At 60.2% G+C, this 57671-nt stretch carries 46 protein-coding genes and 1 other RNA gene (2 of these 47 running past the window's edge); 11 read left to right on the top strand and 36 right to left on the bottom strand.

Annotated features, from left to right (window positions below; all coding sequences use genetic code 11):
* Positions 1-526: the 5' portion of a DUF3152 domain-containing protein gene (locus tag BBAG_RS03250; RefSeq protein ID WP_003826048.1), read on the bottom strand. The gene continues 578 nt to the left of window position 1, outside the view; 526 of the gene's 1104 nt are visible here — the first part of the coding sequence; it begins with the start codon at positions 524-526; the stop codon falls past the left edge of the window.
* A 446-nt stretch (positions 527-972) separates the two neighbouring features.
* On the opposite strand from BBAG_RS03250, the gene BBAG_RS03245 reads away from it, so the two are divergent.
* On the top strand, positions 973-2232 hold the full coding sequence (locus tag BBAG_RS03245) for a hypothetical protein (protein ID WP_003826046.1): 1260 nt from the start codon (positions 973-975) through the stop codon (positions 2230-2232).
* Between the two features lie 131 nt (positions 2233-2363).
* Here the strand turns inward: BBAG_RS03245 and BBAG_RS03240 are convergent, their stop codons facing one another.
* The 3 genes from BBAG_RS03240 to BBAG_RS03230 form a co-directional block, all read right to left on the bottom strand.
* Positions 2364-4658, bottom strand: a complete 2295-nt coding sequence (locus BBAG_RS03240; protein ID WP_003826044.1) for a DNA gyrase/topoisomerase IV subunit B — start codon at positions 4656-4658, stop codon at positions 2364-2366.
* Positions 4659-4736: 78 nt separating this feature from the next.
* Positions 4737-6185, bottom strand: a complete 1449-nt coding sequence (locus BBAG_RS03235; RefSeq protein ID WP_003826043.1) for an RNA polymerase sigma factor — start codon at positions 6183-6185, stop codon at positions 4737-4739.
* A 167-nt stretch (positions 6186-6352) separates the two neighbouring features.
* The gene (locus tag BBAG_RS03230; RefSeq protein WP_050754769.1) at positions 6353-7168 is read right to left on the bottom strand and encodes a DUF4192 family protein; all 816 of its coding nucleotides are present in this window, start codon (positions 7166-7168) and stop codon (positions 6353-6355) included.
* Positions 7169-7312: 144 nt separating this feature from the next.
* On the opposite strand from BBAG_RS03230, the gene BBAG_RS03225 reads away from it, so the two are divergent.
* The gene (locus tag BBAG_RS03225) at positions 7313-8392 is read left to right on the top strand and encodes a polyprenyl synthetase family protein (protein ID WP_003826039.1); all 1080 of its coding nucleotides are present in this window, start codon (positions 7313-7315) and stop codon (positions 8390-8392) included.
* A 58-nt stretch (positions 8393-8450) separates the two neighbouring features.
* Positions 8451-10574 carry a protein kinase domain-containing protein gene (locus BBAG_RS03220; RefSeq protein ID WP_003826037.1) on the top strand — a complete coding sequence of 708 codons (2124 nt, stop codon included), beginning with the start codon at positions 8451-8453 and terminating at the stop codon, positions 10572-10574.
* Between the two features lie 110 nt (positions 10575-10684).
* Here the strand turns inward: BBAG_RS03220 and BBAG_RS03215 are convergent, their stop codons facing one another.
* Positions 10685-11398: a lysophospholipid acyltransferase family protein gene (locus BBAG_RS03215; RefSeq protein WP_033508205.1), complete on the bottom strand. Its 714-nt coding sequence runs from the start codon at positions 11396-11398 to the stop codon at positions 10685-10687.
* 47 nt (positions 11399-11445) lie between these two features.
* On the opposite strand from BBAG_RS03215, the gene BBAG_RS03210 reads away from it, so the two are divergent.
* Positions 11446-12003, top strand: a complete 558-nt coding sequence (locus tag BBAG_RS03210) for a hypothetical protein (protein WP_003826031.1) — start codon at positions 11446-11448, stop codon at positions 12001-12003.
* 177 nt (positions 12004-12180) lie between these two features.
* Here the strand turns inward: BBAG_RS03210 and trpD are convergent, their stop codons facing one another.
* Positions 12181-13233, bottom strand: coding sequence for an anthranilate phosphoribosyltransferase (trpD, locus tag BBAG_RS03205; protein WP_003826030.1), 1053 nt, complete (start codon positions 13231-13233; stop codon positions 12181-12183).
* 353 nt (positions 13234-13586) lie between these two features.
* On the opposite strand from trpD, the gene BBAG_RS08710 reads away from it, so the two are divergent.
* The gene (locus BBAG_RS08710) at positions 13587-13820 is read left to right on the top strand and encodes a hypothetical protein (RefSeq protein ID WP_003826026.1); all 234 of its coding nucleotides are present in this window, start codon (positions 13587-13589) and stop codon (positions 13818-13820) included.
* Positions 13821-13913: 93 nt separating this feature from the next.
* Here the strand turns inward: BBAG_RS08710 and secA are convergent, their stop codons facing one another.
* Positions 13914-16763 (bottom strand): preprotein translocase subunit SecA, encoded by a 2850-nt coding sequence (secA, locus tag BBAG_RS03195; protein WP_033508207.1) that lies wholly within the window; start codon positions 16761-16763, stop codon positions 13914-13916.
* Positions 16764-16977: 214 nt separating this feature from the next.
* Positions 16978-17640 (bottom strand): ribosome hibernation-promoting factor, HPF/YfiA family, encoded by a 663-nt coding sequence (gene hpf / locus BBAG_RS03190; protein ID WP_003826022.1) that lies wholly within the window; start codon positions 17638-17640, stop codon positions 16978-16980.
* A 179-nt stretch (positions 17641-17819) separates the two neighbouring features.
* Between hpf and rnpB the strand changes: the two genes are divergently transcribed.
* Positions 17820-18193: RNase P RNA component class A (gene rnpB / locus BBAG_RS08190), an RNA gene on the top strand.
* Positions 18194-18313: 120 nt separating this feature from the next.
* On the opposite strand, the gene BBAG_RS03185 is transcribed toward rnpB, so the two are convergent.
* From BBAG_RS03185 to miaB, 13 genes are all read right to left on the bottom strand, one after another.
* Positions 18314-18952 carry a regulatory protein RecX gene (locus BBAG_RS03185; protein WP_003826019.1) on the bottom strand — a complete coding sequence of 213 codons (639 nt, stop codon included), beginning with the start codon at positions 18950-18952 and terminating at the stop codon, positions 18314-18316.
* Between the two features lie 6 nt (positions 18953-18958).
* Positions 18959-20146: a recombinase RecA gene (gene recA / locus BBAG_RS03180; protein ID WP_003826016.1), complete on the bottom strand. Its 1188-nt coding sequence runs from the start codon at positions 20144-20146 to the stop codon at positions 18959-18961.
* A gap of 350 nt (positions 20147-20496) precedes the next feature.
* Positions 20497-20730 carry a DUF3046 domain-containing protein gene (locus tag BBAG_RS03175; RefSeq protein ID WP_003826012.1) on the bottom strand — a complete coding sequence of 78 codons (234 nt, stop codon included), beginning with the start codon at positions 20728-20730 and terminating at the stop codon, positions 20497-20499.
* Positions 20731-20904: 174 nt separating this feature from the next.
* Positions 20905-21705, bottom strand: coding sequence for an amino acid ABC transporter ATP-binding protein (locus BBAG_RS03170; RefSeq protein ID WP_033508345.1), 801 nt, complete (start codon positions 21703-21705; stop codon positions 20905-20907).
* An 11-nt stretch (positions 21706-21716) separates the two neighbouring features.
* A complete protein-coding gene (locus BBAG_RS03165) occupies positions 21717-22700 on the bottom strand; it encodes an amino acid ABC transporter permease (protein ID WP_003826010.1) in 984 nt (327 codons plus the stop codon).
* Between the two features lie 35 nt (positions 22701-22735).
* On the bottom strand, positions 22736-23665 hold the full coding sequence (locus BBAG_RS03160) for an ABC transporter substrate-binding protein (RefSeq protein WP_003826007.1): 930 nt from the start codon (positions 23663-23665) through the stop codon (positions 22736-22738).
* Between the two features lie 178 nt (positions 23666-23843).
* The gene (locus BBAG_RS03155) at positions 23844-24782 is read right to left on the bottom strand and encodes an ABC transporter substrate-binding protein (protein ID WP_033508209.1); all 939 of its coding nucleotides are present in this window, start codon (positions 24780-24782) and stop codon (positions 23844-23846) included.
* A 183-nt stretch (positions 24783-24965) separates the two neighbouring features.
* Entirely contained in the window at positions 24966-25469 is a 504-nt protein-coding gene (locus BBAG_RS03150) for a helix-turn-helix domain-containing protein (RefSeq protein ID WP_407921660.1), read from the bottom strand.
* Positions 25470-25548: 79 nt separating this feature from the next.
* On the bottom strand, positions 25549-26175 hold the full coding sequence (locus BBAG_RS03145) for a CinA family protein (RefSeq protein WP_003826000.1): 627 nt from the start codon (positions 26173-26175) through the stop codon (positions 25549-25551).
* A 10-nt stretch (positions 26176-26185) separates the two neighbouring features.
* Positions 26186-26839, bottom strand: coding sequence for a CDP-diacylglycerol--glycerol-3-phosphate 3-phosphatidyltransferase (pgsA, locus tag BBAG_RS03140; protein ID WP_003825998.1), 654 nt, complete (start codon positions 26837-26839; stop codon positions 26186-26188).
* Between the two features lie 45 nt (positions 26840-26884).
* A complete protein-coding gene (locus BBAG_RS03135) occupies positions 26885-29713 on the bottom strand; it encodes an FtsK/SpoIIIE family DNA translocase (protein ID WP_003825997.1) in 2829 nt (942 codons plus the stop codon).
* 123 nt (positions 29714-29836) lie between these two features.
* Positions 29837-30838: a tRNA (adenosine(37)-N6)-dimethylallyltransferase MiaA gene (gene miaA / locus BBAG_RS03130; protein WP_033508346.1), complete on the bottom strand. Its 1002-nt coding sequence runs from the start codon at positions 30836-30838 to the stop codon at positions 29837-29839.
* 25 nt (positions 30839-30863) lie between these two features.
* The gene (gene miaB, locus BBAG_RS03125) at positions 30864-32318 is read right to left on the bottom strand and encodes a tRNA (N6-isopentenyl adenosine(37)-C2)-methylthiotransferase MiaB (protein ID WP_003825994.1); all 1455 of its coding nucleotides are present in this window, start codon (positions 32316-32318) and stop codon (positions 30864-30866) included.
* 54 nt (positions 32319-32372) lie between these two features.
* Here miaB and BBAG_RS03120 point away from each other — a divergent pair, with 54 nt between their 5' ends.
* Complete coding sequence (locus BBAG_RS03120; RefSeq protein ID WP_003825992.1) at positions 32373-33131, top strand: GTP pyrophosphokinase; 759 nt, start codon at positions 32373-32375, stop codon at positions 33129-33131.
* A 45-nt stretch (positions 33132-33176) separates the two neighbouring features.
* Here BBAG_RS03120 and BBAG_RS03115 read toward each other — a convergent pair whose 3' ends face one another.
* Together BBAG_RS03115 and BBAG_RS03110 are read right to left on the bottom strand one after the other, a co-directional pair.
* Positions 33177-34151: a DMT family transporter gene (locus BBAG_RS03115; protein ID WP_003825990.1), complete on the bottom strand. Its 975-nt coding sequence runs from the start codon at positions 34149-34151 to the stop codon at positions 33177-33179.
* 262 nt (positions 34152-34413) lie between these two features.
* Complete coding sequence (locus BBAG_RS03110) at positions 34414-35277, bottom strand: Bax inhibitor-1/YccA family protein (protein WP_003825988.1); 864 nt, start codon at positions 35275-35277, stop codon at positions 34414-34416.
* A 76-nt stretch (positions 35278-35353) separates the two neighbouring features.
* Here BBAG_RS03110 and BBAG_RS08635 point away from each other — a divergent pair, with 76 nt between their 5' ends.
* Together BBAG_RS08635 and BBAG_RS03100 are read left to right on the top strand one after the other, a co-directional pair.
* Positions 35354-35695: a histidine kinase gene (locus BBAG_RS08635; protein WP_003825986.1), complete on the top strand. Its 342-nt coding sequence runs from the start codon at positions 35354-35356 to the stop codon at positions 35693-35695.
* Positions 35696-35778: 83 nt separating this feature from the next.
* A complete protein-coding gene (locus tag BBAG_RS03100; protein WP_033508214.1) occupies positions 35779-37884 on the top strand; it encodes a GmrSD restriction endonuclease domain-containing protein in 2106 nt (701 codons plus the stop codon).
* Position 37885: 1 nt separating this feature from the next.
* Here the strand turns inward: BBAG_RS03100 and BBAG_RS03095 are convergent, their stop codons facing one another.
* Entirely contained in the window at positions 37886-38935 is a 1050-nt protein-coding gene (locus BBAG_RS03095) for an AraC family transcriptional regulator (RefSeq protein ID WP_003825981.1), read from the bottom strand.
* A 156-nt stretch (positions 38936-39091) separates the two neighbouring features.
* On the opposite strand from BBAG_RS03095, the gene BBAG_RS03090 reads away from it, so the two are divergent.
* Both BBAG_RS03090 and BBAG_RS03085 read left to right on the top strand, forming a co-directional pair.
* The gene (locus tag BBAG_RS03090; RefSeq protein WP_033508350.1) at positions 39092-39742 is read left to right on the top strand and encodes a sugar O-acetyltransferase; all 651 of its coding nucleotides are present in this window, start codon (positions 39092-39094) and stop codon (positions 39740-39742) included.
* The gene (locus BBAG_RS03085) at positions 39718-41094 is read left to right on the top strand and encodes an MATE family efflux transporter (protein WP_033508216.1); all 1377 of its coding nucleotides are present in this window, start codon (positions 39718-39720) and stop codon (positions 41092-41094) included. Before BBAG_RS03090 ends, BBAG_RS03085 begins: the two co-directional genes overlap by 25 nt.
* Before the next feature lie 13 nt (positions 41095-41107).
* On the opposite strand, the gene BBAG_RS03080 is transcribed toward BBAG_RS03085, so the two are convergent.
* The 12 genes from BBAG_RS03080 to BBAG_RS03025 all read right to left on the bottom strand — a co-directional run.
* Positions 41108-41494 (bottom strand): VOC family protein, encoded by a 387-nt coding sequence (locus BBAG_RS03080; protein ID WP_003825975.1) that lies wholly within the window; start codon positions 41492-41494, stop codon positions 41108-41110.
* Between the two features lie 385 nt (positions 41495-41879).
* A complete protein-coding gene (gene acnA / locus BBAG_RS03075; protein ID WP_003825974.1) occupies positions 41880-44579 on the bottom strand; it encodes an aconitate hydratase AcnA in 2700 nt (899 codons plus the stop codon).
* A 213-nt stretch (positions 44580-44792) separates the two neighbouring features.
* On the bottom strand, positions 44793-47255 hold the full coding sequence (locus BBAG_RS03070) for a cation-translocating P-type ATPase (RefSeq protein ID WP_003825970.1): 2463 nt from the start codon (positions 47253-47255) through the stop codon (positions 44793-44795).
* 137 nt (positions 47256-47392) lie between these two features.
* Positions 47393-47977, bottom strand: coding sequence for a type 1 periplasmic-binding domain-containing protein (locus BBAG_RS03065; RefSeq protein ID WP_003825967.1), 585 nt, complete (start codon positions 47975-47977; stop codon positions 47393-47395).
* Positions 47978-47986: 9 nt separating this feature from the next.
* A complete protein-coding gene (locus BBAG_RS03060) occupies positions 47987-49264 on the bottom strand; it encodes a class I SAM-dependent RNA methyltransferase (RefSeq protein ID WP_003825965.1) in 1278 nt (425 codons plus the stop codon).
* A gap of 3 nt (positions 49265-49267) precedes the next feature.
* Positions 49268-50026, bottom strand: a complete 759-nt coding sequence (locus BBAG_RS03055; RefSeq protein WP_003825963.1) for a DUF3159 domain-containing protein — start codon at positions 50024-50026, stop codon at positions 49268-49270.
* A 2-nt stretch (positions 50027-50028) separates the two neighbouring features.
* Entirely contained in the window at positions 50029-50898 is an 870-nt protein-coding gene (locus BBAG_RS03050) for a DUF3710 domain-containing protein (RefSeq protein ID WP_033508218.1), read from the bottom strand.
* Positions 50899-51040: 142 nt separating this feature from the next.
* Positions 51041-51901, bottom strand: coding sequence for an exodeoxyribonuclease III (locus BBAG_RS03045; RefSeq protein ID WP_033508354.1), 861 nt, complete (start codon positions 51899-51901; stop codon positions 51041-51043).
* A gap of 106 nt (positions 51902-52007) precedes the next feature.
* Positions 52008-54014, bottom strand: a complete 2007-nt coding sequence (locus BBAG_RS03040) for a dipeptide ABC transporter ATP-binding protein (RefSeq protein ID WP_003825954.1) — start codon at positions 54012-54014, stop codon at positions 52008-52010.
* Positions 54015-54030: 16 nt separating this feature from the next.
* Positions 54031-54981 carry an ABC transporter permease gene (locus BBAG_RS03035; protein ID WP_003825951.1) on the bottom strand — a complete coding sequence of 317 codons (951 nt, stop codon included), beginning with the start codon at positions 54979-54981 and terminating at the stop codon, positions 54031-54033.
* A 24-nt stretch (positions 54982-55005) separates the two neighbouring features.
* The gene (locus BBAG_RS03030) at positions 55006-55932 is read right to left on the bottom strand and encodes an ABC transporter permease (protein ID WP_033508220.1); all 927 of its coding nucleotides are present in this window, start codon (positions 55930-55932) and stop codon (positions 55006-55008) included.
* A 243-nt stretch (positions 55933-56175) separates the two neighbouring features.
* A protein-coding gene (locus BBAG_RS03025; protein WP_003825948.1) for a peptide ABC transporter substrate-binding protein crosses the window boundary here: on the bottom strand, positions 56176-57671 show its 3' portion. Its footprint extends 148 nt past the window's final position; 1496 of the gene's 1644 nt are visible here — the last part of the coding sequence; the start codon falls outside the window, past its right edge; its stop codon occupies positions 56176-56178.

The raw sequence follows: 57671 nt of genomic DNA, 5'->3' as shown, positions 1-57671 counted from the left end.
GCTTTGTCTCATCCGTTGAGGAGCTTGATGTGTCGGACTGTTCCGGAGTTTTCTTCACCGAACTGTTCTCTGCCGCGGTTTTCCCCGCCGTGGTTTTCTTCGTCGCTTTTGCAGATGGCGATTGCTTGGTCTTACTGGTTTGGGCGCTCACCACCGTGCCAGCTTTGTCTGCCTGTGCACTGCGATTCGCGTGCACTGATACAGCCACGACAACAGCCACGATCAGTACAACGGCTGCTATGCCTGAGAACACGACGGTTCTGCGGATGCGGAACACTTGTTTGGCATCCAGGTTCGATGAGGCGTTGGGATTCAGGGCGCTTACCACGGTTCGCCAGCACTTTGCGATTGCACTGCCTGCAGTGCGCGTGCCACGCACGATGAGGTCGCCTGCGCTGCCGCATGCACGTCTGGCCGCTTCCAGGATTCCTCGCCGTGCCGTTGCCGCGTGTTCAAACGCCGTGCCTTTTGCGGCTCTTCCCTTGCCTTCGCTCTTATCAACGTTGCCGTTATCTTGCAACACCATGTTCCAATCTGTCGCTCTCTCAACCAACACCCCAGTATATGCAAGCAACGCGCATATTATCGAAGGCACTTATTCGAAAGGACAATCATTGCCTCACAGGGTGCGGGCAGCATGGCGCCGCACCTGCAAAAAGCAAATTCCCCGGAGCCGTAAGGCCCCGGGGAAATGAGGGAAAAAGAAGCGGAAAGAAACCGGCTTCAACTAGGTATTCAGCCAAAGGAGATGAGAGAACCTTGAATTATCCATGTCTCCACCGGCTCCTTTCCAGTCTTGCGATCACTGCGAACCACATGACTACAAACTTTATATTATTCGACATTTTTACTTGTTTTGTCGTTTTGAGGATGATTTGCTCTCAGCGAACCTCATCCTTTCGGTTGACTCCCCTCGCCGGCTCCCTTCGACCAGCGCAGGTTGTAGCCTTTACCAGTGCAGGAAAGGTGGCTATGGGCAGCATATCTCATGAACACATCGACGCCCGGCATGACGCCGAGGAGCTCAGCGACTACGTCAACAACGGCTGGCTGAGAACGGGAGAATTCGACGGTCCGACAATTCTATGGAATCATCTGATCCGCGAGGCTTCGGAGCACGATGCCGAGAACCGCAACGACGCGCCCGTCGCTCCCCTATCCGACGCGGACAACGTCATCGGCATGCCCATGCAATGGTATTTCGACTCCATCGCCGCCATTGTTCCCACAGCGGAACGGACCGAAGCCGGCGTGGAAATGCCACGCGCCGACATGCCGACCTTCCATCTTGACTCGCAGGCGCTTTCCGGCGTCGACGCCGTGGTCGGCAACGCGCTGGTCAGCACACGCTGGGTCGACGCCGTGGGCAACCTCGCCAAGGCCTTGGAAATGACGGCGAAATTCGTAGGCAACGTGGCGGATCGAGACAACGAAGGATTCGACTACCTTAAGGATCTGATCCAGAACGTACGGGTCTACATGGACGCCGTGGCCTGCAACGCCGACCCGATGACCGGCGAACAGGCGCTGCGCATGATCACCACGGTCGCCTGCAACGATGATTTTCGCCTCAACGCCATGCAAATGGTGGAATTGCTGTCTTGCAGCCTATCGTTCGCCCAATGGGACGACACCCGCATGTTCGCCTATGATGCGTTGAACAAGGCGGTAGCGTCAATGGCCGAATTCTCAAGCCGATCCACACAGACAAGCGGGCAGACCGACACTGTCGGCGCAGCCGACGATATCAAGCTCAGCGCCGCGGATCTCGACAATCTCGTTTCACTCGACCCCTCATTGCTCACGGAACGGGAGCTGGCCGCAACCGCATGCCACCAATTCGACCATGCCGTACAATTCCTCCGTCACGATCTGATGCGCATCAGCGGAGATGCGGAAGCCGCCGACGCCTTCCTGCGCGAGCACAATACCATCGAACCGCTCGCCGACACCTATGCCGCACGCCTTATCGCCTCCGAACGCTGGGAGGATCTCATCGACTTCACCAATCGGGTGGAGCAGGCCAACGCGAACCAAAGCATGGTGATGTTCCCCGAAGAGGTCGTCCCCTACGAATGGGAGACGCTGCGTGAAGCGGCTCTGGAAGCGTTGGGACGCGGCGACGAACTGGTGGCGATGTACCGCAGCCGGCTTGAGGACAATTACGACCCGAACACCGAGCTCAACCAATACAAGCTCGACCTATGGCTTAACCGCGCAGACAATCAATAAGACTCCGCACAGCCTTATTGCAACGAAGGCTCCGGATACGGCCAAGCCGACACCGAAGCCTCCATCGCAGCCGTTCCCGTGCACAAGTCGATTCATGCACCGGCGACCGGCCGCCTGATTCTGCAACCGGATCAGGTATCGATCTTGGAACGGTCGAAGTCGTCGGCGTTTTCCACGATGAACGCCTTGCGCGGCGGAACATCGTCGCCCATGAGCAGACTGAAGATCTCGCTGGCCTGCTCGGCATCCTCCATGCGGATACGACGGAGCATGCGCGTGCGCGGATCCATGGTGGTATCCGCCAATTGGTCGGCGTCCATCTCGCCCAGGCCCTTGTACCGCTGGATATCGTCGTTATACCCGATATGTTTGCGATCGAGTTCGGCCAGCTTGCCGGCAAGCTCATCATCGGAATACGTGTAGATGAACTCGCCCTTATGCGAACCGGTCAACGCGATGCGATGCAGCGGCGGCACTGCGGCATACACATACCCGTTCTCGATCAGCGGTCGCATGTACCGATAGAACAGCGTAAGCAGCAGAATACGGATATGGGCGCCATCCACATCGGCATCGGTCATCATGATGACCTTGTGGTAGCGCGACTGTTCGATATCGAAGCTTTGCCCCGAACCGGCGCCCACCACCTGAATGATGGCCGCGCATTCCTTATTCGACAGCATCTGCGTGATCGAGGCCTTCTGCACATTCAGAATCTTGCCTCGAATCGGCAAAAGCGCCTGGAATCCCGCATTGCGGGCGGCTTTGGCGGTGCCAAGCGCGGAATCGCCCTCCACGATGAACAGTTCGGCCACATCATCATTGCCCGGCTGGCAGTCGGAAAGCTTGGCCGGCATGGACGCCGATTCCAATGCGTTCTTGCGACGTGTGACCTCTTTGGCCTTACGGGACTGCACGCGGGCATGCATTTCGCCGACGATCTTCTCCAGCACACGGTTGGATTGCTCCTTATACCCGCGCTTGGATCCGGTGATCATCTCGCCGAACTGCTTATCGCTCATGCGCGTGACAATCGGCTTGACCTGCGCGGTGCCGAGCACATCCTTCGTCTGCCCCTGGAACTGCGGTTCCGCAATACGCACGGTGACCACGGCCACCAGACCGGCCATGATGTCGTCGCGCTCAACCTTCATATTGGAATCCTTGAGATTCACCTTGAGCTTGCGTGCGTTCGCTTCGACCGCCTTGCGGATCTGCCTGGTAACGGAGTTCATCAGACCGTCCACATGCGTGCCGCCGCCCGGAGTCTCGATGATGTTGACGAAGCTGCGCATCACCGTGTCGTAGCCATTCACCCATCGCAGTGCGATATCCACACCGCAGGTACGCGTGATCTTCTCCGCATGCAGTTCGCCGTTCGCGCCGACCGCCTGGGTCTCCTCCTCGTAGGTGCCTTCACCCTGAATACGCCAGATGTCGCTGACAGGCTCGCCTTTGGACAGATAATCGACGAAATCCTTGACACCGCCATTGTGGAGGAACTCGGCCACACGCGGGTGATCGACCTGTGTGCCGAACGCGCCGTCTGCAATGGTTTCGGCCTCGTTCAAGGCAAGATCCTCATCGCCCTGAGTCTGCGCGGAATCGGATTCGCCGACGGCCGAAGCGGCATCGGCCGTCACGGTCTCGCCGGCGCCGGCTCCTTCCGGCACCGAAGTCATCTCATGATCCGGTTCGCCGGGAGCCGGCTCCTGCGCAATATTCTCATCGATAACGGTGATCTTCAGCCCCGGCACCAGAAAACTGGTCTGGCGGACACGGTCGACAAGCTGCTCATACGAAAATTCGGCGGTTTTGTTGAAAATTTCAGGATCCGCCCAGTACCGGATGCGTGTGCCGGTTCTCTTCGGCGGCACCTTGCCGATAATATCCAGCTCGGTGGGCTTGTTCTTGCGTGTGCGCTTGAACGGGGCATCCGGCGAAGGGTGTTCCGGGTCGGCATCGGTATAGACGCCGGGATGACCCTGATGGAACGCCATATGATAGGTTTTGCCATCACGGTCGACCTCTATGTCGAGTCGGGAGCTCAAAGCATTGACCACCGACGAACCGACGCCATGCAGACCACCGACCGCATTATATGAGGAATTGCCGAATTTTGCACCGGCATGCAGCTTGGTCAGTACGACCTCGACACCGGAAAGCTTCGTCTTCGGTTCCTTGTCGACGGGGATGCCTCGACCGTTGTCGGCCACGGTGATGGAGCCGTCCGTATGCAATGTGACGACGATGGCATTGCAGAATCCTGCCAACGCCTCATCCACGGCATTGTCGATGATCTCCCACAGGCAATGCATAAGCCCCTGGGAATCCGTGGTACCGATGTACATGCCCGGACGCTTGCGTACCGCGTCGAGCCCTTCGAGAACGGTAAGATCCTTTGCGCCGTAATCCTCTTTAGCCATGTGCCTCTTCCACTAGTTGTCAATCCATACCACGACAAAAAGCTTCCCCAAGGCTGAAGCCTCGGGGAAGCGGCATCGTCACTGATCGAGGAAGTCGCGCAGCGTCTGCGAACGAGACGGGTGGCGCAGCTTCGACATGGTCTTCGACTCGATCTGACGGATACGTTCACGGGTCACACCGTATACGCGACCGATATCGTCCAGCGTCTTCGGCTGGCCGTCCTCCAGACCGTAACGCATCTTGATCACACCGGACTCGCGGGGAGACAGCGTCTCAAGCACCTGCTTGAACTGATCCTGCAGCAGCGAGAAGGCCACGGCGTCGGACGGCGCGATGGCGTCGGTGTCTTCGATCAGATCGCCGAATTCGGAATCGCCGTCCTCGCCAAGCGGGGTGTGCAGCGAAATCGGCTCACGACCGTACTTCTGCACCTCCTGCACCTTCTCGACCGGCATATCCAGCTCACGCGCCAGCTCATCAGGCGTGGGTTCGCGGCCAAGATCCTGCAGCATCTGACGCTGCACACGCGACAGCTTGTTGATGACCTCGACCATGTGCACAGGCACACGAATGGTGCGAGCCTGATCGGCCATGGCTCGGGTGATAGCCTGACGGATCCACCATGTGGCATAGGTGGAGAACTTGAAGCCCTTCTTCCAGTCGAACTTCTCGACGGCGCGAATCAGGCCCAGGTTGCCTTCCTGGATCAGATCGAGGAACAGCATGCCACGGCCGGTGTAGCGCTTGGCCAGCGACACCACCAGTCGAAGATTGGCCTCCAGCAGGTGGTCCTTGGCCTTCTTGCCATCGTTGGCCGCCCACTTGAGCTCGCGCTTACGCTTGAAGTCCATCGTGTCGCCTTCGGTATCCAGCAGATGCTGGGCGTACAGGCCGGCCTCGATGCGCTCGGATAGGTCGACTTCCTGTTCGGCGTTCAGCAGGCTGACACGGCCGATCTGCTTGAGGTAATCCTTCACCGGGTCGGCGGTGGCACCGGCGGTGACGACGCGGCGCTTCGGGTTGCCGATCTTGCCGCGGCGACGGCGAGGCTTCACGTCCTCGTCATCGTCATCATCATCGCTGACGACGAACGCGCCCTTCTGCTTGCTGATGTCCGGGGCATCGGACTTATCGTCCTCCTCCTCATCGTCGTCGTCATCATCGTCGTCGTAGTCATCATCGTCATCGTCCGACTCGCCGTTGATGCCGTCGAGATCGTCCACATCATCGACGTCAAGGTCCTCGTCCTTGGCATCGTCCAGATCGGCGTCCTCATCGAACTCGTCGACTTCGTCAAGATCCTCCTCGGACCTCTTCTTGGTCTTGGAGTTCTTCGTGCTCTTGGTGGCAGCGGACTTCTTCCTGACACTGCCCGTTCCTTCGCCAGACTTGGCGGTCTTCTTAGCCGTGGTCTTCTTAGCCGCGGCAGTCTTGCGCGTGGCACTGGCTTTTTTGGCGGAAACGGCCTTGGCCTCGTCCTGTACCTGTTCGGTGTTCTCAGCGGCCGTTGTGCTCTTGGTAGCCAAACTATCCCTCCTCGCGGAATACCCGCCCCGCCTCGTATACCATATAGACACACTTCTGGCAAGGGCAAATCGTCAACTATGTGAGTAAACCACCTGATAGGGACGATTATTCCCGAACACGCGCAAGAAACCGCGATTTCAGACGAATCCGCAGCTGCGTAATCCCATCATCCACCACAGCAAGCCGGGTACAGCCCATTGCTCACCGACTTCAGAACAATCGCGGCAAGCGAGCATTCCTCGTCTATGGCAAGGCAGCTGAGCGCATAATCCTCCGCTCTGCTATCCCCAGTCCACCACAATATATATGAGATGATCGCCAGTGGCTGAACCTTCATGGGCTCGGGCATCACCTTGGCCATGGCGGCGAGCATAAGCACCGCGGTGCGGCATCGGTCGCGGTCGGGGCCGTCGCGATCGTCGAACTCGGCGGACAGCGCCTTATGCACGGCCATCACCACATGCCCGGCATGGGGCGTTCGGACAATATCCATCAGCATCTGCGGGTCACGCATGGTGGAGTCGCCGACAACCGAAAGAATCAACGCATCACGCATCGCAAGGACCTCGTTGATGCCGACCGCCAACGGAAGCATCACCTCGTCAAGGTCGATCATGCCCTGGTCGAGCCTGCACAGCCATACCTGCAGCGGTTCCCTCATCCAATCGCCGTCCGCACGGCTCGGCCCATACTGGCGACGTCCCTGCTGCAATCGCTTACGCATCTCATCGGCCACATGCTCGCAGACGGGTTCCAAGGCGTCGAAGAATTCCTCGCAGGCAGCCCTGTCCGCCGATGGCACACTGCCCTCGCCTTCGCCATGCCGGCAACGATTTTCCACGTTGCGCTCCTCGAGCACACGTCCTGCACTATCCGCATCACCGTGCCCGTCTGCGCGATCATTCGTTTGTCCAGCTGCCGATTCCATACGGTTCGTTGTCATGTCATCCTCCTCGATGCCGTTGCCGCCGCCGTCTTCCATAGCGGCGTGCATACAGTATGGCCCGCCCGCGCATGGAGCGCACGCCGGACAGGAGGCTGTGGTCGACACGCCATGAGCCATTGGAAATACGGGAAATACGGTGAAGGATGCCATTCGTAGTGCGATGAGGATACCGTAGATGGCATGTGCAAAACTGACGCCGATCGTTCGAACATCGAATCCCGCATCGTCTCCCTGGTGGACAAATGGTCCGCCATGCCCATGGAAGCCGAGATGCCCGAGGCCTGCCGCCATGTCGTGGATGCTGTCTCACGGCAGGCGACATCCAGCAGCGAAGGTGGCAAAAGACTGCGCGCGCTGCTGATGCTCGCCGCCTACGATGCGTTCGACGGCCATGCCGATACGCGCAACGCCATGCTCGACGTCGCCTGCGCGCTTGAGGTGTTCCAGACCGCCGCCCTGGTGCATGACGACATCATCGACGATTCCGACCTGCGCCGTGGCAAGCCGAGTGCTCACCGCGCGTTGGAGACCGATACGGGAAGCCCTGCCATCGGCCGTGGACTTGGGCTTATGCTCGGCGATCTGTTGGCCACAGTGTGCATCGACATCGTCAACGAGGCCGCTGCCCTGCTCCCCCATGCCACGGCATTGACGTCGGCGTTTCTGAATATGCAGCGCGAAGTCGAAATCGGTCAGATTCTCGATCTGGCCGTGGAACAGGCACCATTGCAGGACGCCGAAGCGCTGGCGAACGCCTCGCTGAATGTGTTCCGCTGGAAAACCGCCAGCTACACCACCATCGCACCCATCGAGCTGGCGCTGTTGGGCAGCGGCGCCGCCCCCGGGCAGGCTCGCGAGCGCGCGCTGGCCATCGGCAAACCGCTCGGCCTTGCGTTCCAGCTTGAAGACGATCTTATCGATGTGATTGGTTCAAGCCGTGCCACCGGCAAGCCGGTGGGCGGCGATATTCGTGAAGGCAAACGCACCGTGCTGCTGGCCGATGCCATTGCGCATGCCGACTGCGCGGCGCGGGACGAGCTGATCGCCATGTTCGAGGCCTCGTCGCGCAGCGAATCGGATGTGAGCCGCGCCATCGGTCTGTTCCAGTCCACCGGTGCCGTCGAACGTTCCCGCCAACGCATCGGGGCCCTATGGGATGAGTCGGTACAGGCCATTCGCGAGTGCAAACTGGAGCAAAACCACGAGACGGCTCTTCTCGAAACGTGCGCGCGCTTCGTCCCGGACATCGCCAAAAGCTAGAATGTCTGTCAGAATTGACGTACGGACTCTTCTCATATCAAGGATTTGACGATAAGACATGAGCGAAGATGCATCACCCCAAGGCCAGCTGATCGACGGCCGCTACCATGTTGTGCGCGAAATCGCACAGGGAGGCATGGCGACGGTATACGAGGCGATCGACGAACGACTGAACCGCACGGTTGCGCTGAAAGTGATGCATACGCAGTTGGCGCAGGGCGCGCATCGCGAACAGTTCATCGAACGGTTCCGCAGGGAGGCGCAGTCGGCGGCGCAGATCGCCAATCCTCATATCGTGCAGGTGTATGACACCGGCGAATTCAATGGTCTTGCCTATCTGGTGATGGAATACGTGCATGGCGTGAATCTGCGCTATGAAATGAATCAGCAGGGGACCTTCACCGTGCGCGAGACGCTGCGCATCATCGGCGAGACCCTCGAGGGGCTTGCCGCGGCGCATCAGGTCCATGTGGTGCATCGCGACATCAAACCCGAGAACATCATGCTGAACAATCGCGGCCGTGTGCAGATCACCGATTTCGGTCTGGCCAAAGTGGCGTCGGCGGCCACGCTCTCGTCCACCGGTATGCTGCTGGGCACCGCCACCTATCTGCCTCCGGAGACCATCGAGCACAATGAGGCGACGCCTCAGGGCGACCTGTATGCCGTGGGGATCATGGCATGGGAGATGCTGACCGGCTCGGTGCCGTTCATTTCCGACAATCCGGTGACGCTGGTGTTCAAGCATGTGCATGAGGATGTGCCGTCCGTGGCGTTACAATGCCCCGACATCGATCCGGCGGTCGCCCGGTTCATCGGGCATCTCACCCAGCGATCCGTGCAGGCCCGCCCGGCGGATGCGGGTGCTGCGCTGCTCGAGCTCAAACAGTTGTGTACTTCGCTTGAGCCGAACGCATGGATGTATCGCAAGCCCTCTTCGACCACCGATACGGCACAGACCGGCACGACACCCATGCCCGCTCCACCGGCACCTCCCGTACAGGCGCGATCCGAGGAATCCGTGCCTGACGCGACGACCGCACCGATGCGTCCGAACGCCACCACGCCCATTAGCGAGGGGTCCACGCAGGTGCTGAACGCACCGGATCGAAGCGATGGCACGGCAACTGCCACAACCGCCATGCCCGCCAACGGCAACGGCGCATCGAAGGGAACCCCCGCCGCTTCCTCGAAGCGCGGGAGGAAAGCGCTGATCATCGCCGTCATCTCACTGGTCGTAGCCGTATCGTGCGCGGGCGGCGCATGGTGGTATTTCCTGGGGCCGGGAAGCTACTGGAAGATCCCCAAGCCGGCCGATGTGACCTGCAATGCGGACTCGGCATGCTCCTTGGAAGGCGCCTCCTGGAAGCAGTATGAGCGCGTGTTGAAGAATGCCGGCATCCCCTACAGCGCCACCAAGGACTACAGCGATACCGTCGATGAGGGGCATGTGATTTCGGCCACGGTGGCAGGCTCTCCCGTCGCGGTCGACAGCCATGTGAGCATGCGACAGCAGCAGAAGGTGAATGTCGTGGTTTCCAAAGGCATGCGCATGTCGACGATTCCCGACGATATTCTCGATACCGCCAGCGCCAACGGCAAAAGCCCGCTGGAAGCGCTGAAACATGCCGGATTCACCAATATCAAACATGACACCGGCAAAGACGAGTATTCACTGACCGCCCCCGAAGGCACGGCATTGTCCATCACCCCGGAGCCAGGCACCACGCTCAAGCACAACGCAAAGGTTACCGTCTCGTTGAGCAAGGGGCCCATGCCGGTGACCATGCCGGATATTGCAGGCCGCGCGAAGGACGAAGCGTCGCGGGCACTTGACGATCTGAAATTGAAGGCGACATTCACCGAGGAATTCAGCGATACCGTTGCCGCCGGCGAAGTAATCTCGACATCCGTGCCCAAGGACACGCAACTGCACTGGGGCGATGCCGTGGAGGTCACGGTCTCCAAGGGCCCGGAAACCGTGACACTGCCGAATGTGGTTGGCAAAACGTACGATGAGGCCAGCGCAATGCTGAAGGCGCTTGGCTTGGATGTGAAGAAATCAGCGCCGTTGGGCGATCTGACGCATGTCGTTCGTCTGCAAAGCCCCAGTGCAGGCGATCAGGTGCGCGTGCGCGACAGCGACGGCAACAAAACCGTGGTGACGCTGACCGTCGTCTGATGCGACGGCTTTTGCAACGTCTCATATATAGTCAAGGGGATACGAGCCTTTCTTCGCTCGTATCCCCTTGGCTCAACCGGCAGTTTCAGCCCCGCGCCATGGCCGCGGAATTATTCCTGCGGCTGCTGGCTCTCGGCTTTAGCGGCCTCTTCCTTCAACCGCGCCTTGACCTTCTGCGCGTATTCGGGAACATATTCCTGTCCGCTCATCTTCCGAATCGCCTCGCTGACGGCATCGGTCAACGAACGCAGATCATCATGCGTGATCTCATCGGCGGATTTTTTCTCCACCGTAATCGGCTTGCCATACAGCACCTGGGTCTTGCCCTTCTTCGGAATGACCGTACCCACAGGCTGCAGCTTGTCCGAGCCGATAATCGCCACGGGAATAATCGGGCAACCGGTTTCCAACGCCAGTCGCGCGGCACCGGTGTGCCCCTTGTACAAGCGTCCGTCAGGGCTGCGCGTGCCCTCGATATGGATACCGAACAGATGCCCGTCTTCGATGATCTCCCGCGCATGCTCCAACGCGCCCAGCGATTTGTTGCCACCGGAACGGTCCACGGGAAACACGCCTACCGAAGTGAACCACCACTTCTTGAACTTGCCCTTGAGCCCCTTGCCCTCAAAGTATTCGGCCTTACCCATAAAATGCACCATACGCGGGCACGTGATCGGAATCAGCGCGTCGTCGATGACGGCCAGATGATTCGCCGCGATAATCGCTCCGCCTTCACGAGGGACGTTCTCCAAACCGGTAACGGCCGGGCCAAGGCGATGCCGGGCGATGAAACCGAATCCGTTCACAAAAAACCAATACAGCACTTGGCGTTCCTTCCATTCGATGCTCACCGTGGTTTACAGTGGTACATATGACTGACCTTAACAATACCAATGCGGGTGACGAGCGGCCACAACACACGCCGGATGGCGAGAACCAGCCGAACGATCTGGACGCCGCTTGGGCGGCATTCGAAGCCGAACATCAGGATGATCTGAACGATGTGGCCGAATCCCGTAACGCGAAGCGTTTCGAAAAGCATGCGCAGCGCAAGGAGAAGGAGGCGCTGCTGAGCGTCGACGATCTGACCGCGGATTCGTTCGCAAAGACCGGCGCCTCTCACGGCCCGCGCGACTTCACCGGTTCCAGCTGGCTGGACGCCGATGACGTAATGGATCGGTATGGTGACGATTTCGTGCCGCCGAATCCGAAGATCGGTCGAGTGCGTTTCTCAAAACTTGTGTTCTGGATTCTGCTGGTCGCCGGCATTCTTGGCGCCATCGCCTCCGTGTTCCTTCCCGCATATACCGGTGTTCTGGGCGTCATCGCCGGCATTTGCGTAATCGTGGGTAGTGCGGGACTGCTTGCACAGCATAAGGGCTTTTCCCAGACGAGAACCGATTATTTCGATGACGGTGCGCGCGTATAACGTCGGCCGCTCCTCCGTCCACTTCCATGGCGGCATACAGAGCAGCACCTGAATTGCACCGGAACGAATGATGGGGTTGCCTCCAGGCGGAGACAACCCCATCATTGTTATTGGTCATCCGCGGTTTGTCGCACCATACCGCATGCTTACGCGATACCGGCGTGGCGGATGCGGCGCTCAGCCCTTAACCGACTGCGCCGTTGCGATCCACTTGTTCAGCAGCGCCTCGGCCTTGCCCGAATCCACGGACTCCTCGGCAATGGCGTAAGCCGCCTTGAACCGTTCAGCAAGCGTGCCATCAGCGGGCACCTGATGACCGTCCGCCACAATGGCGGATGCGGCATTGAGCAATGCCGTGGAACGGAACGGAACGTCCTTGCCTGCAAGAAGATCGCGCATGGCCTGGGCGTTGACCGCCGGCTTGCCGCCCTTCAGATCCTCTATGGTGATCTTGGCAAGGCCGAGTTCCACAGTCGGATCGAATTCGGTTTCGCTGACCTTGCCGTTTCCAAACTCCCATACGGAGATCGGCCCGGTCGGTGCCATCTCGTCCAATCCTTCGCTGGAGGTGTAGACCATGCCAGTCTGCCCGTTCGCCGCGTAGACTGCGGCCATGATGGGGCTCATGGCACGATTGGCGCAACCGATGGCCATATGCTTCGGATTGGCCGGATTGGTGAGCGGACCGAGCACGTTGAACACGCAAGGCACACCCAATGCCGCGCGAATCGGTCCGACGAAGCGCATGGCGGGGTGGAACACACGCGCGAAGGCGAAGGCGATGCCGCATTCGTTGCCGACCCGAGCCACCTGTTCCGCGGTGAGATCAAGTGGCAGACCAAGCTCCTCGAAGCAGTCGGCGGTGCCGCATTCGGAGGACGCGGCACGATTGCCATGCTTAACCACCTTGACGCCGGTCGCCGCGGCAATCACCGCTCCCATGGATGACAGATTCACCGTGGAGGCGCCGTCGCCACCAGTGCCCACGATATCGGTGGTCTCCCCTTCGATATTCAGCGGCACCGCATGCGAGACCATGGCCTTGGCCGCGCCACGCACTTCGTCGGCGGTCAATCCCAACTGCTGCTGGGTGGCAAGCACCGCGCCCACGGCAGCCGGATTGGCGTTACCGCTCATGAGGTCATCGACGAACCACTCGGATTCCTCCGCGCTCAGGTGGTCCCCTCCGACCAGCTTGGCGAGAATCGACTTCCATGTGATTTCGGCCATAATGCCCTCCTTGGCGCTCCAATACGCCTGTTGTATGATTTGTCGCCTAATTGTAACGATTCGGTATTTCCGCGCCGATGAACGTCCGCATCACGAACACCGCCCCTGCCGGTAATGTCATGACAATCCATGGCAATCCATCAGGAAGACGGTTTCGTCGATATTACAGTGGCAATCACTACCATCAATCGATTCGAAAGGGCCATGCCATGAACAATGTACTGTGCTTCGGTGATTCCAATACGTTCGGTACCAACCCGGCGAAACCTGGAACAAGGCACCCCTTCAACATACGCTGAACGGGACGTTTAGCCAAGCTTCTAGGACCGGAAGGGCGCGTAATCGAGGAGGGCATGGGTGGACGCACCTCAAGTATTCGACAACCCTTTGAAGCCGCACCGTTCCGGGTTGGAGGCGCTTCCGATCATATTGCAATCACACTGCCGTTCGCCACACAGCTCGGCACTGCCTATCGTGATTCGCTTGTGCTGTCACTGGTTTCTGGCGGCAATTCCGTCGATGTCATCGAACAGTGGGCATCCATGTTGCCGGAATGTGCGCGCTCCCAGGGGTTCACTGTGGCATAGAGCATGCACAGTCGAATTGAGGGCTGCACCCATTTCAATGGGTGCAGCCCTCAACGCAATCGACAGGTTATCGGAATCGGCCCGATAGCTTGATCACTGCTCGTTCTGGCCGTGGCACATCTTGTACTTGCGACCGGAACCGCAGGGGCACGGAGCGTTCTTGCCGGTGCCGGGGAACGTACGGCCGTCGGCCCACGGGGTCTTCAGCTCTTCGCTCTTCGGCTGCTTGCTGGCTGGAACCTTGCCTTCGGCGTGGCTGACGGGGGCCGGACCGACGATGACCGGATTGCCGTCCTCGTCGCGGGTGACCTCGTCGCCGTCCTCGTCGGGGCCTTCCGCCTCGGTATCGGCAGAAGCGGATGACGCGATGCCGAGCTCGGCCTGGGTGGCGTTCACGGCCGCATCCTCATCGGCTTCGGATTCAAGATCCTCGGTTTCGGCGACCTGCTGGATATCCACATGGAAGAGCAGCTGCACGGTCTCCTCCTTGATCGCCTCGATCATGGAGTTGTACATCTGGTAGCCTTCGCGCTGGTATTCGACCAGCGGATCGCGCTGACCCATGCCGCGCAGACCGATGCCGTCCTTGAGGTAGTCCATCTCGTACAGGTGTTCACGCCACTTGCGGTCGAGCACGGCAAGCACCACACGGCGTTCAAGCTGGCGCAGACCTTCGCCGCCCAGCTTGTCTTCGAAGCCGGAATACGCTGCGTCGGCGTCGGCGACGATCACGTCGCGCACCGCTTCGGCGGCCTTCTCGCCCTTCTTGCCTTCGGCGGCCTTCTTGGCCTCCTCGACGCTCACGTCGATCGGAATCACGCTGTTCAATGCCTTGAACAGACCTTCCCAATCCCACTCGGCAGGCTTGTCGGAACTGTTGTTCGCACCCTTGACGTAGCTCATCACGGTGTCGGAGATGAAGCGCAGGATGTCGTCGTGGATGTCTTCGCCCTTGAGCACCGCCTGACGCTCGGCGTAGATGACGGTACGCTGCTTGTTCATCACATCGTCGTACTTCAACACGTTCTTACGAATCTCGAAGTTCTGCGATTCGCGGGCCTTTTGCGCGGTACGCACGCCCTTCGACACACTCTTGGCCGCAATCGGCTCGCCCTCGGGCAGACCCTTGGCCATGACGCGGGCGACCAGCTGCGTATTGAACAGACGCATCAGATCGTCTTCGAGAGACAGGTAGAAGCGGGATTCGCCCGGATCGCCCTGGCGACCGGAACGACCACGCAGCTGGTTGTCGATACGACGGGATTCGTGGCGTTCGGTGCCGAGCACGTACAGACCGCCCAGATCGACGACCTCCTGGTGTTCGTCCTTGACCTGCTCCTTGATCTCGGCCAGTACGCCCGGCCAACGCTTCTCGTACTCGTCGGGGGTGTCCTCCGGGGAGTAGCCGTCAGCCTTGAGTTTGGCATCCGCGAGGAATTCGACGTTGCCGCCGAGCATGATATCGGTACCACGGCCTGCCATGTTGGTGGCCACGGTGACGGCGCCCTTGCGGCCGGCGACTGCCACGACGGCGGCTTCCCTGTCATGCTGCTTCGCGTTGAGCACCTGATGCGGAATCTTGGCCACATCAAGCAGCGTGGACACGACTTCGGAGCTTTCGACGCTTGCGGTACCCAGCAGCACCGGCTGGCCTGCGGCATGGCGCTTGGCCACGTCCTTGACGATGGCGGCAAGCTTTTCCTTCTTGGTGCGGAAGATGAGATCCTCCTGGTCGATGCGCTGCATCGGCTTGTTGGTGGGGATCGGCAGCACGCCCAGCTTATAGGTGCTCATGAACTCGGCGGCCTCGGTCTCTGCGGTACCGGTCATGCCTGCGAGCTTGTCGTACATACGGAAGTAGTTCTGCAGGGTGATGGTGGCGAAGGTCTGGTTCTCGGCCTTGACCTCCACGCCTTCCTTGGCTTCGATGGCCTGGTGCAGACCCTCGTTGTAGCGGCGGCCCGGCAGCACGCGGCCGGTGTGCTCGTCGACGATAAGCACCTCACCATGGGTGACAACGTAGTCACGGTCACGCAGGAAGAGCTCCTTGGCCTTGATGGCGTTGTTCAGATAGCCGATCAGGGCGGTGTTGTTCGGCTCGTACAGGTTGTCGATGCCCAGGAAGTCCTCGACCTTGGTGATGCCCGGATCGAGAATGCCGACGACCTTCTTCTTCTCGTCGACCTCGTAGTCCTCGTCGCGGGTCAGCTTGACGACCAGCTTGGCGAACTCGCGGTACCAGCGGGTGACGTCGCCCTCGGCCGGCCCGGAGATGATAAGCGGGGTACGCGCCTCATCGATAAGAATGGAATCGACCTCATCGACGATGGCGTAATGATGGCCGCGCTGCACCAGATCGGCCTTCTCCCACGCCATGTTGTCACGCAGATAATCGAAGCCGAACTCGTTGTTGGTGCCGTAGGTGATGTCGGCATTGTACTGCTTGCGACGCTCCGGCGGCTTCTGATTGGTGATGATGCAGCCGACGCTCATGCCCAGGAAACGGTAGATGCGCCCCATGATCTCGCTCTGGTAGCTGGCCAGATAGTCGTTCACGGTGACCACATGCACGCCCTTGCCCTCCAAGGCATTCAGATAGCTCGGCAGGGTGGCGACCAAGGTCTTGCCTTCGCCCGTCTTCATTTCGGCGATGTTCCCCCAGTGCAGGGCCGCGCCGCCCATGAGCTGCACATCGAAATGGCGCTGCCCGAGAACGCGCTTGGAAGCCTCGCGCACCGTTGCGAATGCCTCCGGCATGAGTTCATCCAGGCTCTTGCCATTCTCCAGCTGCTGCTTGAACTTAGCGGTCTGCCCCTTGAGTTCTTCGTCCGAAAGCGCCGAGATCTCATCTTCAAGAGCGTTCACGGCCTTGGCGACACCCTCAAGCTTCTTGATCTGACGGCCTTCGCCCATGCGCAGTGCCTTATCGACAATATCTACCACGTTCTGCTCCTGTGTCGGTCGCGATATTCCATGCCCGTGCGGCATTCTCTGCCATGATGTGCGGGCACACTGCCAGTTATCTTACGCGACATTGCCGATAACAGCGCCATTGCCGCGCCAAATAACAGACAATCAGCCATGAGTTGGGGCCCACACCGTATGCGGACGGCGCGGGCCCCAACTTCATTGACTCATGATTGATGATGAGTGATCGTCAGTTCACATGCTCCGGGGTGTCGATCTCGAACACACCGTAGCTCCAGCCGTGACGATGGTAGACGACGGACGGACGACCGGTCTCCTTGTTCACGAACAGGAAGAAATCATGGCCGATCAGTTCCATCTCGTACAGCGCCTCATCAATGGTCATCGGCTCGGCGATGTGCAGCTTACGGCGAATCACGATCGGGGTATCGCCAACCTGGACTTCGACGGATTCGCCGGGGCCAAGATCGGAAGCGACGGCTGCTGCGGGGCTGTTCTCGACATCCTCGTGGACCTCTTCCTCAGCAGCTGCAGGCTCCGGCTCGATGACACCCAGATCAACCGGGACCGGGTTCTCGTAGCCACGACGATGGTCCTTGCGACGATCGCGGGTACGGCGCAGACGCAGGGTCAGCTTGTCGAGCGCCATGTCAAGTGCGCTGAACTCGTCCGCGGAGGAAGCCTCCGCACGCACCACGGTGCTGCCTGCGATAATGGTGATTTCCACGCGCTTGGCGGTATCGGCCTGGCGCGGGTTGCCTTCATGCGACAGCACAATCTGGGCACGCTGCGCATCGGGGGCGATAGCGGTCACACGATTCATCTTGCTCTCAACGACATCACGGAACCTTTGCTTGATCTGAGTGTGACGTCCGGTAATGACGATTTCCATGTGGACCTCCTAGTAAACTCAAGCGGCATTACCCGCTATTTGCGTTCCAGCCGTGTCTTCACTGACCGGGTACGTTTTATTGTAAACGAGCTTTTGGGAAACGGCGGGAACAAACCGCATAAATGTCTATGAATTTCCTTGGTTTTTTATATTCAAAAATGCTGGTATAGTTGTGTGTTTGAGACCTCTTGATGGCCGCGACCGGGCATGCTTTGCATGCGTGGTTGAGGAACTTCCGGGCTCCATAGAGCACGATGGCGGATAACGTCCGCCCAGGGCGACCTGAGAGATAGCGCAACAGAGAATAGACCGCCTTTCGGCTTCGGCCGGAAGGTAAGGGTGAAACGGCGGCGTAAGAGACCACCGGGTCCCTGGTAACAGTGGACCGCATGGCAAGCCTCATCGGGAGCAAGGCCAAACAGATGGCGGTAAGGGCTGCTCGCTCGTGCCATCGGGTAGGCTGCTAGAGCCCAGCGGCAACGTTGGGTCGAGATGGATGGCCATCCGTGTGCCCAGCACACGACAGAACCCGGGGTATAAGAGGTCTCACTTATTTTGCTTTTATTGATTTCTGTCATGTCAGCGTTGATATTGTCGCAAAGCGCGGCCTGGACTTGGTCAGGCTCACGCCTCGTGCTTCCGCCCGCGCACGACACGCCGCGACACACCGGAGTCAGTCATCTAACAGCTCATGCGCGACACGCCGCAGCGTGTCGGCGTCATGGCCTTTGCGCCCTCCCGCAGACCAGAACCGCCGCAGGCGAACCTGCCTGTCCAGTCCACGCGTCTTCCTGGCCGTAACCCGTCCAAGCTCCCACGCAGCCTCTTCAAAGGCTCCCTGAGCCGCAACCTCGCTGACGACCCTGCGTGCGATAGAATCCGCCACACCTTTGCGTCGCAGTTCCATCGCCGCGCCCCGACTGCCCATCATGCGGTTCACGCAGTACCTGACCACCGAACGGGCATATGCCTCGTCATCAAGCAAGCCCAATTCGATCAGACGCTCGATCACATCGTCGACTGTCCGATCCTCATACCCTTTGTCAAGCAATCTGCGGCGCAGCGTCTGCGTGGAGCGAGCCGATGCATCCAACAGGCGGAACGCCGCCTCGCGGCATGCGTCGAAATTCCGCGGATCGAAATCCTCGTTGTCGGTCGCGTGGCGCACACGACTTGCATGGCCTGCATATTTCACGCCACGGCATGCGGATTGGCCGGCATCGCCGACGGCGGAGGAATCCGGTTTCGTGTACCGTTCCTCCATGCCGTCGGAGATTGGATGCTGCTTCAGGAAATCCTGGGCCGAAATCATCGCCGATCAGGCCTTAGCCGTGGACCTGGTCTTAGCCGATCCGGCTTGCTTCGCTCCGGTGGACTTCGGATCGGCGTTCTTTTCGCTGGCGGACACGGACTCGACGTTCTTGTCGGCTTCGGCCGCGGCCTTGGTCGCATCGTCTTCGGCGAATTGGTCCATCGGGTCGATCAGGCCGAACTCCACCTTGACCTTATTCTCGATTTCCTCGGTGATGGCGGGGTTGTCTTTGAGGAAGTTGCGCACATTCTCACGCCCCTGGCCAAGCTGATCACCCTCATAGGTGAACCAGGAGCCGGACTTCTTCACCACGCCCACCTGAATGGCCATATCCAGTGCGGAGCCCTCGCGGGAGATGCCCTCGCCGTAGAGCATGTCGAATTCGGCGGACTTGAACGGCGGGGCCATCTTGTTCTTCACCACCTTGACGCGGGTACGGTTGCCGACCGCCTCGTCGCCGTTCTTGATGGTCTGGATTCTGCGGATATCAAGACGGACCGAAGAATAGAACTTCAGCGCCTTGCCGCCGGTGGTGGTCTCGGGGCTGCCGAAGAAAACGCCGATCTTTTCACGCAACTGGTTGATGAAAATGGCCGTGGTACCGGCCTGCGCCAACGCACCGGTCATCTTGCGCAATGCCTGGCTCATCAGTCGAGCCTGCAAACCGACATGGCTGTCTCCCATGTCTCCCTCGATCTCCGCCTTCGGAACCAGCGCCGCGACGGAATCGATCACGATGACGTCCAATGCGCCCGAGCGAATGAGCATATCGGCGATCTCCAAAGCCTGCTCGCCGTTATCAGGCTGCGACACGATCAGTGAATCAGTGTCGACGCCGAGCTTACGCGCGTACACCGGGTCGAGCGCATGTTCGGCGTCGATGAATGCCGCCACTCCCCCGGCCTTCTGCGCGTTGGCCACGACGTGCAGCGCCAGCGTGGTCTTACCGGACGATTCCGGTCCGTAGACCTCGACGATGCGCCCCTTGGGCAGACCGCCGATGCCAAGCGCCATATCCAAGGCGAGGGAGCCTGTGGGGATGACCTCCACATTCTGTTCCGGCCTGTCGCCCAATCTCATTGCGGAGCCCTTGCCGAAGCTCTTCTCCACCTGCGCCAATGCAGTGTCAAGAGCGGCCTTGCGCCTTGGATCAAGCTCATGCTTCGCCTGATCGGCGCCGGTGTTCTGTGCCATGGTGTTCTCCTTCAAGAATCAGTTGACGAACATGCCTTCACGGTATAAGCCCGCCGCGCAGCCGGTCAAGATACATCAACCCCTGTGGTCGACACACCCTCGCATCCCATGCGGCTTGGCGAGGCCCCGATAGTGGCAACGTCTTCATGCCGTCATCGCGAGCGCCTGCAGCAGGCGAGCGCGATATTCGCTGTGGATAACTATACCCCATATGCGAACATTTGTTCGAATCATTTCGCCGTCGGCCACGAAACGCCTATCATTCCGCGACCGTTCCGGCGCGTTGCCCGGCAGAGCGCGCCATACGCCAACGAGTGCACGAACCATGCCGCACGTATCCGCCGACAGCCCTACTTCGCCGGCATAGGAGGCGCATTATGATCCCTCCCCCAACGTTTGGAATCCGGAATGTCCATCTGATCGCACAGCACATTCCACACCACACGCGGCTCAAGCCCCGCATGCAACGCCTCGACCACCGTCATGTCGCTCAGTCTCGTCAACTGCTGATCCTGCGCCAACGCCCTGCCATAGCTGCGTCCGAACACCTCTTCGAGCAGCTGCCAAAATTCCCGTTCCTGCATGAGCCCTCAGTGTACGCCGCCGCAGCGATGCGAATGCCTTGCACGCACCGACGCCGGATGATCGACCTGCATCAGCTGCGAAGTTCCATGCAAAAAGGGCCCACAGCATACGGCTGTGAGCCCTTTCCCGCAAGTACAGCGCATATGCGATTGGCTAACACGCTGTGCCGGCGATTACAGCACGTGCTGCAGGAAGTCCTTGAACCTGGGTTCGGTCGGGTTGTCGATGATCTCGGGACCACCCTGTTCCACCACAACGCCGCCGTCCATGAATACGATCTGGTCGGCGACCTCGCGGGCGAAGCCGATCTCGTGCGTGACAACGATCATGGTCATGCCATCACGGGCAAGGCCGAGCATAACGTTCAGCACTTCGCCCACCAATTCGGGGTCGAGTGCCGATGTCGGCTCGTCGAAGAGCATGATCTCCGGCTTCATGGCCAGCGCGCGGGCGATGGCCACACGCTGCTGCTGACCGCCCGACAGCTGTGAGGGATAGTAGTCCAGCCGCTCTCCTAGTCCGACGCGCTCAAGCTCGTGGATGGCGAGTTCCTTGGCCTCCTGCTTGCCCATATGCTGCACATGCACCGGGGCCTCCATCACGTTTTCCAACGCCGTCATGTGCGGGAACAGGTTGAAGCGCTGGAACACCATGCCGAGTTTGGCCCGTTGAGCGGCCACTTCCTTGTCGTTCAGGGTCTGCAGCACACGCTGCCCGTTCTTCTCGACATACTTGTAGCCGATCATCTCGCCGTCGACGTCGATCTCGCCGCCGGTCAGCGTCTCCAACTGGTTGATCAGACGCAGCAGCGTGGACTTGCCCGAACCGGAAGGTCCGAGAATCACGGTGACACTGCCTGGTTCGACGGTCATATCCACGCCTTTAAGCACGTGCAGATCGCCGAACGCCTTATGCACTTGAATGGCCTTCACCGCGGGGACGGCCTTGGGATTGTCTTTCGTTGTATTGCTCATCATCGCTCCCCTCACGCGGTCATTCCCGTGAACACGGCTTCGTTGTGCTTGTTGACATCGTCTTTCGGTTCGCCCGCGGTTTTGCCCGGAAGCGGTGTGCGCTTGCCACGTGCACCGATGGGACGCGCGTCAAAGCCCTTGCCGAAATGCTTTTCCAACCTGGATTGGATCACCATCAGGATGGAGGTGATCACCAAATACCAGATGCACGCCACGATCAGCAGCGGAATCGGCTTGTACAGACGGGTCGAAATGGCGGTGGTGGCGAACTGCAGCTCCAACGTGAACGGCACTGCGTTGACCAGCGACGTGGTCTTCAGCATACCGATGAATTCATTACCGGTCGGCGGAATGATGATGCGCATGGCCTGTGGAAGAATAATGCGGCGCATGATAAGCGTGCGCTTCATGCCAAGAGCCTTTGCAGCCTCCGTCTGGCCCGGGTCGACCGCTTCAAGGCCGGCACGCACGATTTCCGCCAGGTAGGCGGCCTCGTTCAATGCCAGACCCAACCAGGCCGCGTTGAACGCGGTGATGACGGACTGCGAATCGATGCTCCAGAATTCCACGGAGGTGAACGGGATGCCAATGCCGATACGCGGCACCAGAACAGCGAACAGACCCCAGAACACCAACTGCGTATACACTGGGGTTCCACGGAAGAACCAGATGTAGAACCAGCTGACGCCACGCAGCACCGGGTTGATGGATTTGCGCATGATGGCAAGCAGCACGGCCAGGACAATGGCGATGGCCATGGAGATCACCGTGAGCAGCAACGTGTATTTGATGCCTTCAAGCACATTCTCGTTGAACAGGTATTTCCATACGATGTGCCATTCGAAACGCGGGTTGGTAATCAGCCCCTGCACCAGCATCGCAGCGAATAACGCGACGACGATCGCGGCCACGACCGGACCGGTTCTCCGTACCGGCAACGCCTTGATGCGATTGGGAATGTCGAGGTTCTCGCCATCGACCTGCTTGTTCGCCATGCTTCCTGCCTTCCTTGCCCTATATCCGTACCGGATCAGTCGAGATCGGTCGGGTTGACCTCGGCCTTGTCAAGAGCGCCGGACTCGACGCCCCAATGCTTGAGGATCTTCATGTACGTGCCATCGTCCATAAGCTTCTGCACGGCTTTCTGCACGGCGGCGTCCATCTTGGTGTTGCCCTTCTGGATGGCGATGCCCTCCTTGACGACACCGACATCCTTGCCGAGCGCCTCAAGGCCGTCGGTCTGGGCGATCGCGTAGCCGGCCACGGGCGAATCGGCATAGAACGTATCGGCCTTGCCGGTAGCCACTGCCGTAGCGGCCTCGGCCTGGCGCTTGTAGGAAACGACCTCGGCGTTCTTCTTGCCATCGGCCTTGCACTGCTTGGCGATCTTGTTCGCCTCGTCCTCCTGCACGGTGCCGGTCTGCACGGCGATCTTATTGCCGCACAGGTCGGAGGAATCGATCTTCTTCGGATTGCCCTTCTGCACGGTCCACGTGGAGCCGGCGCGGTAGTAGCTCACGAAATCGACGGAATCCATACGCTCTTTGGTGATGGTCATGGCGGTGATGCCCAGATCGTACTTGGTGCCGACGGACGGAACGATGGTGTCGAACATGGAGGACACGATCTTGGTCTTCAAGCCCAGGACCTTGCCGATGGCTTTGGAAAGATCGACATCGTAGCCGGTCGGCGTCTTGCCGTCCTCGGCGAGGAATTCGGCCGGGGCATACGACAGTTCCATGCCCACGGAAAGCTCGCCGCTCTTGACGGTGTTGCCCTCGACGAGCTTGGCCAGTTCGTCGTCCTTTGCGATGGAGCTCACATCGTAACCGGTGGTGGCGGTCTTGGAATCGCCGGACCCGGAATCCGCGGTATCGGTGGTGCCGCAGGCCGCCACGGAAACCATCATGGCCGCGCTCAGCATGGCGGCGGTCAGCGCCTTCAACCTATTCATTGTCATTATGCCTGTCTTTCTCTGGTGTTCTCTTCTGCGCATTACACACAATGTCAACCTATGTCAGTATCGCCAATGGGCACGATAATCGTTCGAAATCGTCCATTTTCCGTTTCCCTGCCCGGTAAAAACGGCGGGAAGCCCCGAAGATATCGAGGCTTCCCGGAATGACGCCACGCTCCGATCAGTCGTTCACATCGGTCGGGTTGATCTCGGACTTGTCGATGGCCCCGGACTCGACGCCCCAATGCTTGAGGATCTTCATATATGTACCGTCATCGATGAGCTTCTGCAATGCCTTCTGCACCGCCTGCGCCGTGGCGGTATCGCCCTTCTTGACCGCGACGGCCTCCTTGGCCATGCCCGTAGCCTTGCCCAGGGTCTCAAGCTGACCATCGGTCTGGGCGATCGCATAGCCGGCAACCGCGGAATCGGCGTATGAGACATCGGCCTTGCCCGTGGTCACATTGGTGGTCACATCGGTCTGCAGCTTATTCGACAGCACGTCGATGGCCTTCTTGCCGTCCGCCTTGCACTGCTCGTTAAGCTTGTTGACTTCCTCCTCCTGAATGGTGGCGGTCTGCACGGTAACCTTCAAACCGCATACGTCAGACACGTCGACCTTGTTCGGATTGCCCTTACGCACCACCCATGCGGATCCGGACTTGAAGATGGTGACGAAGTCAACGGCCTTCAGACGCTCCGGCGTGATGGTGAAGGACGAGATGCCGATATCGTATTTGGCGCCGACAGACGGGATGATGGAATCGAAATTCGCGTTCTGCGGGTCGGCGGTCAAACCGAATTCCTTCGCCATGGCCTTGACGAGATCGACGTCGAATCCGACCGGGGTCTTGCCATCCGCGGCCAGGAACTCCGCCGGCGGGTACGACAGATCCATACCGACGGTGAACTTACCGTCTTTGGTAACGGATTCCGGAAGCAGCTTGGCAATGGATTCATCCTTGGCGACAGAGCTGACGTCATAGCCTTCGATGCTGGAGGAACCGGATGCCTTGCCGCTTGCATCCGAATCATCGGTGGTGCCGCAGGCCGCTGCGGAAAGCAGCATAGCCGCGCTCAATGTCAGCGCCATGGCGGCCTTGATACGTGTGAATGGCATAACAACCTCTCTCATCTCTGTAGACCCACATCTATCGGGCCTAGCATAAGTACAACCTAGGCATAGTTTGCTACGAGTCCGTTAAACCGTTCATAGTGCGAATCGTGAACCTACGACAATGGGGCCCGCCCAAGCGACCCCATGTCACACGTGTATGGCCCACAACCGTGGACGAAATGACGTTTATGCAGCCATATCGAGACGATCTGCCACCATGCGCAGCAACTGCGCGGTGCTTACGCCCAGCGCCTCGGCGATGGAGCTCAGCAGCTCGGAACTGGCCTCCTTCTGCCCACGTTCCACCTCGGAAAGATAGCCGAGCGACACACCGGCCTTCTCGCTGACCTCACGCAGGGTCTTATGGTCGCGGGAACGCAGATCGCGCAATACCAGGCCGATGGCCCCGCGCAACGACAGGGTGTCTTCCTGATGTTCCGTGGGCTTGGCTTCGGCATGCGCCACAGCCTGGGTGCCGGATTCCTCGTCGCGCCACATGCGGCGGCGCATTTCCGCAGCCTCGTCCTTCGCCTTCTTGGCCGCACGGGCCTTCATTACCTGCTGCTGAGCCAGTACTACGGCGCGGCGCTGAGCCGGCGTCAATTCCCGCATGCGGGCAGCGCCGGGCTTTACCATCGGCGCCGCGATCTTCATTCCATCCACGGTTGCGTTCTGACGAATCTGAGTCATCGTTTCCATTATCCAGTCCCCTTTGCATTCCATGAGGCTGTTCACTGTCCATCTACTCCAACAGCGAACAGGGGGCGTTTTATTCCACGGTAGGCATTGTGAGCTGCGTCACAATCTGCAGCACATGCCGTACCACGCCCTCGCGCACCTGTTCGCGTGACCCGCCTAAATGCAGCTCAAAGGCCACTGCATGCCAGCCATTGCCCATGTTCCGCCATGCCCCCGTGCCATCCGCGACCGCGGTCGTATGCTCGGGCAGCGGCAAACGGGTCGGTTCGGGCAGGCCACTCGCCATGGCATCGGGCACGGCGACACCCACATAAGCAAGTCCGGCGGGCTTGTCGCCGTCCGGTCCAGGCCCGGCGACACCGGTGGTCGACAGGCCGACGACACCACCATGGTATTGGGGCTGATCGTACAGTCGCGCGGCGCAGGAGGCCATCTGCCGTGCGACTTCGGGATGCACGGCGCCCTCACGTTCGAGCAGGCCGCGGTCAACGCCGAGAACCGACGCCTTCGCCTGAACGTCATAGGTGACCGCAGAGCCCAGAAACACCATGGATGCGCCGGGGATACGAACCAGCGCATCAGCAAGCAGCCCGCCGGTCAGTGATTCGGCACAGGCGATCTTAAGTCCTTTGGACTCGTAATCGTGCAGAATCGTGGCGGCGGGCTGCTGATATGGGAAGGATTGGATTTCGCTCATGGGAACGACTTTAGTCGTTCGCCGCCTTGCGTGATCCGATGAACGTGTTGTACAGGTAGATACCGCCGGAATACAGGCAAAGCACCAAAGCAACGTACAACATGACATAGGTGACGACGTAGTACACGTTCACCCAGGCGGCGGCTGCATGCTGGGGGCCGCCGATCTGAGCGGGAATCAGCAGCATGGCAAGACCGATGCACTGGAACAGCGTTTTCAGCTTGCCGGGCCATGCGGCGGCGATCACCTTGCCGCCGGGACGTTCCATGACGAAGAAACGCATCACGGTGATGCCGATTTCGCGGATCAGGAACAGAATGGTAGCCCACCAGGGGAATTCGGCGAATACGGAGGCAACGACAAGCGTGCCACAGGTCATGAGCTTGTCGGCGATGGGATCCATCAGTTTACCGAGCTCGGTCACCTGATTGTATTTGCGGGCCATCCAACCGTCGAGCTTATCGGTGCACGCGGCGATGATGAAGATGATCGCCGCCGCCCAGCGCATGGAAGTGCTGTGCGTACCCCATGCACCGGCCGCAATGTACAGTCCGAGGAACACCACGACCAGCACGATGCGGCAGTAGGTCACCAGATTCGGCGGAGCGTTCCAGCCGTCCAACAGCGAGTTTTTTCTTGATTGGGTGCTTTGTTCTTCAGCCATATCCCACACGTTACCCTCTGTGCTCTACCGCGCGCATCGCCACCGTCAGGCTTCGCCGTCGGAGTCGGTGGCCTTGGACGGGGTGATGCTGTCGGTCTCTCCGCGAATAAAGGCGAGCACGGACGGCAGGTCGTCGGGCTGCACCAGCACCTCACGCGCCTTCGACCCTTCGGAGGGCCCGACTACGCCGCGGGACTCCAGCAGATCCATCAAACGCCCGGCCTTGGCAAAGCCCACCCTGAGCTTGCGCTGCAGCATGGAAGTGGAACCGAACTGCGTGGTGACGACCAGTTCGGCGGCCTGCAGCAGCACGTCCATATCGCCGCCGATCTCCTCGTCCGGTTCAAGCGCCTTCTTTTCAGCCTGAGCCGCCATCTGCTCGATGTCTTCGCGATACTTCGGCTTGCGCTGGGTGCGCACGAATTCCACGGCCTTACGGATCTCGGATTCGTTCACCCACGATCCCTGCACACGAATCGGCTTGGCCGACCCCATCGGCAGGAACAAGCCGTCGCCTTGACCGATCAGCGTCTCGGCGCCGGTGGTGTCGAGAATGACTCGCGAATCGGTGGCGGACGACGTGGTGAATGCAAGCCTGGACGGGATATTGGCCTTGATCAGACCGGTGACCACGTCGACGGATGGACGCTGCGTGGCGAGCACCAGATGCACACCGGCCGCACGGGCAAGCTGGGTGATGCGCTGGATGGAGCTTTCGACATCGTTCTTCGCCACCATCATCAGATCGGCCATCTCGTCGACGACCACCAGAATGTACGGATATGGTGCGACCTTGCGTTTGGAACCGGCCGGGGCATGCACCTTGCCGGCGCGCACCGCCTCGTTGAAGTCCTTGACATGACGGAAACCGAAAAACTCCAGGTCGGAATACCTGGAATCCATCTCCTTGACCACCCATTCCAACGCCTGCGCCGCCTTCTTCGGATCGGTGATGATTGGCGTAAGCAGGTGGGGAATGCCGGCATAGGCGGACAGTTCGACGCGCTTCGGGTCGACAAGAATAAGCCGTACCTGCTCGGGTGTCGCACGCATGATGATCGAGGTCAGCATCGAGTTGACGAAGCTGGACTTACCGGAGCCGGTGGCGCCCGCCACCAGAAGATGCGGCATCTTGGTCAGGTCCGCGGTAACGAAATGGCCTTCCACATCCTTGCCGATGCCGGAGAGCATCGGATTCGGATCGCTGACGACCTTCTCGCTGCGCAGCACATCGCCCAGGCATACGATCTCTCGATCCTCGTTCGGGATCTCGATGCCGATGGCGGACTTGCCGGGGATCGGAGACAGGATACGCACGTCGGAACTGGCCACGGCGTAGGCGATATTGCGCCGAAGATTGGTGACCTTCTCGACCTTGACGCCCGGGCCGAGCTCGACCTCGTACTGGGTGACGGAGGGGCCGCGCAGAAAACCGACGACCTTGGCATCGACCTTGAACTGCTGGAAGGTGGATGTCAACGCGCGAATCACACGATCGTTGGACGGGGTTCGCGCGGCGTGGGGCTTGCCCTTGGCGAGGATGTCGAGGCTGGGCAGCTGGTATGGCGGCTCGGCGCCTTCGACGGCGGGCGCATTCTCGTTGTCGGATTCGTCTGCCGGAGCCAGCACCGCATGTTCACCGGAGTCCGCCCCATATGCGCCGGAACCGGTGCCCAGGGCAAGTGTCTGGGAAGGCGCGGCGGGAGGAGCCGGAGGTTCGGGATTCTCCGCCATCGGTGCCCACGGATCGGAGGCGCCATCATCCTCGGACGGCGCTGCGGCGGTCTCGTTGTCCGATGCCTCCGTATGCTCTGCAGGTGGCGTCGGCGGCGTCGCAAATGACGTTACTGTGGCAGGCATCATGCCGGATGGCATGACCTGGGTGGTACCGCGCTCGTCATCCAACGATGTCTCCGCCGCCTGACCGTGGCGCGATGCCGCTTGGGTGAACGGATCGTCGCCCTGATACGAGTCAAGCGAAGTATCTTCCTCGTGGTGCCTGTTACGCGAGAAGAACCGCGAGATCCTTTTCAGCAGATTGGGCTCGGCGTTATCGTCTTCGTCATCCTCATCGTCGGTACCGTCGTGCGCGGGAACACCATCCGCAAATTCGAGGGTGCCGTCGCCAAGGCGTACTTCGTTGGGGAATTGCTCGTCGCCGTCGCTCGCCTTGACCTGGGCGGCATCGCCACGGAATTTGGCCACAATATTGCGGCAGATATCCGGTATGTCCTCAACGTGGATCCTGACGACCAGCAGCACTGCGAATATGCCGATGATCACGAACACCACCACGGCGAAGGTCTCGGACAACCCCCAGGCGAGCGGCGTGCCGACGACATACCCGACCAGGCCTCCGGCATGCTGCATCGCCTCGATGTCGAATCCGTCGGCCTGCGAGGCGAGCTCCACGTCGAGAATCGAACACACGACCCAGAACAGCACCGTCAACCCGATAACCACGCGTGGATTGCCCGATCCGCGCCCGGAATGGCGCATCAGCCGAATCGCAACGGCGAAGAGGAACACCGGGAGGATAACACTCATTAGCCCGAAGGCGCCGGATGCAAGCGAGTGGAGGAATCTGCCAAGCGGCCCCTGCACACGGAACCATTCGGAGGCGCAGAACAGCACGCCCAGCACCACCATGACGAAGCACGATCCATCACGCCGGTACGCCGGATCGTACTCCCCCGTTCCCGTCAACGCACGTATGCCGGCGCCGCAGGCACGAGGGACCGCCAGCAGGATCGACTGCCACAACGGTTCCTCTTCCTCATACTCGTCGGTCTGCGCCTTAGCCGACGATGCTTTGGTGGACGAGCCCTTGGCCGTGCTTTTCCTGCTATTCGATGATGATGCTGTTCTTGCCATAACGTGTCAGATTCTACCCACCAATACGCCCATATCAGGCGCTCCCCTACGATTCGAACACTTTGTCCAAGTTACCCGGCCACGTGCCGGCTTACGTAGGTTTCTCGTCTATCGCCTACGGATTTACGCGATGTCGCCCAGATGATGCTGCGTATAGGCATCGGCCTGCGCGTCGATGGCATCATAATCGCCGGCATCCGCATGATCGATGATCGCCATCGCATTGTCCACCAAAGCCGGGTTGAGCGCCTGCAGCCAGTGAATACGCGGATCACGGCCGAACCATCCCATCTGTTTGCGCGCCAGACGCTTGGTCTTCTGCGCCACATCGGCCCACGCATCCCGCTCATCCCATAAGCCATCGAGCAGATCGAACATCTGCTGATAGCCCAGTGCACGGGAAGCGGTCAGACCCATATGCGGGCGAAGCCTACGCGCCTCATCCAGGAAACCAGCCTCGCGCATCTGCGCGGTGCGGATGTCGATGCGCCTGTCAAGGTCGGCGCGATCAAGATCAAGACCGATCTGCACGCTCGCCACGACATAGCGGTACCGGGGCAACGTCGCGGAATACGGGCGTCCCGTCAGTTCGATGACCTCAAGGGCCCGGATGGTACGACGCGGATTACGTGGATCCATCCGCGCCGCCGCCTGCGGGTCCTTGGCACGAAGCTCCTCGAACAACGCTCCGGCGCCCTCCTCGAGTTCGCGGCGTTCAAGCCACTCGCGAATCTTCGGATCCGTACCGGGAAACGATATGTCATCGATCGCGGCACGGGCATACAGTCCCGAACCACCGACAAGAATCGGGCGGATGCCGCGGGATTGCAGCTCCGCGATGGTCCTGCGGGCAAGCTGCTGGAATCGCGCCACCGTCATCGTATCGTCGGGGTCGATGATGTCGATAAGATGATGCGGCACGGCAGCCTGCTCCTCGGCCGTCGGCTTGGCCGTGCCGATATCCATGCCGCGATACATCTGATAGGCATCGGCATTGACGATCTCCGCACGCTCGCCACGTTCGGCCAGACGCCTGGCGATGGCGATGCCCAGACCGGTTTTGCCCGAAGCCGTAGGCCCGACAATGGAGACCACACGCGCAGCTCGCCCACCTTCGCCAGGCATGACGTTGCCTGCGGACGCCAAGGGTTCAGTGACGGACGGCATAGGTCTGCCCCGCCTTCGGATCGGGATCGGCGATAAGATTATGCCTGCCTGCATGGGTGACGGTGGCAGTGACGAAATCACCGACCTGAGGCGTCGGTTCGCCCTCCGGCACGCCGACATGCACCAGCACGCCGGTACGTTCACGGCCGGTTACGCGATGCGTGGCGGAATCCTTCTTACCGGGTGTTCCGGTCACCATCACCTCAACGTCACGGCCTTCGAAGGTCTTGAGATTCTCCTCGGTGATGCGCTCCTGCAATGCGACAAGACGATCGAAACGATCCTGCACCACATCATGCGGAAGCTGCTCCATCTGCGCGGCCGGGGTTCCAGGACGCGGCGAATAGATGAACGTGAACGCGGACGAGAAGCGAGCCTCTTCCACCACGCGCAGCGTTTCCTGGAAATCCTCCTCGGTCTCGCCGGGAAAACCGACGATGATATCGGTGGAAATCTGCGCGTCCGGCATGGCCTGACGGATCTTGCGCAGAATATCAAGGAACTTGGCGGAGCGGTACGAGCGGCGCATGGCACGCAGGATCCGATCGGAACCGGATTGCAATGGGAAATGCAGCTGATGCATCACATTCGGAGTCTCGGCCATCGCAGCGATCACGTCATCGGTGAAGGCCGCCGGATGCGGCGACGTGAACCTCACCCGTTCCAGCCCCTCGATATCGCCGCAGGCGCGCAACAGCTTCGAGAACGCGAAACGGTCGCCGATACCGTAGCCGAAGGAATTCACGTTCTGCCCCAGCAGTGTGATCTCCTTGGCCCCCTCATCCACACATTGACGGATCTCGGCGAGAATGTCGCCGGGACGACGATCATGCTCCTTGCCGCGCGTGGTGGGCACGATGCAGAACGTACACGTATTATTGCAGCCGACGGAAATGGCGACCCAGCTCGACACCTTGGACGCACGATCCGTGGGCAGCTGGCTCGGGAAATAGTTCAGATCCTCCTGCACCTTCACCTGCGCATGCCCCTGGATGCGGGCCTGGTCAAGCAGCTGCGGCAGGGACCCGATGTTCTTGGTGCCGAACACCGCATCGACCCATGGGGCCTTCTTCGCGATCTTCTCCCGATCGAGCTGCGCCATGCACCCGCCGACCGCAATCTGCAGATTCGGGCGCTCGCGCTTCATATTGGCCCACAGGCCGATGGTGCCATACATACGCTCGGCCGCATTCTCACGCACCGCGCAGGTATTCATCACGATCAGATCGATGTCATGGTCGAGATACTGCTCCTCGGTGGCGGGAACGTAACCCGCCTGCTCCAGCACGCCGGCGATACGTTCGGAATCGTGCACATTCATCTGGCATCCAAGCGTATGCACATAGAACACGCCTTTGCCGCGTGCGGGGACAGAGTCGGCATTGCCTTCGGCCAGCTTCGAGGCGCGCTCCGCCTCGGTCATCATGTCTTCGTTCATAGTGCCCAACTGTATCGGCGTGGCATGACCCGTTCAGCAATATCACAGGTTCGCATGGTCGGGTCGGCTATATTGGGAAACGTGATACTTGATCGACACAGCAGATTCAAAACATCCGATATCAGCGCGCAGCTGAAGATGCTCGACTCTTCCGCTGGAAAGTTCAGCATCGAAGACATCACCGAATTCATCAACCTCATGCAGCTGTATGAGGGAGCGATGTATGAGGTAAGCACCAAGCTGGAGATTCTCGACGACGAGTTCCAGGTGCGGTTCAGCCACGATCCGATCCACCACATGGAACGCCGGCTGAAATCCATCAAATCGATCATCGGCAAGCTGAAAAGGCGCGACCTGCCGATCACCGTCGAATCCGTACGCGACAATCTCTTCGATGTCGCCGGTATTCGAGTGATCTGCAACTACCGTGACGATGTGTACTCGGTGTCGAACTATCTGTCGTCGCAGTCGGACATCCAGGTGCTGCGCGTCAAGGATTACATCAAGAGCCCCAAGCAGAACGGATACCGTTCGTTGCATGTGATCTACGCCACCCCGGTGTTCCTCTCCTCCGGCGAGCATTACATGCCGGTGGAGGTCCAGTTCCGCACGATCGCGATGGACTACTGGGCGAGCCTGGAGCATGCGTTGCGTTACAAGAGCGACCTGCCGGACACCAAACTGGCCGAGCATTCGCAGACGCTGCTGGATTGCGCCCGCAGCCTGCAGAACATCGAAGTGCAGATGCAGAACATCCACCGCGATATCAACGGTGCGCCGCAGGTCGAGGAAACCCCTCGCACCACCAAGTGATCGAACCGGCTACATTCGCCCCTTCGCCCCTGACTGCCCAAGCGGTCAGGGGCGTTGCCGTTTCAGCCGGTCAACGGGCAGCTGGGCGAGCATGGTGCCGGCAAAGATCAGCGCGCACCCCAGATAGCCCCGAGGGGTCATCACCTCGCCAAGGATGATTGCGCCGCCAAGCGCCGAAAAGAACGATTCCAACGACATGAGCATCGCGCCTCGCGTCGGAGGCACGAACTGCTGGCCTATGACCTGCAAGGTATAGGCCACGCCCACCGAGCCGACGCCCGCATATACCACCGCAAGCCACGCCTGCCCGGCACCGGACCAGTCCACCGACCCCTCCATGAGCGTGCCGATCCAACTCAATACCGCTGTGGTGGCGGTCTGGAAGAACGAAATCGTGAGCGCGTCCAGATCCCTGCCGAACGTATCGATGACAAGAATATGCGCGGCGAACAGCACCGCGCTACCCAGCAATACCAGATCCGCCAAGGTGATGGATCCGAATCCATCGGTGATGCACAGCAGATAGAAACCGAATACCGCGAGCACAACGCTCACTATGACATTGGCGTGGATGCGTCTGCGCAACACCATGAATGCCAGCAACGGCACCATGACAATGTACAGGGCCGTGATGAAGCCGGAGCGCCCGGCCGAACGGCAGTACAGCACGCCGTATTGCTGGGTCGTGCTGGCGGTGAACAGCACCAGACCGCAGATGATGCCGATCACAACGGGATTGCCGAAGCAGGATGGCATTGCAATCGCCCTGCCATCCCCCAGCGTGATCGTGGGAGCCTTGCCAGAGACGAGGACACGAGAGGAGCCCAATGCGGAATGTTGACGCATGCGGAGAGCCACAAGCAATGGAACCAACGACAATGCCCCCAACGTGAACCGCGTGGCGTTGAAGAACAACGGCGACATGGAATCCATGCCTTGGACCTGCGAAACGAACGCAAGTCCCCAGATCAATGCCGTCAATATCAGGCAACCCATGCCGGCTATCTCTTTCTTCTGCATAAGTCACCACCGTAAACGCAACTGTAGGGAACGAAAAAGGTCTGACCGAAATACGGTCAGACCTAATTACTGTACAATCACACGCTATTTACCAAATAATTTGCCTGCGCGCAGGCTGTTTCGCAGCTCCACGCGCAAAGCATGCAACGAAGAGACCGCACAAAAAACACGCAACGCGTGCGTCCTCAAGGCGCACAACACGAAGACGTATCGACATACGTCGAGTGTTGTGCAACGAAGAGGACGCTCCGTTGCGTGTTTTTTACTCGCGGTTGCCGAGAAGCTGAAGAATATACAAGAACATGTTCACGAAGTCGAGATACAGGTTCAGGGCGCAGAGGATGGAGATCTTCTTGATTATTTCGGGGTCTTGACCGGAGTATTGGGCGAAGATGGCGCGGGTCTGCTGGGCGTCGTAGACGGTGAAGCCGGCGAAGAGGATCAGGCCGATGGCGGAGACGAGCATGAGGGTGGTCTGGCCGGGGGCGAAGATCATGAGGAGCACTTCGGCGATGATGAGGACGATGAGGCCGACGCCCAGAATGGGGCCCGCCTTCAGCAGATCGACCTTGGTGGTCATGCCGAGCATGGTGAGGGCAAAGAAGAAGCCGGCGCACAGTGCGAGGGCGATGCCGATGGTGCCGAGGTCGTAGACGGCGAAGATCACGCTGAGTGAGAAGCCCATGAGCGCCGCGTAGATGTAGAACATGACGCGCGCGGTGGAGGTTTTCATCTTGGTGATGCGTGCGCCGAGGGCGATGGCGAGCACGATTTCGATGACCAGCGGGGCGAAAACGCCGATGATGCCGGTTTTTGCGATGAAGGCGATGTACAGGCCGGTCATTTGGGTGACGATGGCCACGGCTGCGGTGACGAGCAGGCCGATGGTCATTTCACCGTAGGAGCGGGTGACGGAGGAATGGTACGCCTTGGCGTATTCCTGCTGGCGTTCGGCGGACATCGAAGCGCCTACGCCTGCGGCACCGCCCTGCGTGTATTGGGTGTACTGGTAATTCGCCTGCGGCTGGATGGGCTGCTGGCTGTAGTTCATCTGATTGTTGTAGTCGGCGGTGTTGTATTGGGGATTGCCGAGATTGGTGTTGCGGGGTTCCTGACCGAAAGCCATGATCGCTCCTTTGTCGTACGTACGGCTCTCAGTCTACCCAACAACCTTGGAGTAGTCTCAAAGCGAAGAATATGCAATGGCGGATGCGGCCAGGGACCAGGTGGGGGCCCTTCGCAATGACTTGAATAATCAACAGCTTGCGGATGCGATAGCCGCGGAGACTCACGACACCCTCGCCCATTCCCTGTCGCTGATGGCGCTGAACGCAAGCGCCCTGCAGGCGCAGTCCCTCAAGCTTCAGGAATCCACGGCACAATTGGGTTCCAATGCGAATACCGACGACTTTATCGAACAGATCGATTCGATAAGACGAAGGACGCAGGATATTCGCAAACAGGCGGCCGGCGACAAGTTGTGCATGGGCCGCGTGCAGATGGCGCGCTTGGTGGAACGCGCCGATCTTCCGCCTTTGCCCTGATAAGAGCGGCACGACCATTCCGGTTACATGCGCCGTCTACAATGGGGCGAGTTGTGGTTCGCGATGCAAAAGGGGGAAACGATATGGCGATCAGCGCAACCGAGAAACCGCTCAGCAGAGTATTCATGTCGGACTACCGGTTCACCATTCCGTCGTTCCAACGTGCATACACGTGGCAGGCGGAGAATATTCTGCAATTGGTCTGCGATCTGCAGGATGCGAGCGCTTCGGCGAATACGCCGTATTTTCTGGGTTCGCTGATTCTGGTAAGAAACGGCGACTGCAAGTATCAGGTCATCGACGGCCAGCAGCGTCTTATTTCCTTATCGATCATCATCGCGGTGCTTCGCGAGCTGGAAACCGACCCGGTATTGCTTGAGGAGCTTGACGAGCTGATTTTGGAGCCGGGCAATAAACTGCGCGGCATCACCGCCGAGCCACGTCTTCGGCTCCGCGACCGCGATGCCGAATTCTTCCGCAGCTATGTGCAGGAAGGCGACTTGGAGGGACTGTTCGATCTTCGGGATGGCGACTTCGAGACGCGCGCCCAATACAATATTTCGACCAATGCACGTCAGGTGTTCGACGAACTCGCCAAACTCGATGACGATGACCGTCATCGCTTCGCCTCATATCTGGTCAATCAGGTCACGTTGGTCATTGTGACCACCGACGATCTGGCCGGTGCGCACCGTATTTTCGATGTGATGAACATGCGCGGCGTGCCGCTGACCGCATCCGATGTGTTCAAGGCGAAGGTGGTTGCGGCAATGTCACCGGCGGCGAGGAACGTGTACGCCGCGCGCTGGGATGACATTATGGATCCGATTGGCGACGATGCCCAGGTGCTGGAGGAGTTCTTCTCGGATCTGCATCTTGTTGTTTCGCATAAGCCCATGTGCACGCAGCTGCTGGAGGAATTCCGCAAGGATGTGCTCAGCCCGTATATCAACGAGCAGCATGTTATTTCGTTCATCGATGAACTGCTTGCACCATATGCCATGGCCTGGCGCGTGATTGACCAGCCGACCGACAGCACGCTGCCGGATGATGTGGTCAGGCAGCTCGTACTGCTCAACGACTACCCTACCAGCGATTGGAAAACCGTTGCCATGTGGGCGCTGGTGCATTCCATTGGCAATCTGGGCAACGCCGATGTCGAGATCGTCACCGGTTCGCCTACCCGTGGCGAAACGGAAGACAAGCAGACGAACCGCGAGCCGATACGCATGCATGATGGCACACGTCTGAGAACGATTCTGCAGGCGTTGGAACGTGTGACCGGCGTCGACAGTCTGAACAGGCAAAGCCCGCTGGTGCGCCGGACGCGCATGGCCAATGCGATTCGTGGGCTTGACCGCGGGTATACGATGCCGCAGAACAAGGGCTTTCTTATTACCGACGAGGATCGCAGGTCGGCATTGGCGCATTTGCGCGGCGAATTGCAGACCAATCCGAAAATGAACCGCCTGCTGTTGATTCGTGCGAACGAGCAGCTGGCGGGCGGGCGCATCACACGCCCACGCAGCCTGAATGCTATGCCGATTCTGCCTGACCGTGTCGCCAAGGATTCACCGTTTGCCGCTTGGCCGGAATCAGTGCGCGATTTCTGGTCGGCTCGTATCGGCAATCTGGCGCTGACCCAAGCCAACGAGCAGCAGCTCACACCGCTTCAGACGTTCAAGGAACGCCGCGACCGCATGCTGATGTCCGCCAGTTCGAAACGGTTCCCATTGACCGAACAGCTTGCGCATATTGACGACTGCACGGCGAAGACGCTGCAATGGCGCCAGGACGAGACGATACGGCTGATCGCCGAATTCTGGAATATCCGCTATGACGAGGGCAATACCGATCTGTCGGTTCTCGATGAGCAGCAGTTGACCCACGGTTCTTCGTCCAGAACGCCGAATGCGAAGCGTGTGACCATCGCGCAGGTGCTGGCATCAGGCTTGCTGATCGCCGGCGAAACGCTGGTGTGGGAGCGTCCACGTAAGGGCGAGCGCTGGGTTGCAACCGTAACGGATGACGGCAGGCTCCGCTTGGAGGACGGTAACGAGTATTCCTCCCCCACCGCCGCCGCGCGTGCGGTCGGCGGAGCCAGCGCAGGACTGAGCGTGTGGAAGCGCACGTCCGATGGATGCAAGCTGAGCGAGATCTGGAAGACCTACCGCATGCAAAAGCGCTGACTCAGCGATATTCGGTGACGACGGACTGTGAAGCGGAATCCATCGGGCTTCCGCATGCCGCATTATTCCGATACCGCAACGGCGTGATATGCATGATGTGACGGAATGTGCGTGTGAAATAGCTCGTCGATGAGAATCCTGTGCGGGAGGCGATGGTCGCGATAGGCAGCTGCGTAGCCGTCAGCAAGTTGGCGGCGGAACGAACACGCACATCATTGACGAATTCGATTGGGGTCTGGTTGAGCAGCTCGCGGAAGATCGCCGCGCAGGCGGTGCGCCCGACCGCCCCGGACTCGGCGATCTGCTCCAACGTGATCTGCCGCGTATACTGCCGTCGCACGAAATCGCACATCATGCCGAGCGCGATGACATGCGAATGCCGCACGGAAGGAACCGTCATGCCGTTGTTTCCTCTGTCTCGCGCAGCCATGGTCAGTTCGCGGATCATCTGGTAAAAACAGCTCAGCACGGTCAATGATTCCATGTCGTCAGACAATGCCATGGTTCCCGCCATAGGCGGCAAGTCGTCGCGTTTGGTATGGTCCAATCGACCGAATTTCACATTATGGAGCCGCATAATCTGTTCGATGACAGCTCCACCATGCCCGCCATCGGAACGGAACACCGCATATGGGAAAGCATCGTCCTTCGCCAGCGATGCGATGAATCGTTCATATACCTCCGCGGATGCGCACATGCGTGCCGGATTCAGCAGTACGCATGAGAATTCACAATCGGTGCCATCCTTGGTGAATCCGTAGTGCAGCTGACGCGAGTTGACGAAAATCGCCTGTCCCTCGTCAATCCGTATGGTCTTGCCATTCACGAAATACCACATATGGCCACGGATCACATAGGTGAATTCAAAGTCGATGTGCCAGTGGCATTCCGCCCGCATATTCGGGTATTGGCTCAGCAGCGAATGCTCGGTGAACGAGAAAAACATCGGCGCATCATAGCGCACAATCTCCGCACCGTTGGGCAGACGCCCCCACTCGGCGGTCGGTACGATCCCCTGCGGGTATGATTCCTTCAAATCCATCTGCTCCATACGCACACCGCTGCCCAATCGGTAGATAGTGACAATTTCTCGCAAGATATTACAACAAAACCGTGTGTCATCGTGGAATCGTGACATTACATGGAACATGTAAGTCAAACGTTTGACAAGGTCGAACTACCTGCTGAGCATGAAAGGAACACTATGATGACCGACTCGAACATCCAACCGGCGAAGGACGAATGGGAGCGCATGCTGTCCGGCGAGCTATATGTTGCGGACAATCCGAAGCAGCATGAAATGAACATGCGCAAACGCCGCCTGGTGCAGGCCATCAACACGTCGGCATACGACGCCTTCGAGGAGCGCGACCGTCTCTTCCGCGAATTGTTCGGCTCGCTCGGCAAGGGCGCGTTCCTCGAGCCGCCGTTCAACTGCGACTACGGGTGCAACACCTATATCGGCGACAACTTCTACGCCAACATGGACTGCATCTTCCTTGACGTGGCACCGATCACCATCGGCGACCGCGTGTTCTTCGGCCCGCGCGTAGGCTTGTACACCCCGTATCATCCCATCGACGCGGCGGTACGCGCATCCGGGCCGGAAGGTGCACGCCCAATCACCATCGGCAATGACGTATGGTTCGGCGGCAATGTGGTCGTCGGCCCCGGCGTGACCATCGGCGACGATGTGGTGATCGGCGCCGGCTCCGTAGTGGTCAAGGATATCCCGTCCCATTCGGTGGCCGTGGGCAACCCATGCCATGTGATCCGCGAGATCACGGACGACGACCGCACCTATTGGCAGGCCAAGGCCGCGGAGTACCGGGCATGGAAGGATTCAATCAACGCATGATGCCCAGACGCATGTTCCTGCGTCAGGTACTGACGCTGGCCCTGCCGATCGCCTTCCAGCAGCTTATGCTGTCGCTATCGTCCTGCGCCGACACGTTGATGGTGACGGCCGTCGGACAGGACGAGCTCTCGGCGGTTTCGCTTGCCACGCAGTTCCAGTTCATCTTCAGCCTATTCCTTGCCGCGCTGACACTCGGTATGAGCGTGCTTGTCGCACAATACTGGGGTGCGGGCGATACGGACGCCGTCGAACGGGTGCTGGCCTTCATCATGCTGTATGCAAGCCTGCTGTCACTGGTGTTCTTCGCCGCCACCCTGCTACTGCCTTACCAGCTGATGTCGGTGATGACGAACGATGCCGCATTGACGGCCATCGGCGCCCAGTATCTGAGAATCTCGTCGGTATCGTACCTGTTCATCGGGCTGTCGCAGATCTACCTGTGCCTGATGAAGAACGTCGGCGCGGCGGTAACGGGCATGATGGTCAGTACCGTCGGCGTGGCCGTGCATATCGTGATGAATGCCGTGCTGATCTACGGTTGGATGGGCATGCCGAAGCTTGGGGTTCTTGGCGCGGCCGCTTCCACGGTGCTTTCGCGCGCAATCGAGCTGACATGGTCCGTCATAGCGGCCCGTCACAGCGGGCGCCCACGTATGCGATTGCGGATGATGCTGCACCCGGATGTGCCGTTGCAAAAGGATTTCTGGCGCTACAGCCTGCCGGTGCTCGGCAACGAGCTGGTATGGGGATGCGGTTTCACCATGTATACCGTGATCATGGGGCATCTTGGTGCCGACGCGGTGGCCGCCAATTCCGTAGCCAACATCGTCAAGGATCTGCTGGTGTGTCTAAGCCTTGGGCTGGGTAATGCCGGTGGCATTCTTGTCGGCAATCTTCTGGGGCGCAACGCCTTCGACCAGGCGAGAATCATGGGAGACCGGCTCTGCAAGCTGGTCGCGCTGGTGGGTGGCGGCACTGGACTGCTCATCATTGCGGCGCGGCCGTTGGCGTTGCGGTGGGCTGGCCTGACGCCGCAGTCGACGCACTACCTGTCGATCATGCTGTTCATCTGCGCGTATTACGCGGCATGCGGGTGCATGACCAATCTGACCATCGCCGGCATTTTCCCCGCTGGCGGGGATGCAAGGTTCGGCCTTGTCTGCGATGCGATTGTCATGTGGCTTATCGTCGTGCCGGTTGGATTGTTGGCCGCCTTCGTGCTGAAGCTGCCGGTGCTGGCGGTATACGCGCTGCTTAACACCGACGAGTGCATCAAGCTGGTGCCTGCGTTGATCCATTACCGTAAATACCGCTGGGTCAGAAATGTGACGCGCTCCGCCAAGGACCGGTGAAGAATCAGGCTGATTATGCGGCGTACGACCAGTCGGTAACGGCTTCGATGTTGTTGCCATCCGGGTCAAGCACGAACGCGGCATAGTAGCCGGGATGGTAGGCGCGAGGGCCTGGCTCGCCGTTATCGGTGCCGCCTGCGGCAATGGCTGCGGCATGGAAATCACGTACGGCTTGTTCACTGTCCGCGCGGAAGGCGATATGCGTTGGGATGGGCTGTTGGGCTGGATTTCCCATCGGCGAGACGTAGAAGTCGGAACGTGGGGTGTCGTCATCGACGCCGAACCCGATGGTCGGCTCGTGATGGGCTTTGGGAATGTAGCCGAGTGGCGCCAAGGCCTTCGTATAGAACGCGATGCTGCGTTTCGCGTCCGAGGCGTGGAGCGTGATGTGGTCAAGCATGCCTCCACTCTAGTCCCGGTATACGAAACTGGCTGGAACCTTGCGATTCCAGCCAGTTCGTCATGGTGTCGAGTTCCGAGCAACGCAGCCGACACCCCCGTACATAGTCGAAGGACGCGTGCGTCGGCAAGGCGCACGGAACGAAGGCGTACGAGGGTACGTCGAGTTCCGAGCAACGCAGCCGACGCTCCGTCCTTCGACTATAAGGATGGCTCCGGCGGGCGGAAGCCCGCAGGGCTTCCGCTTATTCCGCCTCGCGCGCTGATCTGCTAAGCGGATCAGCATGGTAAATAGACAAAGACGCGTGTGTCTTCTAGGCGCACCGAAGGAAGGCGTACAAAAGTACGTCGACTGAGAAGCAACGACGAAGACACTCCGTCTTTGTCTATTTCATCAGGTTGCGTAGGACGTACTGGAGAATGCCGCCGTTGCGGTAGTAGTCCGCCTCACCGGGGGTGTCGATGCGCACGACCGCGTCGAATTCGGTCTTGGCACCATCCGTATGGGTGGCGGTGACATGGACCGTCTTCGGCGTGGAACCGTTATTGAGCTCCTCGACGCCGTCGATGTCGTACGTTTCGGTGCCGTCGAGACCGAGGCTTTCGTAGGATTCGCCTTCGGGGAATTGCAACGGCAGCACGCCCATGCCGATGAGGTTGGAACGGTGGATGCGCTCGAAGCTTTCGGTGATGACCGCCCTGACACCAAGCATGACCGTGCCCTTGGCCGCCCAGTCGCGGGAGGAGCCGGTGCCGTACTCCTTGCCGGCGAGTACGACCAGCGGCACATCATGGTCGATGTAATCGCGCGACGCTTCGAAGATAGTGGTCGGCTTGCCTTCCAGGAAATCGTAGGTGAAACCGCCGGGGGTGACTTCTTCACCGACGGAGGCGAGCAGCTGGTTGCGCAGGCGGATGTTGCCGAAGGTGCCGCGGACCATGACCTCATGGTTGCCTCGACGGGAACCGTAGGAGTTGAAGTTCTTCGGTTCGACGCCGCGATCGGTCAGGTACTTGCCCGCGGGGCTGGTGGCCTTGAACGCGCCAGCCGGCGAAATATGGTCGGTGGTCACGGAGTCGCCGAGCAACGCGAGCACGCGGGCGCCGTGGATGTTCTCGACCGGATCAGGCGTGGCCTTCATGCCGTCGAAGAAGGTCTGCTTGCGCACGTAGGTGGAGTTCTCATCCCAGGCGAACAGTTCGCCTTCCGGCACTTCCAAGCCCTTCCAGCGGCGGTCGCCTTCGAACACGGAGGCGTAGTCCTTGAGGAACATCTCACGGCTGACGGTGCCGTTCACCACGGATTCGACCTCTTCGTTGGTGGGCCAGATGTCCTTCAGATACACGTCGTTGCCGTCGTTGTCTTTGCCGAGCGGCTGGGTTTCAAAATCGAAGTCCATGGTGCCGGCGAGCGCGTAGGCGATGACCAGCGGCGGGGATGCCAGGTAGTTCATCTTGACGTCGGGGCTGATGCGGCCTTCGAAGTTGCGGTTGCCGGAGAGTACGGAGGTGACGGTCAGGTCGTTGGCGTTGATGGCTTCGGAGATCTCGGGCAGCAGCGGGCCGGAGTTGCCGATGCAGGTGGCGCAGCCGAAGCCGACGAGCTGGTATCCGAGCGCGTCGAGGTCGTCCTGCAGGCCGGCGGCCTTGAGGTAGTCGGCTACGACTTGGGAGCCGGGGGCGAGCGAGGTCTTGACCCACGGCTTCGGTTTTAATCCCTTGGCGTGCGCGTTGCGGGCGATGAGGCCGGCGGCGATCATGACGGACGGGTTGGAGGTGTTGGTGCAGGAGGTGATGGAGGCGATGGCCACGTCGCCGTTCGTGATGTCGAAGTCGCCACGGAAGTCGGTGGAGACGGAGACCGGCTCCTGCACGGTTTTGTCGGTTTCGTAGTCCGGCAGTGTGGCTGCGAACTTTTCCTTGGATTCGGAGAGCTTGATGCGGTCCTGCGGGCGCTTCGGGCCGGCGATGGACGGCACGACAGAGCCGAGGTCCAGTTCGAGGTATTCGGAGTACTGCGGTTCCACATAGTTCGGGTCGGTGGTGTCGCCCCACAGCTTGTTGGCCTTGGCGTAGGCTTCGACAAGGGCGATCTGCTCTTCGGAGCGGCCGGTCAAGCGCAGGTAGTCGAGGGTGACGCCGTCGATGGGGAAGATGCCGCAGGTGGAACCGAATTCCGGGCCCATGTTGCCGATGGTGGCACGGTTGGCCAGCGGCACGGAGGCGATGCCGTCACCGTAGAATTCGACGAACTTGCCGACTACGCCGTGCTGGCGGAGCATGTCGGTGATGGTGAGCACCACGTCGGTGGCGGTGACGCCTTCCGGGATGGAGCCGGTGAGTTTGAAGCCGACGACGCGCGGCACGAGCATGGAGATCGGCTGGCCGAGCATGGCTGCCTCGGCTTCGATGCCGCCTACGCCCCAACCGAGCACGCCCAGTCCGTTGACGGTGGTGGTGTGCGAGTCGGTGCCCACGCAGGAGTCGAGATAGGCGAGCTCATGCCCGTTCTCTCTGGCCTTGGTCATGACGACCTTGGCGAGGTATTCGATGTTGACCTGATGGATGATGCCGGTTCCCGGCGGCACCACGCGGAAGTTTCTGAACGCCTGCTGGCCCCAGCGCAGGAACTGGTAGCGTTCGCCGTTGCGCTGATATTCGATGTCCATGTTCTGTTCGACGGCATCGGCCACGCCGTACTTGTCGATCTGCACGGAATGGTCGATCACCATGTCGGACTGGACCTGCGGGTTGATGACCTCCGGGTCTCCCCCGAGTTCCTTGACCGCATCACGCATGGTGGCGAGATCGACGATGCACGGCACGCCGGTGAAGTCCTGCATGACCACGCGCGACGGCGTGAACTGGATCTCATGGCTCGGCTGGGCGTTCGGATCCCATTCGAGCAGCGCCTTGACGTGATCATCGGTGATGTTGGCGCCGTCGATGTTGCGCACCAGATTCTCGACGAGGACCTTCAACGAGTAGGGCAGATGGTCGATGCCGGGAAGATTCGCAATGTTGTAGTAGTCGTAATCCTTGCCAGCCACGGTCAAAGTCGTCAGCTGATCATCAGTCAAGGACATATTCCCTCCGATGCGATAAGCGGTGGTACACGCTCGTGTGATACCTCCGTCGATATAACACTTCGAATGGTACGGCCACGTTACTTCGCTTCTGGCGTGTCGGTTTGAGATGTGAGACAATGCGCAGCCTGCCATATCGACTCGCGCATATGAAAAATCGTGTGGGAGCATAAGCCGCTCCCACACGATTTACGCAAAGGAAAGGGAAAATCGTCAGCCCTTTGCAGCCTTCCCGGCCTGCCTGCGCATGGCAAGCACGCGCGCCGTTCCCACGCAGAGAAGGAAGATGGCGATGGAGACGGCAAGCACGACCAACGTGGCCATCAGCGTGGAGCCACGCGGCACGATCAGCGCGAAGAAATGCCTGACGAACGGAATGGCCACACCGGCCGCACCGATAACCGTAAAGCCCAGCACCATAAGGCCACGCCAGCCGGTAAGCGGCTGGGCCACACGTGCCAGCACGAGAATGCCCAGTACGAACAGGATGATGGCGTTCAGCGCACGCAGCTGGGTAAGGTCGGCGGCATTCGTCATATCCCAGTGCATGATGCCCGGCAGCAGCCATGTGGACAGCAGAACGGACAATGCGACTGCGATGCCTCCCGGCAGGGCGAACAGCACTACGCGTTTGAGGAAACCGGGGATGTAGCGGCGTGTGTTCGGTGCGAGCGCCAGGATGAACGCCGGAACGCCGATGGTCAGGGCCCCCAGGTAGGTGATGTGGCGTGGCAGATACGGGAACGGGATCTGCGTGAGCACCACGCCGAGCGAGATCAACGCCGAATATACGGTTTTGACGAGGAATAGGCTGGCAACGCGTTCCATATTGGCCATGACCTGGCGTCCTCGTGCCACCACGTCGGGCAGGTGCGAGAATTTCGAATCGACCAGCACGACCTGCGCGATGGACTTGGTGGCGGGCGCGGCATTGCCCATGGCGATGCCCAGATCGGCTTCCTTCAACGCCAGTGCGTCGTTCACGCCGTCGCCGGTCATGGCGACCACATGGTCGTCCTTGTGCAGGGCCTGCACCACGGCCTTCTTCTGATTGGGCAGTACACGACCCAGCACATCCACGTTCTGCAGCACCTTGGCCAGTTCGTCGATGTCGTCGGGCAATTCGCGCGCATCCATGTACACGGGTTCACGATCGCCGGTGAGCTTGACCTTGCGGGCTATCGCGCCGACGGTCACCGGATTGTCGCCGGAGATGATGCGGCAGCGCACGCCCTGCTCGCGGAACCATTGGAGCGTGGATTCGGCGTCGGAGCGGATGCGTTCGGAGCACAACACCAATGCCACCGGTCTGGCTGTGGCGTCAAGTCGCGGGTTTTCGGCGAAATCCTCGGCTGGCTGGCCGGAACGATGGGCGATCAGCAGCACGCGATTGCCTTCGTTGGCGTTCTCGGTAACCATGTCGAGTACATTCCCGTAGTCGCCGTTCAATGCGGAGATGATGACCTCGGGGGCACCCATATACCATGTGCCGGTATAAGAGACGATGGCGCTCCACTTGCGCGCCGATGAGAACGGCACGCGCGCCTGGACCGCACCGCCCGCGAACCCTTCGCGACCGAGCCCTTCGAGCACGGCCTTGCCGGTACCGTTCGGCTGCTCCTCGTTCGACAGGTCGAACAAGGCCTGCTTGGCGTTCGATTCATCTTCATCGCCATCGAGCATCCGCAGCTCGTTGAACGCGATGCCACCGTCGGTGATGGTGCCGGTCTTATCAAGGTTCAGGCAGTCGACGCGCGCCAGCGTCTCCACCGATTCGAGCTCCTGCACCAGCGTGTTCTTGCGCGCAAGGCGCATGGCCGCAACCGCGAAGTTCAATGATGTCAGCAGCACCAGGCCTTCCGGAATCATGCCCACCACGCCGGCCACGGCGGAAACCACGGCCTGCCGCCATTGGCCGGTGGCCAGAGCATGCGACCAGCCGCCAACCGCGTTCATCTGCGACCAGACAAGCAGCACGCACAACGGCACCACGATGAAGGTCATGACCTTCAGGATCGTGTTGATGCCCTTGTTCAAATCCGAGGTGGTCTTCTTGAACACCTTGGCTTCGGCGGTGATCTTCGCCGCATAGGAATGCTCTCCCACGGCGGTGACCCTGATCAGCGCCATGCCGGACACCGCGGTGGAACCGGAATACACGTCGTTTCCAGCCTTCTTGCGTACCGTACGGGATTCGCCGGTCAGCATCGACTCGTCGAGTTCCAATCCCCACGTCTCGACGATGGCGCCGTCGGCCGGCACCTGTTCGCCGGAACGGATCCACAGCAGATCGTCAAGCACGATGTCGTCGTGCGGCACCTCCATATCCGCGCCGTCGCGGTGCACCAGATAGTCCGACGCCACCAGGATGGACAGCTTGTCCAAGGTGCGTTTGGATTTCAATTCGGTGACGATGCCGATGCCCGTGTTCACGATGATCACGACACCGAAAACGGCGTCCTTCCATGAGCCGGTGAGCAGCACCAGTACCATGGCACCGAGGATGATGCCGTTGAACAGGGTGAATACGTTGGCACGGATGATGTCCACGATTGAACGCGACGATGATGTCTTCACCGCGTTGCCGCGCCCATCCGCCTGACGTTCGGCGACGTCTTGTTTGCTCAAGCCAGGCTCGTCCAAGCTTGGCATGGTCACGGTTGTTGCAGATTCCATGTGCTCTACCCTACTCCGGTATCCAACACCTGCATTCGTCCGGTGGAATGATGTCGCGCAAACGGATTCGACACGACATCACCCCACCGAGTGCAATGCTTTGCAACAAGGCCGCGGCAACTCGCTTGCCTGGCCTGTCAGTGCTTCAGCGTGGTGACCATCATGTTCCGTGCGTGCGGCCGGTCGTTAACCACCAGCATGGTCGCCTTGTCGATTGGCATGGCGTCGGTAGCACGATCATTGATGGTGAGCGCAGCCGCGAACAGGCGCGTATCGGCTGGCGTACATATGGGATTGATGAGCATGACGGGAATTCCGGCATGCCGGGCTGACTGTAGGGCGGCTGCCCAACCCTGCTTGTCCTGGGATGCATCGATTCCGCTGATAGCGATAACCGTCACCTGCCTCGACACCAGATCCCTCACGGCCTGCTGGGCGCCGGCCACCGGTCTGGCGGTATCGCGCAACGACACATACGATGCCTTCAATCCAGCCGAATCGTAGGCATCCAGCACCAGGTCATCAGCCGATGCGGTGTATGAGCCGACCAGACCAATGGACACGTCGCCCCGTTCCACGCCACTTGACTGCACCGACGAATCGCCGGCACGGTCATCGCCCACCGCGGCACCGGCCGGGGCGCAGGAGACGGTGGATGCCAGCATCAACGCCGCCAGCACGAGGCCGATGCACCTCGCCAATAATCGTATATCTCTAGCCATGGGTCGCAGTCAGGCGCGGCGGAACAACGCCACCGTCTCGACATGATGGGTCATCGGGTAGATGTCGTAGGCGTGGATGTCCGCCAGCTCATATCCAAGCCCGGTAATCGTGGCGGTATCGCGGGCAAGACTGGTGCAATCGCATGCGATATAGACGATCGAACGCGCACCGGCCTCGGCGATCTGCCGGCAGACCTTGGCATGCGCCCCGGCGCGAGGCGGATCGAGCACCACGACATCCGGATGAGCCAGATGGGCGGGAACATGGGCGAGCGTACGCGACACATCACCGCAACGCACGTCCACATCGTTCAAGCCCAAAGCACGCAGATTGCGCTGCTGGCTCTTCACCGCCGCATCACCGCCTTCGACGCTGAACATACGCGTGCGTTCGGCGATCATGGTCGCCAGCGGAAGCGTGAACAGGCCGGAACCGGAATACAGATCCCACAGCACGGCCGAAACGGCACCATCCATTTCACCACGCACCAGATCGATGACATGATTGGCCAAGGCGATCGGCGCCTGACGGTGCACCTGCCAGAAACCATTGGCATCCACCATGTAGGAGAATTCGCGCCCGGCCACCGTAACCCGTTCCGTAAGCTGGCGGGTTCCGGCCTGCAACTCGCCGTCCACCAGCACCGCATAGTTGCTGCCGATATCGCTATGATCGCTCTCCCCCACAGCCTGACGCGGCTCGGGAACGGACAGGCGAATCTGCGACCCCGGTTCGAACCCGCCATCCCAGATTCCATTCGCCGCCGCCACATCAAGCAATGCGTTCGTAGCCAACGGCATGGTGGTCAACGGCACACGCACATGCGTTCCACGCCGACGCATGGACGGTTTGCCGTTGTCGTCCGCAATCATTTCGATGCGGGTACGCCAATGCAATCCGCCTAGCTCCTCATCGCCGTCGGCACGGCTGATAGGCACGGTCACGTCCACGTGACCAAGACGTTTCATCTGCTCGCTGATCGTCACCGCTTTCCAGGTAAGCTGCCCCGGCAGGGAGACATGCACCAGGTCGGCGCCGCCTACGCCCCCGCCCATAGCCAGGGGCCCGGCAAGAGCCCACGCGGGTTCCATGCGATCGTCGCTGGCCTGCACGACCTCGACCACTTCGCCCGTCCAGAAACGCTCGTCACGATCATGCGGCTCATCAAGCTCGATACGCACCAGCTCGCCCGGCAACGCGAAGCGCACGAATACCACGCGCCCATCGATATGAGCCACGCAACGGCCCTGATCGGCATATCGTTCGATACGAACCTCAGCCTGCATTGTTTATTCGTCCTTTACTGTCGTTACTGTGTCGATGGTCGAATCGCCGTTTTCCGCCTGTCCGGCGTGCGCCTTGGCGATCCTATGCCTGTGCATCGGCGTGGCGATGATGAGATAGCTCACCCAGATGGCGAGCGCCCAGAACGGAATGCCCATAAGCAGCCGGGCCACGCCCAGCGCCGCCACATTGTTGGTCAGGTACAACGGAACCTGAACGGCAAGACGCAGCAGGAACAGCGCCATCCATAGCCAGGTGATGACGGTGTAGGCCTTTTTCAACGCCTTGTCGCCGGTCCAGTCCTCGAACCATGCCTTGAAATGTTCGGTCGGCAGTTGACGGATGAATTCGATGACCACGCCCAAGGCGGGAACCTTGGCGATCAACGATACGCCCAGCACGGTAGCATATATTGCATTGGTAAGGAAGCCGAACATGTAGTAGTCGCGGGCCTCGTGGGATTTCCACGCCCAGATCAGGCAGATGCCCACGGCTACCAGACCGCTCAAGGCACCCATCACGGACTGGCGTTGCAGCAGCCGAAGAACCACTTGAGCCAGGGCCAGGGCCGCGGAGACACCAATGGTGAGATCGAGGTTCTGGGTGACGACGAACAGTACTACGAACACGACACCGGGAAGCATGGATTCCACCACGCCGCGTACGCCGCCGATGGCTGCAATGACGGAGAAGTCGTCGCCTTCACCGGCGGTGGCGAGCGCTTTGAGACCGGTGCCGCTGCTGGAGGGTCTGCGTTCTGCCATATTCAGCGGACTTCGGAGAACATCGGACCGCGCGACAGCGTGGTCTTGACTTCCGTCTGCTGATCCTGGGACAGCGGGCCGTCAGGACGGTTCGGGATGTCTTTGAGATGCTCCTTGCCTTCGCCCTGTTCCGTTTCACCGGATGCGGCGGCAGCGGCCTTGCGCTCGCCTGGCGTAACCGGCTGATGCATGGGGATCGGGTCTCGTGGGGCAAGCGGCTCCTCGCCACGTTCGACCACGATGTTGGAGAAGAATTCGTTGAGCTTCTTGGTTTCTTCGTTATCCGGGTCGCTTGCCGCGGTGCCGGAGAAGATGCCGCGCAGCATCCAGCGTGGCCCGTCCACGCCGACGATGCGGGTGAGCACCGTCTTGCCGCCGGACACCTCGACCGGCAGAAGGATCTCGGTGCCGAACACGCCATCCACGGCCTTGGCCTTCGGATTGGCGGCGAGGAAGTCCTCACGCCAGTCCTCCCACAGTCCCATGGTCTTGGGCGCGGCATAGGCCTCCACCTCAAGGCTGGAGTTGTAGTAGGTGGTGGTGGATCCGAGCACGGCACGGGTGGCGCGGGACGCCTTGATGCGCAGCTCGATATGCTGCAGGAACGGCAGATAGTATGCGCCCAGATCAAGATATTCGTCGTAGTCGGGAACGTTCTCGTCGTTCACGTCCCACGGCCCGCGCTCGTCGCCGCGGCCTTCGTAGTCGCTGGCGGCTTCGGGCAGCGCTGCGGCGGCGGTATGCTGGGCAAGCTCGCTGTCGGCTTTGGCCGCCGCGTTCGCCGCCTTGGCGGCTTTGACGTCTTCGTCCTCCACCTTGGCCTCGGCCTTATCGGCCTTGTTCTTCTTCTTGCCGAATCCGAATAGTCCCATGGGGTTCCTCATTTCGATGCGTGTGTAACCGTTGATAAGACTAGCACCTGACGCTGCGAACGTGCCGTGCGGCCTCATTCGTGGCGCCAGGTGCCGTTCTCACTGATGCGATGCGCCATGTTTGCAGTGGCGCTAGGCCAGTTCAGAACTCGTAGGTGATGGTCAACGGCGCATGGTCGGACCATCGGGTGTCGTAGCTGGGTGCCTTGTCGATGTCGAACGAAACGGCGGTTTCGGCCAATGCCGGAGTGGCGAACTGATAGTCGAGCCTCCAGCCGACGTTGTTGTCGAAGGCTCGGCCACGCTGGCTCCACCAGGTGTACGGGCCTTGGATGTCGCCGGCGAGACGGCGCGTCACATCCACGAAGCCGTACTCCCCCAGCCAACGGTCCACGTAGGCACGCTCCTCGGGCAGGAAGCCGGCATGCTTCTCGTTGGCTTTGGCGTTCTTGATGTCGGCCGACGTGTGTGCGATGTTGAAATCGCCGCACAGTAGGGCCTGTCGTCCGCCATCGGCGGCTTCGTCGCGCAGCTCGCCCATCCGGTTCAGCATGGTGTCGAGGAAGCGGTATTTCTGCTCCATCTTCACCGGGTCATCGGTATTGCCCGCATGCACGTACACGCACACCACGGTGAGCAGGTTGCCCGCCGGAGTGGTGATGTCGTTTTCAATCCAACGCCCGGAATCCACATCCTGTGTCAATCCCGGCAGGCCGTAACGTCTGGCGGTCACGTCCAGATCGGCGAGCAGTGCGACGCCGGCGCGTCCCTTCACCCGGCATACCTCGTTGGTGCGGTCCAGACGATCCTGACTGTCGATGGCTCCCGCTGTGGTGTATTCGAAGGCGAATTCGTCGAAGATGGGGTCGATTTCGGATTGTGGTGCACGCACTTCCTGCATGCACCACACATTCGGCGTATGCTGTGCTGCCCAGGTTTCGATGCCTTTGCGCTTGGCCGCGCGGATACCGTTGACATTCGAGGTGGTGATAGTGATGCTCATAGCGACCAGCGTAACCGCAATACGGGAGAACATACGAAACGGAAGGCCGCTTCCCCTGGGAAACGGCCTTCCGTTGCAGAATCGTTCGCTATCCGCAGACCCGCGATCAGTCCAGACCGAGCTGGAGCTTGCCGCCGGGGATGGCGTCGAGCAGATCACGCGTGTACTGCTGCTTCGGGTGGTCGAACACCTCGTCGGTGGTGGCATGCTCGACCAGCTTGCCCTTCTGCATCACAACCACTTCGTCGGCGATCTGACGGACCACGGCCAGATCGTGGGTGATGAACAGGTAGCTCAGCCCCTTTTCAGCCTGCAGGTCGTTGAGCAGACGCAGCACCTGGTCCTGCACCAGCACGTCCAAAGCGGACACAGCCTCGTCGCAGACGATCACGTCGGGGTCGAGCGCCATGGCACGTGCGATGGCGATGCGCTGACGTTGGCCGCCGGATAGCTCGTTCGGGTAACGCCCCATCACGGATTCCGGCAGTTCCACCATGTCGAGCAGTTCGCGCACGCGCTTGACACGGCTCTTCTTGTCGCCGATGCCGTGGATGCGCAGCGGTTCCTCGATGGAACGATAGATCGAATACATGGGGTCGAGCGAACCGTAGGGGTTCTGGAACACCGGCTGCACGTGGCGACGGAAGTCAAGCAGTTCCTTGCCCTTGAACCCGGAGATGTCCTTGCCTTCATAGGTGACCGTGCCGGACGTCGGTTCGAGCAGTTTGAGCACCATATTGGCCACGGTGGATTTGCCGGAGCCGGATTCGCCCACGATGGCCAGCGTGCTGCCGCGTTTGACGGAGAAGGACACATCGTCGACGGCCTTGAACATCTCCTTCTTGCGCGGAAGCTTGAATTCCTTGGTCAGATGGTCGACGGTGATGATCGTCTCGCTCGTTTCGAGCTTCTGCTCGCCCACCACGTGATGCTCAAGCAGTGCGTCGGCGTTCTCGCCGTGCTCCTTGGCGGAGATGATGCGCTGGGATGCCAGCGAGGGGGCGGCTGCGACCAGACGCTTGGTGTACGGGTGCTGCGGATGCTGCAGTACTTCCAGCGACGGACCGGATTCGACGACCTGGCCCTTGTACATGACCACGATATGCTGGGCGCGCTCGGCGGCCAATCCCAGATCGTGGGTGATGAACAGCACGGCGGTGCCGAGCGAATCGGTGAGCATGTGCAGGTGGTCGAGAATCTTCTTCTGCACGGTCACGTCGAGTGCGGAGGTCGGTTCGTCGGCGATAAGCAGCTCCGGTCGGCAGGCCAGACCGATGGCGATCAGCGCACGCTGGCGCATGCCGCCGGAGAACTCGTGCGGGTACTGACGGGCACGAGTCGCGGCATCGGGCAGACCGGCTTCGGACAGCAGACCGGCGATACGGTCGTCCATGGTCGACCCGGTGACATGCTTCTTGGCGATATCCCATGCGGTGTCGTTCTTCACACCGGCCTTGATCAGATCGTCGGCCACACGCCAACGCGTTTCGGAACCGGGGACCCACTCCTCCTTGAAATACGCGAGGGAGCGTTCCGCGGCCTCGCCGGTGATGCCTGCCTCGGCGATCGCGGCCTTGGCCGCATCGAGCAGCGCCGGCAGTTCGGCGGACGAGATGAAGGTCTCGTCGTCGTTGTTCTTGACATCGACCTCGTCACCGGCAAGGGCCTTGGCCAACTTGGAACGCTTCTCGTGGGAGATGTCCATGTTGTTGGCGGCCAGTGCCTCCTTCACCTGGGTGCCGATGCGCCACACCGGGTTGAGGTTGCTCATCGGGTCCTGCGGCACAAGACCCATCTTGGAGCCGCGCAGCTTATCGAAATCCTTCTGCTTCAGACCGACGAGTTCCTGCCCGTCGAGCTTGATGGAGCCGCCGACCACATGGCCGGTGCCGGGCAGCAGTCCGAGCACACTCATGGCCGAAGTGGATTTGCCGGAACCGGATTCGCCTACGATGGCGACCCACTGCCCCGGGTAGACGGAGAAGGAGACGTCGCGTACCGCATGGACGGCACGGTTCCTGTCGGTGGTGAAGTCGATGGCAAGATCCTTCACCTCAAGCAGAGGACCCTGCTCCTTCTGCATGGCAACGAGCTTGGATTCGTTGTTTTCCATTGTTTCTCCTCCTTGCTCAGAGCGTACGGCTCTTCGGGTCAAGGGCATCCTTCACCGCATCGCCCATCATGATGAACGACAGCACGGTGATGGCCAATGCCGCGGACGGGTAGAACAGCACCATCGGGTTCGTCATCAGGCTGGTCTGCGCCTGGGAGATGTCGCCGCCCCAGCTGACGGTGGTGCTCGGCAGACCGACGCCAAGGAAGCTCAGCGTGGCTTCGAGCACGATGTAGGTGGCCAGCGAGGTGGTGCCGATCACGATGATCGGAGCCAGCGAATTCGGCAGAATATGGCGGAACAGATTGCGCATCGGCGATGAGCCCAAAGCGGTGGATGCGGTGTTGAACTCAAGGTTCTTCGCTTCCATCACGGCACCACGAGCGATGCGTGCGGTGGATGTCCAGCCGAACAACGCCATAACGAGCACGATCTTCCAGATCGAGCTGTTGGTCTTGAACATTTGCAGCACGACGATCGCGCCAAGCAGAATCGGCAGTGCCAGGAAGATGTCGGTCAAACGGCTCAGCACGGAGTCGATCCAGCCGCCGAAGAAGCCGGCGATGGCGCCGATGATCGTGCCCAGAAGCACCACAAGGATGGTGGCGCACAGGCCGACGCTCAGCGAGGTGCGGGTGCCATAGACGACACGGGTGTACACGTCGCAGCCCTGGAAGTCGAAGCCCATGGGGTGACCGGCGGAAGCCGGGGCCAGGGAGTTCTCCAACGTGCAGTAGTTCGGGTTCTGCTTGGTGAACAGGGCGGGGAACAGCGCCACGATCACGATGAAGACGATGAGCAGGCCGGAGATGATGAACATCGGGTTCCTGCGCAGCGTGCGCCATGCATCGGCCCACATGCTGCTGGCCGGTGCGTTCTCGTCAACCTTGTCGACGTCCTGCAACGGGGTCTCGTCCAGAGGGGCGACGTAACGCTCCTGACCGGGAAGGGTGGTCATATCAGTCATATTTCCTTGGATCTCCTTTCCTGATCAGGCGTAGCGGATACGCGGATCGAGTGCCGCGTACAGCAGATCGACGATAAGATTGCAGACCACGAAGATCAGCATGAGCAGCGTCACGATGGACACCACGAGGTTGCCTTCGCCCTTGAGGATGCTCTGGTAGGTCAGCCAGCCGATGCCGTGGATGTTGAAGATGGTCTCGGAGATCATGGCGCCACCCATAAGAGCCGCAATGTCCTGGCCAAGGTAGGTGACCACCGGGATCAGGGAGTTGCGCAGCACGTGGCGCAGCATGACCTGCCTGTTGCTCATGCCCTTGGCACGTGCGGTGCGCACGTAGTCCTCGGCGATATTCGAGGAAATCTCGGAACGGGTGAGACGGATGATGTATGCCATCGATACCGATCCGAGCACCATGGCCGGCATCAGCAGGTCGATGAAGGTCGGGTCGTTGCCTGCGGTGACCGGCAGAATGCTCCATTTGACGCCAAGGAAGTACTGGCCAAGGAAGCCGGTGACGAAGGTCGGCACGGAGATGAGCAGCAGGGAGACGATCAGGATGACGGTGTCGTACCACTTGCCCTTCTTCAGGCCGGAGATGACGCCGAAGACGACGCCGAAGATCGCTTCGAACACGAAGGCCATGATCGCCAGCTTGATGGTGACGGGGAATGCGCGTCCGATCTCGTCGATGACGAGCTGCCCGGAGAAGGTCTTGCCGAAGTCAAGCGTCAGTGCGTTCTTCAGGAAGATGAAATACTGGACGATGAACGGCTTGTCCAGGTTGTATTCGGCTCGGATCTGAGCCGCAACAGCCGGATTGACGGGTTTGTCGCCGAACATCGCCTTTACGGGATCGCCGGGCAGGGCAAAGACGAGGGCATATACCAGTAACGTCGTGCCGAGAACCACGGGGATCACCTGCAGCACGCGGCGCAGAAGATACTTGCCCATAGAAACTCCTTGTTCCACGACCATTCGCACGCCGCCCGGCATCGTTCGACCATAAGGCGGCTATCTCATGCATGGTCATTAAATACTGTGACAGTCTACCCCATGCACTGACTTGGCCCCGAGACGTCCAGAAAGCGGTCAGCAAACGATCAGAAAATGACCAGAAAACACGGTCGACGAATAAAGAAAAAGGAGCGAGGGCTTTCAGGCCTTCGCTCCTTCATCCCGATCAGAGAAGAACGATCACTTCTTGGTCATCTTCTCGTAGGTCGGCAGGTTCTGCCAGTTCATGGCGAAACCGCTCTTCACGTTCTTGGAAGCGACACCGCGGGCGTTCTCATTGTAGAGCGGGAAGGCCGGCAGCTCCTTGAGCAGAAGCTCCTCGGACTGCTGGTACAGCTTGTTGGCAGCATCGGCGTCGGTGGTGGCGTAGGCCTTGTCGAGCATGGCGTCGAACTCGGGGTTCTTGTAATCGCCATCGTTGGAGCCGTTGCCGTCCGCAGCCTTCGAATCGAAGATCTGGAACAGGTAGTTCTCGGCGGACGGGTAATCCGGCTGCCAGCCGGTGCGGAAGGCGCCGGTCATCTTGCGGTTGGTGACGGCGTCACGGAACTCGTTGAAGGTCGGCATCGGGTTGGTGGCGGCCACTTCGGAGCCCAGCGTGTTGTTGATGGAGTTGACGACGGCCTTGTAGATCGGCTCATGGCCGCCATCGGCGTTGTAGGAGAAGGTGAGCTTGCCGGTGAACTTGGAGATGGCGTCGGCCTTCTTCCACAGTTCCTTGGCCTTGGCCTTGTTGTACTTGAGCACCTCGTTGCCCTTCAGGCTCTTGGAGTAGCCCGGGGTCATCGGGGAGGTGAAGTCAAGGGTCGGGGTGCCGGTGCCGGAAAGCACCTTGTCGGTGATGGCGGAACGGTCGATGGCCATGGAGATGGCCTGGCGACGCAGCTGGCCTTCCTCGGTGTTGGTCTGGAAGTGCTCGAGGCTGGCGGGGATGGTGAAGGTCTGGATCGTGGAGCCGGCCTTGTTGTAGGCCTGCACCTTGGAATCCTTCTCAAAGGTCTTGGTCTGGGCCGCCGGAATGGATTCCATCACGTCGAGGTTGCCAGCCTGAATATCGGAGTAGGCGGCGACGTCGGAGGTGTAGACCTTGAAGGTCACGCCATCGTTCTGGACCTTGCGGTTACCGGTGTAGCTCGCGTTCTTGAGCATGCCGATTTCCTTGTTGTGGTCCCAGTGATCGAACACGTACGGACCGGTGCAGCCGTCCTTCGGGTTCTGGCCGAAGTCCTTGGCCGCCTGAGCGGACTTGAAGAAGGAGTCCGGCAGCGGGGCGAACGCGGTGTAGCCCACCTTCAGCGGGAACACGGAGTCGGGCTGGCTCAGGGTGACGGTGAAGGTCTTGTCGTCGACGACCTTCAGGCCGGAAAGCTGCTCGGTGCCCTTGAGGCCGCTGGTCTTCTGCAGATCGTCGTAGCCGGCGATGGTGTTGAAGAAGGAGGAGCAGATCATGGCGTTCTTGGCGTTGGCGGCATAGCTCCATGCCTTGGTGAAGTTCTCCGCCTTCACGGTCTGGCCGTTGGCGAACTTCCAGTCCTTCAGCTTGATGGTGTACTGGGTTGCGTCGCCGTTCGGAGTGATGGAATCGGCGATCTCGTTGCTCGGGTTGCCCTTGGCATCGAAGGACACCAGACGGGCGAACAGCAGGTCGGCCGGCTTGCCGCCGCCGGTCTCGTTGA

This window comes from Bifidobacterium angulatum DSM 20098 = JCM 7096 (assembly GCF_001025155.1).
Taxonomy (GTDB): domain Bacteria; phylum Actinomycetota; class Actinomycetes; order Actinomycetales; family Bifidobacteriaceae; genus Bifidobacterium; species Bifidobacterium angulatum.
The sequence above is the reverse complement of the archived record's forward strand: the minus strand, read 5'-3'. Positions and strand labels throughout refer to the sequence as shown.

Coding starts and splice junctions, on each gene's coding strand:
- BBAG_RS03245 (WP_003826046.1), top strand. CDS start 973: ATGGGCAGCATATCTCATGAACACATCGACGCCCGGCATGACGCCGAG.
- BBAG_RS03240 (WP_003826044.1), bottom strand. CDS start 4,658: ATGGCTAAAGAGGATTACGGCGCAAAGGATCTTACCGTTCTCGAAGGG.
- BBAG_RS03230 (WP_050754769.1), bottom strand. CDS start 7,168: ATGGAAGACGGCGGCGGCAACGGCATCGAGGAGGATGACATGACAACG.
- BBAG_RS03225 (WP_003826039.1), top strand. CDS start 7,313: ATGTGCAAAACTGACGCCGATCGTTCGAACATCGAATCCCGCATCGTC.
- BBAG_RS03220 (WP_003826037.1), top strand. CDS start 8,451: ATGAGCGAAGATGCATCACCCCAAGGCCAGCTGATCGACGGCCGCTAC.
- BBAG_RS03210 (WP_003826031.1), top strand. CDS start 11,446: ATGACTGACCTTAACAATACCAATGCGGGTGACGAGCGGCCACAACAC.
- trpD (WP_003826030.1), bottom strand. CDS start 13,233: ATGGCCGAAATCACATGGAAGTCGATTCTCGCCAAGCTGGTCGGAGGG.
- BBAG_RS08710 (WP_003826026.1), top strand. CDS start 13,587: ATGGGTGGACGCACCTCAAGTATTCGACAACCCTTTGAAGCCGCACCG.
- hpf (WP_003826022.1), bottom strand. CDS start 17,640: ATGGAAATCGTCATTACCGGACGTCACACTCAGATCAAGCAAAGGTTC.
- BBAG_RS03185 (WP_003826019.1), bottom strand. CDS start 18,952: ATGATTTCGGCCCAGGATTTCCTGAAGCAGCATCCAATCTCCGACGGC.
- recA (WP_003826016.1), bottom strand. CDS start 20,146: ATGGCACAGAACACCGGCGCCGATCAGGCGAAGCATGAGCTTGATCCA.
- BBAG_RS03175 (WP_003826012.1), bottom strand. CDS start 20,730: ATGCAGGAACGGGAATTTTGGCAGCTGCTCGAAGAGGTGTTCGGACGC.
- BBAG_RS03170 (WP_033508345.1), bottom strand. CDS start 21,705: ATGAGCAATACAACGAAAGACAATCCCAAGGCCGTCCCCGCGGTGAAG.
- BBAG_RS03165 (WP_003826010.1), bottom strand. CDS start 22,700: ATGGCGAACAAGCAGGTCGATGGCGAGAACCTCGACATTCCCAATCGC.
- BBAG_RS03160 (WP_003826007.1), bottom strand. CDS start 23,665: ATGACAATGAATAGGTTGAAGGCGCTGACCGCCGCCATGCTGAGCGCG.
- BBAG_RS03155 (WP_033508209.1), bottom strand. CDS start 24,782: ATGCCATTCACACGTATCAAGGCCGCCATGGCGCTGACATTGAGCGCG.
- BBAG_RS03150 (WP_407921660.1), bottom strand. CDS start 25,469: ATGACTCAGATTCGTCAGAACGCAACCGTGGATGGAATGAAGATCGCG.
- BBAG_RS03145 (WP_003826000.1), bottom strand. CDS start 26,175: ATGAGCGAAATCCAATCCTTCCCATATCAGCAGCCCGCCGCCACGATT.
- pgsA (WP_003825998.1), bottom strand. CDS start 26,839: ATGGCTGAAGAACAAAGCACCCAATCAAGAAAAAACTCGCTGTTGGAC.
- BBAG_RS03135 (WP_003825997.1), bottom strand. CDS start 29,713: ATGGCAAGAACAGCATCATCATCGAATAGCAGGAAAAGCACGGCCAAG.
- miaA (WP_033508346.1), bottom strand. CDS start 30,838: ATGCCTGGCGAAGGTGGGCGAGCTGCGCGTGTGGTCTCCATTGTCGGG.
- miaB (WP_003825994.1), bottom strand. CDS start 32,318: ATGAACGAAGACATGATGACCGAGGCGGAGCGCGCCTCGAAGCTGGCC.
- BBAG_RS03120 (WP_003825992.1), top strand. CDS start 32,373: ATGGTCGGGTCGGCTATATTGGGAAACGTGATACTTGATCGACACAGC.
- BBAG_RS03115 (WP_003825990.1), bottom strand. CDS start 34,151: ATGCAGAAGAAAGAGATAGCCGGCATGGGTTGCCTGATATTGACGGCA.
- BBAG_RS03110 (WP_003825988.1), bottom strand. CDS start 35,277: ATGGCTTTCGGTCAGGAACCCCGCAACACCAATCTCGGCAATCCCCAA.
- BBAG_RS08635 (WP_003825986.1), top strand. CDS start 35,354: ATGGCGGATGCGGCCAGGGACCAGGTGGGGGCCCTTCGCAATGACTTG.
- BBAG_RS03100 (WP_033508214.1), top strand. CDS start 35,779: ATGGCGATCAGCGCAACCGAGAAACCGCTCAGCAGAGTATTCATGTCG.
- BBAG_RS03095 (WP_003825981.1), bottom strand. CDS start 38,935: ATGGAGCAGATGGATTTGAAGGAATCATACCCGCAGGGGATCGTACCG.
- BBAG_RS03090 (WP_033508350.1), top strand. CDS start 39,092: ATGACCGACTCGAACATCCAACCGGCGAAGGACGAATGGGAGCGCATG.
- BBAG_RS03085 (WP_033508216.1), top strand. CDS start 39,718: ATGGAAGGATTCAATCAACGCATGATGCCCAGACGCATGTTCCTGCGT.
- BBAG_RS03080 (WP_003825975.1), bottom strand. CDS start 41,494: ATGCTTGACCACATCACGCTCCACGCCTCGGACGCGAAACGCAGCATC.
- acnA (WP_003825974.1), bottom strand. CDS start 44,579: ATGTCCTTGACTGATGATCAGCTGACGACTTTGACCGTGGCTGGCAAG.
- BBAG_RS03070 (WP_003825970.1), bottom strand. CDS start 47,255: ATGGAATCTGCAACAACCGTGACCATGCCAAGCTTGGACGAGCCTGGC.
- BBAG_RS03065 (WP_003825967.1), bottom strand. CDS start 47,977: ATGGCTAGAGATATACGATTATTGGCGAGGTGCATCGGCCTCGTGCTG.
- BBAG_RS03060 (WP_003825965.1), bottom strand. CDS start 49,264: ATGCAGGCTGAGGTTCGTATCGAACGATATGCCGATCAGGGCCGTTGC.
- BBAG_RS03055 (WP_003825963.1), bottom strand. CDS start 50,026: ATGGCAGAACGCAGACCCTCCAGCAGCGGCACCGGTCTCAAAGCGCTC.
- BBAG_RS03050 (WP_033508218.1), bottom strand. CDS start 50,898: ATGGGACTATTCGGATTCGGCAAGAAGAAGAACAAGGCCGATAAGGCC.
- BBAG_RS03045 (WP_033508354.1), bottom strand. CDS start 51,901: ATGAGCATCACTATCACCACCTCGAATGTCAACGGTATCCGCGCGGCC.
- BBAG_RS03040 (WP_003825954.1), bottom strand. CDS start 54,014: ATGGAAAACAACGAATCCAAGCTCGTTGCCATGCAGAAGGAGCAGGGT.
- BBAG_RS03035 (WP_003825951.1), bottom strand. CDS start 54,981: ATGACTGATATGACCACCCTTCCCGGTCAGGAGCGTTACGTCGCCCCT.
- BBAG_RS03030 (WP_033508220.1), bottom strand. CDS start 55,932: ATGGGCAAGTATCTTCTGCGCCGCGTGCTGCAGGTGATCCCCGTGGTT.